Below are 49,533 nucleotides of genomic sequence, written 5' to 3'. Positions count from 1 at the left end.
CCCTGTTGTGTGGGGTTTCATAATGTTACGGCGGCCATAGCGGAGGGGAAACGCCCGGCTCCATTCCGAACCCGGAAGCTAAGCCCTCCAGCGCCGATGGTACTGCACCTTAACCAGTGTGGGAGAGTAGGACACCGCCGAACACAACTTCATCAAGACCCCGTATTCGATACATTCATATCGAATACGGGGTCTTGTGCTATTGGTCAAACTTCAGAGGGCATAGGGTGACAAACCATGAGTGATCGTGATCGTTCGCGGCCGGAGCCGCGTGGTCGGGGACGGCGGGATCGGGAACGGCCGGCCGGTCCGTCGATTCCGGACGAGGTGACCGCGGCAGATCTCGATGGAGAGGTCCGCCGCGACCTACTGACCCTTGACAAGACGAACGCCGATACCGTCGCACGACATCTCGTCATGGTCACCCAACTCTTGGACGAGGACCCGCTGCTCGCCCTGGAGCACGCTCGCGCAGCCCGTGGCCGGGCGTCGCGCGTCGGTGTGGTTCGCGAGACCGTCGGTATTGCCGCATACAGCGCCGGTGAGTGGCAAGAGGCCATCACCGAGCTGCGGGCCGCGCGGCGGATCACCGGCAACTCGGCGCTTCTGCCACTCATTGCCGACGCCGAGCGCGGTTTGGGCCGGCCGGAGCGAGCCATCGATATTGCCCGTGGCGACGAAGGTCGAGCCTTGACCGGGGACGCGGCGACCGAGATGCGGATCGTCGAGGCCGGCGCACGCATCGACCTCGGTGAACCGGAGAAGGCACTGGTCACCCTGCAGGCCGAGGATCTCCGTCCCGGTCAGACCGGTACCGGGCCGGCGCGTCTGTTCTATGCCTATGCGTCGGCGTTGGCCGCAGCCGGCCGCACCGACGACGCGATCACATGGTTCATGAACGCGTCGGCGGCCGACGTGGACGATGCGACCGACGCGGAGTTCCGACTCACCGAGTTGGCCGAGGGCCCCGACGAGCCGGAGGTCCCCGAAGACTCCGTACCCGAGGAATCCGCGGAGGTGACCACCGCAACCGATGGCGTCGAAGTCGCGGTGGCGTCGACGCAGCCTGCGGACGACGATGCGGAGCCGACGGAGCGCAGTGTGGAGACATCGGCGACTGTGAGTCCATCGAGGTCGCACACGCTTCTCGACGCCTACGACGCACTGCTCCTGGACCTGGACGGTACGGTGTTCGCGGGGCACCAGGCATTGCCGAATGCCGTTGAGTCCCTTGCCCGTACCCAGGTCCCACGCTTCTTCGTGACCAACAATGCCAGTCGACGCCCGCCCGAGGTGGCCGCTCACCTGACCGACCTCGGATTTGAAGCAACACCCGAACTGGTGGTGACGAGCGCCCAGTCCGCGGCGCGACTCCTCTCCGAACACCTGCAGCCTGGCTCCCGGGCCCTCGTCATCGGGACCGACGGACTGGCGCAAGAGGTTCGCGAGGTCGGGATCGGGGTCACTCGGAGCGCCGACGATCGGCCGGCCGCGGTGATTCAGGGACATTCGCCGGATACCGGGTGGGCGCAGCTCTCGGAGGCGGCGCTGGCGATCCGGGCGGGTGCGTTGTGGATCGCCACCAACGTCGACGCGACATTGCCGTCGGAGCGCGGCCTGCTGGTGGGCAACGGGTCCATGGTTGCCGCGCTCAAACATGCGACGGACACTGAGCCATTGGTCGCGGGCAAACCGGCTGCCCCGCTCATGGCCGATGCGATCGCCCGCTCGCGGTCACGCAAACCGCTTGTCGTGGGCGATCGGCTCGACACCGACATCGAGGGCGCCCACGCGGTCGGCCTGCACAGCGCGCTCGTCCTGACCGGGGTCAGTACGGTCTCGGACCTGCTGGTCGCACCACCGGAACAGCGGCCCACCTACGTCCTGGCCGACCTTGCCGGTTTGTTCGAGGACCTCGAGGCGGTACGAGTCGGGCCGCAGCCCGGCTGGGATGTGGCGGTCGAGGGTTCCCGCATCGTGGTGACGCCGGTTTCCCCTGGCGAGCGCAGCGACGGGGGAGTTTCCCGGGGCGAGCGCAGCGACGGGGGAATTTCCGACGACGAGGCATCGGTTGCGTCGCTCGTGCCTGCGCTCGTCGGAGCAGCCTGGGCGGCGATTGACGACGGGACCGCCTCGGGCGACGCGTTGTCGGTGGTGGCCGGTGACGCCGCGACGCAGGATCGCCTAGCGGTGCTCGGCGTCCCGCTGCGCTAGCGTTGACGACGATGAGCGAATTCCCGAGTCCGGCCGCCATGCCGCGTCGGCAGTATGAGGCGAACCCCGGGTCGATGGCCGAGTTGTCCGAGGTGGACACCGACGCCGCGACGCAGGCGGTGCACTCCGAGATCTCCGTGCTGCTCGAGCAGGTCGACACCATCCGCGAATCCGCGGGAGATTCCTTCGACCCGGCCGCTCTCGAACGGCTGACCGCATTGCTGGAACAAGCGCATGAGTCGCTGACGGCGGCGCTCGACGCGGTCGATCGTCGCTGACGCGGACCCAACGATGGCCACCCGAGCACGACTCGACGCCGAACTGGTCCGCCGCGGACTGGCGCGGTCACGCGACCACGCTCGCCAGCTCGTGGAATCCGGCGTGGTCAAGGTTGGCGGAGTGGTAGCCAGCAAGCCCGCCACCAACGTCACCCGCGATACCCCGGTGTTGCTGATCGAAGAACCTGGTGAGGACTGGGCGTCGCGAGGTGCGCACAAATTGATCGGCGCGCTCGATGCATTCGAGCCCGGCGGCCTGCGCGTAACCGGTCGGCGTTGTCTCGACGCGGGCGCCTCCACCGGAGGATTCACCGACGTTCTGCTCCGACGAGGTGCCGCCGAGATCGTCGCCGTCGATGTCGGCTACGGCCAACTGATCTGGCGTCTGCAGAACGACGACCGGGTGCACGTGCACGACCGGACCAACGTCCGTCATCTCGAGCCCGACGACATCGGCGGGCCGGTCGACGTGGTGGTCGCCGACCTCTCCTTCATTTCGCTCGGCCTGGTTCTGCCCGCCCTCGCGCGGTGTGCAATCCCGGGCGCAGACCTGGTACCGATGGTCAAGCCGCAGTTCGAGGTGGGCAAGGACCGGGTGGGTTCGGGCGGCGTCGTGCGTGACCCCGCGTTGCGTGCCGAAGCCGTGCTCAACGTCGCGCGTCAGGCTGCCGACCTGCAGCTCGTCACCCGGGGCGTCGTCGCCAGTCCGTTGCCCGGCCCGTCGGGGAATGTGGAGTACTTCCTGTGGCTGCATCACCGGCCGGGCGGAGCGTCGGACGAGGGCGATAGGGTCGATCTGCGATCAATGATCGAACGGGCCGTCGCCGACGGTCCGGCCTGACCGCCGAGCCTGCAGCGCAACCGAACGAAGGGGGACCCAGAGTGGCCGACGAGTCGGTGGCCGAACCAACGGCCCCGTCGCTGCGCTCGCCCGAGCAAGCCGGCGGCCGCGAGTTCCTGGTGGTCGCCCACACCGGTCGGGAGATCGTCACGACCACGGTCGATGCCATCGCCCGACATTGCGCCGGAGCCGGCGTCCGACTACGCGTGGTCGATCACGACACCAAGGAGGGCGCGCGCGCCCACTCGTATGCCGACCCGCCGGACCACCTGCCGGGCAAGACGCCGCTGGCCGAGAACCACCCGGTGGACCCGGAGCATCTCCGTCAGATCGGCGCTGCCGTCGATGTCACGACCGCAGATGCGGCCTCGGCCGAGGGCTGCGAGGTCGTCATCGTCCTGGGTGGAGACGGTACGTTCCTCCGAGCGGCAGAATTGGCGTACCCGGCCAACGTCCCGGTGCTGGGAATCAATCTCGGCCGTATCGGGTTCCTCGCCGAAGCAGAGGCAAACCGGGTGGATGCCGTGATGGCCCAACTCATTTCGGGCGACTATCGCGTGGAGCCGAGAATGACGCTCGATGTGGTCGTCACCGACCCGGCCGCGCCCGAATCACCGTCGCGGAGCTGGGCGCTCAACGAGGTGGCCATCCTCAACCGCACCAACAGCGGCGTTCTCGAACTCATCACCGAGGTCGACGGCCGCCCGGTGTCCGCGTTCGGTGCCGACGGCGTCCTCGTGTCGACGCCGACCGGTTCCACGGCATACGCGTTCTCGGCCGGTGGACCGGTGATGTGGCCCGACCTCGAGGCGATTCTCGTGGTGCCGAGCAACGCGCATGCGCTGTTCGCGCGACCGATGGTGACGAGCCCGCGGTCGAGAGTCGCGGTCGAGATCGACAAGGACGGCCGGTCGGCGATCGCGCTGTGCGACGGACGGCGACTGCTGGAGGTCCCGGCCGGCGCGCGCGTCGAGGTCGTGCGCAGTGATCGATCGGTGCTGTGGGTGCGCATCGATTCCGATCCGTTCGCCGATCGTCTGGTCACGAAATTCGCGCTGCCGGTGACCGGCTGGCGGGGGAGGCAGACATAACGGTGCTCGAAGAACTGTCCATCTCGGGCCTCGGTGTCATCGAAGAGGCATCTGCGCGGTTCCATCCGGGTTTCACCGTGCTCACCGGTGAGACCGGTGCGGGCAAGACGATGATCGTCACGAGTCTTCATCTCCTGTCGGGTGCGCGCGCCGACGCGAACCGTGTACGCAGCGGGAGTCCGAAAGCGGTCGTCGAAGGCCGCTTCCGCCTCGCAAGCCGGCAAGGCGTACAACATGATCCACGGGTCGACGAGATCCTGGAGGCGACGGGCGCCGAACTCGACGACGACGACACGGTGATTGCGGTGCGGACCGTAGGCTCCGACGGGCGGTCGCGGGCGCATCTGGGCGGCCGCTCCGTTCCGGTCGGGACGATGGGCCGGCTCACCAATGCCGTGCTGGCGATCCACGGCCAGAACGATCAGCTGCGACTGCTGCGCCCGGAGCACCAGCGGGCGGCTCTCGACGGATTCGCCGGAGCACGGGCCGACAAGGCGCTCACCGCCTACCGGACCGCGCGTTCGGCGTGGGTGGCACTTCTCGACGAGCTCGATGCGCGGCGCGCGAACTACCGCGAGATCGCCCAGGAGGCCGACCGTCTGCGTTTCGGGATCGACGAGATCGCCGCGGTCGATCCGATGCCGGGGGAGGACGACGAGCTCACCGCCACCATCCGGCGACTCACCGACCTCGAGTCGATCCGTGCGGCAGCGGTCACCTCGCACGACCTCGTGGCCGGTGACGGGACCTCGGTCGTGGAGAGCCTCGGGCGCGTGCGCGACATCCTGCAGGACGCGACCGACGAGACCCTGCGTGGACTCGTGGCAAGGGTCAACGAGGCGCTGACCGTGGCCACCGACGTCGGCGCCGAGCTGACCGCGTTCACATCCGATCTGCCCGCCGACGCCGACGAACTCGACAAACTCCTCAACCGCCAGGCCGAACTGAAGGTGCTGGTGCGCAAGTACGCGCCCGACATCGACGGTGTCATCGCCTGGCGCACGCAGGCCGAGGCCCGACTGGCCGAGATCGAGGATCCGCGTAGCTCCATCGACGAACTCGAATCGGCCGCGGCGGCCGCCCGCGCGGACGTCGAGGTGGCGGCCGAGAAACTGCATGGGGTGCGCGCGAAGTCGGCGTCGTCGATGGCGACCAAGGTGTCGACCGAACTGCGTGGCCTCGCCATGGGCGACGCGGCACTCGACGTCGCGGTGAGCCTCGACCCCGCCGCCGCCGACGACCGCCTCGGAATCGACGTGGCGGGAACTCGAGTGCATGCAGGTTCCGACGGCGCGGATCGCGTCGAGTTCGCGCTTGTCGCACACAAGGGCGCCACACCGTTGCCGATCGCCAAATCGGCATCGGGAGGCGAACTCTCGCGCGTCATGCTCGCGCTCGAGGTCGTGTTGGCCGCGCCCACGTCCGGTTCGGTGATGGTGTTCGACGAGGTCGACGCCGGTGTCGGCGGACGCGCGGCGGTTGAGATCGGCAAGCGGCTGGCAGCGTTGGCGCGCGCGCATCAGGTGATCGTGGTGACGCATCTGCCGCAGGTCGCGGCTTTCGCCGACAACCATCTCGTGATCGGCAAGAGCAGCGGGCGCGGCGCGCACAAGAGCACCGTCCGCACACTCGACCGGGACGATCGAGTGGCCGAATTGGCTCGAATGCTCGCCGGTCTCGGAGAGTCCGACACCGGGCGTGCCCATGCTGAAGAGCTGCTGCAAACGGCGGAGAACGAGCGCTCTTCGAGCTGACCGGGCCGTGCAACTCCTGTTACTCGTGTGACAAAAGTTGTCATTGTTACGGCGCGCCTCCACTGTGACACGGGTGCGAACGTCAATCATGTCCGTCATGAAGATGCCTGCACTGCTCGCTCGAAACACCGAAGAACTGCCTGGCGTCACCGGGATCGCCAGGGTCGACAAGAACACCAAGAGGCTCCTCGATCGGGTGGGGCCGGGAGACATCGTCATCCTCGACGAGGTCGATCTCGATCGGCTGACCGCCGATGCCCTCGTGCAGGCCAACGTGCTCGCCGTGGTCAACGCGTCACAGTCGATCACCGGGCGGTATCCGAACCTGGGACCCGAGGTTCTGGTCGCGTCGGGTGTCGTTTTGCTCGATGACGTGGGACCAGAAGTCTTCAAACGAGTCAAGGACGGCGCCAAGGTGCGCGTCCACGACGACCGCCTCTTCCTCGGTGACCGGCGCCTGGCGCGTGGCGCCGAGCTCGACGAGCGTGAGATCGCCGACATGATGATCGGCGCGAAGTCCGGGCTGGTGGACCACCTGGAGGCGTTCTCCGGCAACACCATCGAGTTCATCCGCAGTGAATCGCCGCTGCTGATCGACGGTGTCGGGGTGCCCGACATCGACGTCGACCTCGCCGGCAAGCACGTGGTGATCGTTGCCGAGGGCCCGGAGCGCGTGGCAGATCTGCGCGCGCTGAAGCCGTTCGTCAAGGAGTACTCGCCGATCATGATCGGCGTGGGTGTCGGCGCAGAGACCCTGATGAAGGCCGGCTATCGCCCGGCTCTCGTGGTCGGCGACCCGGACGAGATGAAGACCCAGACACTCAAGTCTGGTGCACAGATCGTGCTGCCTGCCGATACAGATGGCCATGCGCCCGGTCTGGAACGCATCCAGGATCTCGGAATCGGGGCGACGACTTTCCCCGCGGCCGGCTCCGCGGGTGACCTGGCACTGCTGCTGGCCGACTACCACGGCGCCGATCTGATCGTCACGGTCGGGTACGCCGGGACCCTCGACGACTTCTTCGACCGCTCCCGACGTGAGAGCAATCCGTCGACCTTCCTCACGCGACTGAAGGTCGGACCCAAGTTGGTCGACGCGAAAGCCGTTGCCACGCTGTACCGTAGCCGCGTCTCGGGTGCGGCCATCGCCTGTGTGGTGCTGGCGGCACTGGTGGCCGTGATCGCCGCGGTGATGCTGTCGAGCGCAGGTCCAGAGGTCACCGATTGGATTGTGGCGCAATGGAATGAGCTGGTCGAATGGGCTCGGGGAGTCTGGAACAGGTAGTCGATGATCTCGCTTCGACAGCACGCCATCTCACTGGTCGCCGTCTTTCTGGCGCTGGCGCTGGGACTTTTCCTCGGTTCGGGTTTCGTCGGCGACCGGATGAACTCGGTCACCGGAACCAGCAGAGACCGCATCGGGGATCTGGAGAACCAGCGTGACGACCTCAACGGGCAACTCAACGCCGCCAACAGCTTCGACCAGGCGGTCGCCCCGCGACTGATCGCGAATTCGCTTCGCGGACAATCGGTTGTGGTGGTCACGGCGCCGAATGCCGCCGACGCCGACGTTGCCGCGGTCAAGGAGTCCATCTCCGGGGCGGGCGGCAGGTTCGCCGGCCAGATCGCCCTCACCGATCAGTTCCTCGCCGATCAGCACGCGGAGCAACTGCGGACCATCGTCGACCAGACGATCCCGCCCGGGGCCATGCTGCGGCCCGAACTGACCGACTCCGGTGGCCGTGCCGGCGACCTCGTCGGCTCGCTTGTCCTCGTTCGACCCGGCACGACACCGGCGCGGGCAGCGGACCGTGCGATGGGTCTGCAGGCGCTGCGCGACGGCGGCTTCATCGACTACACGGACAATGCGGTGTCGCAGGCAGATCTCGTGGTGCTCGTCACCGGTGACGAGTTCGGTCGCGACTCGGGCGCGCAGGGTTCGGTGGTTGCGCGGTTCGGCGCTGCGATGACGTCTCGTGGGCAGGGTGGGATCCTCGTCGGACGATCGGGATCGGCGCTCGGCGGTTCGCCGGTCGCCGTCGTCCGGTCGGATCCGGCGCTGGGCAACGCGATGTCGACGGTCGACAACGTGGATCAGCAGACCGGCCGGATCACCGCGATTCTCGCCCTGGCCGCCGATGCCGACGGCCACACCGGTGCTTACGGAACCGGCCGGGGTGCGATCGCCATCACCGTGGGAGCCGACGGCAAACCCGGCGACTGAGCGCGAACTACCTCGATCCGGCGGGTGCGTAGGACGAGAGTCTTGAACGCCCTGCGGAGTGGCGGACGGACGATCGGCGTAGTGGTGTTACCCTGGAGTCCCGTAGGTAATCAGGCTTTCCGTGCTTGATTCGGCCGACGGGAGATACGCGTTTGCGACCACTTCGCCATGTGCATGACACCAAACACATCTTCGTCACGGGCGGCGTCGCGTCGTCCCTGGGGAAGGGCCTGACGGCGTCGAGCCTGGGCCAGCTTCTCACCGCGCGCGGTCTGCGGGTGACGATGCAGAAGCTCGACCCCTATCTGAACGTCGATCCGGGCACGATGAACCCCTTCCAGCACGGGGAGGTGTTCGTGACCGAGGATGGCGCAGAGACCGACCTCGACGTCGGGCACTACGAGCGATTCCTCGACCGGAACCTGTCGCAGTCGGCGAATGTCACCACCGGACAGGTGTATTCGGCGGTCATCGCCAAGGAGCGGCGCGGCGAGTATCTCGGTGAGACGGTGCAGGTGATCCCGCACATCACCGACGAACTCAAATCCCGCGTGCTGGCGATGCGCGCCCCGGGCGACGACGGTGAGACCCCCGACGTGGTCATCACCGAGATCGGTGGCACTGTCGGCGACATCGAATCGCTGCCGTTCATCGAGGCCGCGCGACAGATCCGGCACGACGTCGGACGCGACAACGTCTTCTTCCTGCACGTCTCGCTGGTGCCGTACCTGGCGCCGTCGGGCGAGTTGAAGACCAAACCGACACAGCATTCGGTGGCCGCTCTGCGCAACGTCGGTATCCAGCCCGACGCCCTGGTCCTGCGCTGTGACCGCGACGTGCCCGAGGGACTGAAGAAGAAGATCGCGCTGATGTGCGACGTCGACCTCGAGGGCGTGATCTCGACGCCCGACGCACCGTCGATCTACGACATCCCGAAGGTCCTGCACAACGAGCATCTCGACGCCTACGTGGTGCGCAAGTTGGGGCTGCCCTTCCGCGATGTCGACTGGACCGAATGGGGCGACCTGCTGCAGCGGGTGCACGATCCGCGGGAAAGCGTGACCGTCGCACTCGTCGGCAAGTACGTCGACCTCCCCGACGCCTACCTCTCGGTGACCGAGGCGATCCGCGCCGGTGGCTTCGCGTGGCGGGCACGTACCGAGATCCGCTGGGTGCCGTCGGATGACTGCGAGACGCCGGCGGGGGCGCAGGCCGCTCTCGGCGACGTCGACGCGGTGCTCATCCCCGGCGGCTTCGGCATCCGCGGCATCGAGGGCAAGGTCGGCGCGATCGCCTATGCGCGTCGCCGGGGCATTCCGCTTCTCGGACTGTGTCTCGGATTGCAGTGCGTCGTCATCGAGGCGGCACGGTCGGTTGGACTGGACGAGGCGAGTTCGACCGAATTCGACCCCGACACCCCGCATCCGGTGATCTCCACGATGGCCGACCAGGAGGACGCCGTTGCCGGTGACGCCGACCTCGGTGGCACGATGCGCCTCGGCGCTTACCCGGCGAGCCTCAAACCGGGTTCCGTGGTCGCCGAGAGCTACGGCACCCGCGAGGTGTCCGAGCGGCACCGGCACCGCTACGAGGTCAACAACGCCTACCGCGAGAAGATCGCCGGTTCTGGCCTCGTGTTCTCCGGGACGTCGCCCGACGGCCATTTGGTGGAATTCGTCGAGTACCCCAAGTCGGTGCATCCCTTCCTGGTTGCCACGCAGGCGCATCCCGAGTTGAAGAGCCGACCGACCCGACCCCATCCGCTGTTCAAGTCCTTCATCGCAGCTGCGCTCAAGTACAAAGCGGCGGAACGGCTTCCGGTCGACATCGGAAACTACGACCAGCCCGCCGAGGATCCCGCCGACGCCGACGTCGCCGCTGGGGAGGGTCTGGGCGCTTGACGTCAGCTGCCGGGCCCGGGAACCACGACTTCGAGGTGCAGCGCTCGCGCCTGATCTATGACGGTGCGATTCTGGCGCTGCGCGTCGACGACGTCACGATGCCCGGTGGCCGGGTTGCCGAGCGCGAGGTCGTCGAACACTTCGGCGCGGTGGCGGTCGTGGCTCGCGACGAGCATGGTCGGATCGCGATGGTGCGGCAGTATCGGCATCCGATCGGCCGTCGCCTGCTCGAGTTGCCTGCCGGACTGCTGGACCAGGGGGAGGGGGAGTCGGCGCTCGTCGCCGCGCAGCGCGAACTTGCCGAAGAGGTCGATCTCGCCGCGCGGACGTGGCACGTCCTGGTCGACCTCGCGTTGTCGCCCGGATTCACCGACGAGGCGCTGCGCCTGTATCTGGCCGAGGACCTCGAGCATCTCGACGCCGCGCAACGCAGCGACGAGGAAGCCGACATGTCGGTGGAGTGGGTGCCGCTCTCGGACGCGGTCGCGAACGTTCTGTCGGGTGAGATCGTGAACGCGACCAGTGTCGCGGGGATCCTCGCCGTGGCGGCAGCCGACGCGTCCAGCACCCCATTGCGCACCGTGGATGCGCCCTGGACGGATGAACCGACGGGCCTGCGTCGACGGCGGCGGTCGTGATCACCGATCCGTTTCCGCCGGGGCCCATCTCGGGTCTCGCGCAGCGCTACCTCGATCACCTCACCGTCGAACGCGGTGCCGCCCGCAATACGGTGTCATCGTATCGGCGTGACCTCGAGCGTTACCAGAACTATCTGGCCACCCGCGACATCGCCGACCTCCCGAGCGTCACCGAAGAGGACGTCCGGCAGTTTCTCGTCGAACTGCGGCGCGGTGATCCGACCACCGGCGCCGCGCCGCTCGCAGACAGCTCGATCGCACGAACGCTGGTGGCCACCAGGCGGTTTCACAAATTCGCAGCGGACGAGGGCGCGGTCGGGACCGATGTCGCGCACGCGGTGCGGCCGCCGCGCGCGGCCCGCCGCCTGCCCAAGTCGCTGCCCGTCGACGAGGTGCTGGCGATCCTCGAATCGACCGGTGGTGATCATCCGCGCGCACTTCGCGACCGCGCGTTGTTGGAGCTGCTCTACAGCTGCGGGGCACGGATCTCCGAGGCCATCGCGCTCGACGTCGACGACCTCGACGTGAACGCTCGCGCCGTGTTGCTGCGCGGCAAGGGCGGCAAGGAGCGGGTGGTGCCGGTCGGTGGGCCGGCGGCGGAGGCCATCGACGCCTACCTGGTGCGTGGTCGGCCGGCGCTGGTCTCGCGATCGGAACCCGCGGTGTTCCTCAACGCCCGCGGCGGACGGCTGTCGCGACAGAGCGCCTGGCAGGTCCTGGTGACCGCGGCGGAGCGCGCGGGGCTCGACAAGGCGGTGTCGCCGCACACGCTGCGGCACAGTTTTGCCACCCATCTGCTCGACGGCGGGGCAGATGTTCGCGTCGTGCAAGAACTCCTGGGCCACGCGTCGGTCACCACGACGCAGGTGTACACGCTGGTCACGGTGAACACCATGCGCGAGGTCTACGCGACCGCCCATCCGCGGGCGCGATGAGGGTTTCACGTCCGGTGACAGGGGTGTCACGGCGATGCTCCGACGGTTCGCCACCGCAAACCACTAGGCTGACATTCGCCACGAGGTGCGATCGAGGGAAGAAGGGAGCTACCGGCCAGTGACGAATCCGAGCTCACCACGCCCCGGTGTCCGTCCCGACCATCAATATCGCATCGAGGTTTCGCCAGGCCACGACGCCGACGAGACCGAACACGTCAAGGAAGGCGAACTCGGCCCCACCGGTCGCCCGTACCGCGACGTTCCGGAACCGGCTCCGCTCGACCGACACGGTCCCGCCACGGTGATCGCGGTCTGCAACCAGAAGGGTGGCGTGGGAAAGACCACGTCGACCATCAATCTCGGCGCTGCACTGGCCGAGTACGGCAGGCGTGTGCTGCTCGTCGACCTCGACCCGCAGGGTGCGTTGTCCGCGGGGCTCGGCGTGCCCCACCACGATCTCGACCAGACCGTCTACAACCTCCTGGTCCCTCCCCACGCCTCGACCGACGATGTGCTGATGCGGACGCGGGTCGACGGACTCGACCTGCTGCCCAGCAACATCGACCTGTCGGCGGCGGAAATCCAACTCGTCACCGAGGTGGGCCGTGAACAGTCACTCGGACGTGCGCTGCATCCGGTGCTGGACCGCTACGACTTCGTGCTCATCGACTGCCAGCCCTCGCTGGGTCTGCTGACGGTCAATGCGCTGGCCTGCTCCGACACCGTGCTGATCCCGATGGAATGCGAGTACTTCAGTCTTCGAGGTCTGGCGCTGCTGACCGACACCATCGAGAAGGTGCGGGATCGACTCAATCCGCGTCTCGGACTCGGCGGGATCCTGGTCACCATGTTCGACGCACGAACCCTGCATTCACGCGAAGTGATGGCCCGGGTGGTCGAGGTCTTCGGTGACGCGGTGTTCGACACCGTGATCTCGCGCACGGTGCGGTTTCCGGAGACCAGCGTGGCGGGCGAACCAATCACGTCGTGGGCGCCGAAGTCGGCAGGCGCCAAGGCGTACCGCGCACTGGCCCGTGAGGTCATCGCCCGCGACGCGAAGGGCGCATGAGCGCCGACGCTGCCGGTGTCGAATCTGCGAGCCCAGACCCGGAAATCCCAGACCCGGAAATCCCAGACCCGTCGGCAACGGATTCGGCTGGTGCCGAACAAGAATCGGGTGGCACCGGATTTCGCGTCCGCCTGCCCAACTTCGAGGGTCCGTTCGATCTCCTGCTCAACCTGATCAGTCAGCACCGCATGGACGTGACCGAGGTCGCGTTGCACGAGGTGACCGACGACTTCATCGCCTACACCCGCGAGATGGGGCCGGAACTGCCGCTGGAGCAGACCACCGAGTTCCTGGTGGTCGCGGCCACCCTGCTCGATCTCAAGGCTGCCCGGCTGCTTCCGACCGGTGAGGTCGACGACCCGGAGGATCTCGCGCTGCTCGAGGCGCGTGACCTGCTGTTCGCGCGGCTGCTGCAGTACCGCGCGTACAAGCAGGTGGCAGCGCTGTTCGGTGAACTAGAAGCGGCTGCGCTGCAACGCTATCCGCGTGCGGTGTCCCTGGAGCAACGATTCGAGGACCTGCTGCCCGAGGTGACGCTGGGCGTCGACGCGCATGGCTTCGTCGAAGTCGCGGCGTCGGCGATGACGCCCCGGCCGGTGCCGACCGTCGGACTCGACCACCTCCACGACATGCACAAGGTATCGGTGCCGGCACAGGCGAAGCGGATGGCGGAACTGCTGGCCGCCGCTGCCGACGGGGGTCTGACCTTCCGCGAGTTGGTCGCCGACTGCGAGAACGGATTAGAGGTGGTGGGCAGCTTCCTTGGGCTCCTGGAGCTGTATCGCGAACGCGCCGTCACCTTCGATCAGCCCGAGGCGCTGGGGGATCTGCGGGTGTTGTGGACCGGCGATCGGGACGCCGAAGACATGAGTATGGACAAGGCAGAGGACTACGGATGACCGACGACAACCCGACAGTCTCCGAGGAGAATGCGGCCGCGAATCCGGTTACGGCCGACGACGGGCTCTTCGAGAACCCCGCGCCTGATGAATCGCGTCTCGACGACAGCTCCCTGCGTGCTGCGTTGGAGGCGGTGCTGTTGGTGGTGGACACCCCGGCGACCACCGACGAACTGGCCAGCGCGGTGGATTCCGACGTACCGCGGGTGCGCGAGATGCTCAATCAGATGTCGGCGGACCTGACATCGGCGGGCAGCGGGATCGACCTCCGCTTCGCCGGCGACGGGTGGCGGTTCTACACACGCGCCGACTATGCGCCGTACGTGGAACGACTGTTGCTCGACGGTGCCCGGTCGAAGTTGACCCGGGCAGCGTTGGAGACCCTGGCGGTGATTGCCTATCGGCAGCCCGTCAGTCGAGCCCGGGTGTCGGCGATCCGCGGTGTCAACGTCGACGGTGTGATCCGCACGCTGGTGGCGCGCGGACTCATCAACGAGGTCGGTACCGACCCACAGACCACGGCCACCACCTACGGCACCACCGAGTTGTTCTTGGAGCGGCTGGGGCTCGCGTCGCTGGGCGAACTGCCGGATCTGGCGCCTCTGCTGCCCGACGTCGACCTCATCGACGACCTCGACGAGGAACTGCTGACGGACCCGCGATTCGCCAAACTGGGTCGTCAGGGGTCAGACTCGAAGGAAGAACCAACCACCGACCCTCAGGATTGAGACATGGCAACCGCTGGCCGAGACGGCGCACCGGGACCCCGCAAACGGCCCCGTACTGACAAAAACCGTTCAGAGAAGAATCGCACCGAGAAGAACCGGGCCGAGAAGGCCGGTACCTCGAAGACGCCCAAGAAGACGCACCGCAAGGGGCAACCGCGCAGGTCGGCCACGCCGGACGTCGAGACCGGGCGGGTTCGCCTGAACAACGCCCGCCCGGCGCGCCATCAAGGCCCGGCGGATGCCGAGGAATCCGGTGCCACCTACGTGGCCGACGGCGTGCGCCTGCAGAAGGTGCTGGCGCAGGCGGGTGTGGCCTCCCGGCGCGGCGCCGAGGAGATGATCGCCGCCGGGCGCGTCGAGGTCGACGGTGAGATCGCGACCGAGCAGGGCCTGCGCATCGACCCGGACACCGCGATCATCCGCGTCGACGGCGCACGGGTGATCATCGACGAGACGCGGCAGTATCTGGCGCTCAACAAGCCCAAGGGCTGGCAGTCCACCATGTCCGACGACCAGGGCCGGCCGTGCGTCGGCGACATCGTCGCGGAGCGTGTGATGGCCGGGCAACGGCTGTTCCACGTCGGACGCCTCGACGCCGACACCGAGGGTCTGTTGCTGCTGACCAACGACGGCGAGCTCGCCCACCGACTGATGCACCCGTCCTACGAGGTGCCCAAGACCTACCTGGCGACGGTGAAGGGGGAGGTGCCCCGGTCGATCGCACGCACGCTGCGCGAGGGCGTCGAACTCGACGACGGGCCGGTCGCCGCGGACAAGGTGACCGTGATGGACGTGCACGAGGGACAGTCGCTGCTGCGAATCACCCTGCACGAGGGGCGAAATCGAGTGGTGCGGCGTCTGATGGATGCGGTCGGGTTCCCGGTCGTCGGGTTGGTCCGCACACACGTGGGTTCGGTCGCTCTCGGTGAGCAGCGCCCGGGCAGCCTCCGTGTGCTGGGCCGCGACGAGGTCGGGGCGCTGTACAAGGCGGTCGGACTGTGAGCGGACGTCCCGGTGTGATCGCCATCGACGGTCCGGCCGGAACGGGTAAGTCCACCGTGTCCAAACGGCTCGCCGAGCAGGTCGGCGCGCAGTACCTCGACACTGGCGCGATGTACCGAGCGGCGACCCTGGCTGTACTGGAAGCCGATGTGCCGCTGGACGATTCACGCGGAATCGAAGCGGCGGTGGCCGACGCGATGATCGAGTTGATCCCGATCGGCGACGGTCGCTCGCGGGTGTACTTGAATGGTGTCGACGTGTCCGGGCCGATCCGCACCGACGAGGTCACCAACGCGGTGTCCGCGGTGTCGGCGGTTCCGGCGGTGCGCTCCAAACTCGTTGCGCTGCAACGACAGCATTCCGAAGATGCCTTTGTCGTGGTGGAAGGGCGAGACATCGGGACGGTGGTCTTCCCCGACGCCGAGGTGAAGATCTTCCTGACCGCGACGCCCGAGGCGCGCGCGCAGCGTCGGCATGCGCAGAACCTGGCGGCGGGCCGCGACAGCGACTACGACACGGTCCTGGCCAGCGTGAACCGCCGCGACCATCTCGACTCCACCCGTACGGTGTCGCCGCTGCGGGCGGCCGACGACGCCGTGGTGGTCGACACCAGCGAGCTGTCCATCGACGAGGTGCTCGCCGCGCTGCAAGCACTGGTGCACGACCGGATCGGAGTTCAACGGTGACCGACAATCTGGACGGCGACCTCGCCCCATTGCCCGGCGACGGGATCTGGTCCGACGAATCCGACTGGCAACTGTCGGATTTCGGTGGCGAGGACGGTGCAGGCGAGGTCGAGCACATGCCGGTGCTGGCGATCGTCGGGCGGCCCAATGTGGGCAAGTCGACCCTCGTCAACCGCATCCTCGGCCGACGCGAGGCCGTCGTGGAGGACATCCCCGGTGTCACCCGGGACCGGGTGTCGTACTCGGCGAGCTGGTCGGGCCGGCGGTTCACCGTCGTCGACACCGGCGGGTGGGAACCGGACGCCAAGGGCCTTCAGCAGGCTGTGGCCACTCAAGCCGAACTCGCGATGCGCACGGCCGACGCGATCGTGCTCGTCGTCGACGCGACTGTCGGGGCCACCGCGACCGACGAGGCCGTCGCGCGGCTGCTGCGTCGCTCGAAGACGCCGGTCATCCTGGCCGCCAACAAGGTCGACAGCGAACGTCTCGAAGCCGAGGCGGCGTCGTTGTGGTCGTTGGGGCTGGGGGAGCCGTATCCGGTGTCCGCGGCGCATGGTCGCGGCGCGGGCGACCTGCTCGACATCGTGCTCGACAGACTGCCCGAGACGCCTCGTGAGGGCGGCGCGCTGCTAGGTGGGCCGCGACGGGTCGCGCTGGTCGGGAAGCCGAATGTCGGCAAGAGCTCGCTGCTGAACAAGTTGGCCGGAGCCGAGCGCTCCGTCGTCGACAACGTCGCCGGTACCACCGTCGACCCGGTCGACGAACTCGTCGAACTGGGCGGCAAGACATGGCAATTCGTGGACACCGCCGGGCTGCGTCGTAAGGTCCGGACCGCCAGTGGTCACGAGTACTACGCGTCGTTGCGGACCCGGGCCGCGCTGGACGCCGCCGAGGTGGCGATCCTGCTGATCGATGCCTCGGAGCCGATCACCGAACAGGATCTGCGGGTGCTCACGATGATCATCGAGAGCGGCCGGGCGCTGGTGATCGCGTTCAACAAGTGGGATCTGGTCGACGAGGATCGCCGATACCAGCTCGATCGTGAGATCGACCGCGAACTCGCGCGGGTGCCGTGGGCGCGCCGGGTCAACATCTCCGCGATGACCGGCCGGGCCGTGCAGAAGCTCGTGCCTGCCCTGGAATCGGCCTTGGAGTCGTGGGACAAGCGCGTCTCGACCGGACCGCTGAACAACTGGCTCAAGGACGTCATCGCCGCGAACCCGCCGCCGCTGCGCGGTGGCCGCCAACCGCGCGTGATGTTTGCGACCCAGGCCGCTGTGCGACCCCCGACGTTCGTGCTGTTCACCACCGGCTTCCTCGAGGCCGGCTACCGGCGCTTCCTCGAACGCCGACTCCGCGAGGAGTTCAACTTCGACGGCTCACCCGTGCGCATCAACGTGCGAGTTCGCGACAAGCGGGATCGCCGCAAGCGCTGACGAGGTGCTCGTGCCCCACCCGCTCCCTGAGGTGCTCGTGCCCCACCCGCTCCCTGAGGTGCTCGGGCCCCACCCGCTCCCTGAGGTGCGAGGAGCGCTAGCGACGAGCCTCGAAGGGCCTGGTGAGACGACATTGTCATCTCGCGAAGCCATCGGGGCGGTATTCGTTTGCAGGACACACGACGACCCGGCACCATGGCGAGCATGTCTGACGATCGTGAGGGGGTTGCCGGCATGTTCGCCGGCTCCTTGTGACCCACCCGCCCCGCAGGCGCGAGCGACGCACAATGTGCGTCCCGCGCCCGCTTCGCGTACCCCACACACCTTCGTCACAGGAGTTCCTTCATGCATGCCCTCACCGAGTCACAGATCCGGAAGTCGTTCGTCAACACCACGCTGCGCGAACGCAATTCACTCACACTGCCACCGTCGTTCGCCGAACTCGACTGGGATCAACTCGACTTCCTGGCCTGGCGCGACCCCAAGCTCCCGCTGATCGGGTACCTGGTGGTGCCGATCGACGACACGCTGGTCGGAATCCTGCTGCGCCAAGGTCAACGACAACCCCGCACCCGGCCTCAGTGTTCGTTCTGCGAGGACGTCCAACTGCCCAACGAGGTCGCCTTCTTCAGCGCCAAGCGGGCCGGTGCCGCGGGACGCAAGGGCGACACGGTCGGTACGTTGCTCTGCTCGGGGTTCGAGTGCAACGCCAACGTCCGGGTCCGGCCGTCGGCGATCTTCGCCGGCGACGATCCGGAGGCCGTGCGGCAGCAAAGAATCGAGAGTCTGCGTGCGCACGCACGCGGATTCGCCGGGCGGATTCTGGGCTGAACGCGACTCCTATATGCTCTGCGGGTGCTCATTTTGGCAATCATCGTCTTCGGCATGGTCATCGGCGCTCTGGCGCAGCTCATCATCGGCGGCAAGAACATGTGGAACATCGACTGGGGCCTCGCGATCGTGGCCGGCCTGGTCGGCTCCTTCATCGGCGGCTTGCTGATCAGCCTGCTCACCGGACACGGACTCGAATTCCACCCGAGCGGCATCATCGGCTCGCTCGTCGGCGCGCTGATCGTCACGGGTGGCTGGATCTGGTACAAGAAGCGGTCGTCGACACCGGCCGAGTGATCTCGGGCCGACCGTCTGACCAGGCGATTGGTTCGTAGACCTGGTCGTCGGCTAGGCTCTTGAACGCCCCTTTCGGGGCAACGGGCTGTGGCGCAGTTTGGTAGCGCACTTGACTGGGGGTCAAGTGGTCGCAGGTTCAAATCCTGTCAGCCCGACAAATAAAGCCAGGTCAGAGGTGAAACCTCCGGCCTGGCTTTCTTCGTTGCTAGGTCAGTGAGCCAGCCGGTGGAAGGCGGCTGGGAACACAAGACCATCACATACTCGATACTCTGCACCGAACAGTTGTTTCAGGAGGGGGCGCGGTGCCGAATAGGGCAATCAAGTGGTGCGGGCTGTTCCTTGCGGTTGTCTCACCCGTGATAACTATCGGCTCGCTGATCATGGGTGAGTGGTGGACCGCCGCGTTTCTCGCGTCCTTGTCCGTCTACGGTGTGCGCGAGGTGCGCAACGAACGTAGACGCGGCCAGGTGACGGCGGCGTGGCCGCCGGAACGGGTTGAGTCTGTTGTCGGTGGGATCGATGACCCGGTGAAAGCGGCACGGAAACTACGCGAGGCGGACCCACAGTTGGGCTTGTCGAGTTCGCTGGATCTCGCGACCAATAGGCGGTCCCGCGGTCTTACCCGTTTGCCGCGGCCACCTCGGCGTGAACCTGCTCCATGTCGAGTCCACGTACCGCGGCGATGAGCTCGTCGAGTTGCGCGGCGGGCAGCGCGCCGGGCTGATTGAAGACCATCACACCCTCGCGGAACGCCATCAGGGTCGGGATCGACCGGATGCCGAAACCGGCGGCGAGTTGCTGCTCCGCTTCGGTGTCGATCTTGCCGAACACGATGTCGGTGTTGGCTTCGGCGGCCTTCTCGAAGACGGGAGCGAACATCCGGCACGGCCCGCACCAACCGGCCCAGAAGTCAAGCAGCACGATGCCGCCGCCGTCGATGGTCTGTTGCAGGTTGTCGATGGTGATCTCGCGTGTGGTCATACCTGCTGCAACCCATACCCCAGTGGGCATATTCCGCCGTGCTGCCGGCGCGATGTGTCGTCCGTTCGGGTGGATCCCAATTTCTGCAGGAGTGCCGCAATCCGCCCCGAGATCGTGCGTGGTACTCATATTCCGGTGTCGGGAAGGCCCGATTCGCCGAGATCGGGTATCTCAGTGGGACGTTGACAGGTGGAGCCTATGAGGAAGCTTGCGACCGCGGTTGCGGTTCTGTGTCTGGCGGCGAGCGTCGCCCTCGCCGGCTGCTCGAGTTCGGATGGCACCGACGACGCGTCGTCTGGTTCCAGCGCCGTGTCGACGTCGGTCGCGACTACCTCGACGACAACAGCCACCACCACGGCCGTGCCGCTCGTACCGGCCGGCGATGTCGATGTGCAGGGATTCCTCGGGTTCGACGGAAAAGCCCGGTGCCGTGGCACCGATCATGCCGAGATGTACATGCGGACCGCGGAGTCGGCGCTCGTGGTGTGCCGGAGTGAGATCAACCGCCTCTACTACCGCGGGTACCGGATCGTCGACGGTGCCAACATCGAACTCTACGAGGTGTACCCACAAGGCTCGGGGTTCGTCGCCGTCAACTCTGCCGACAACGCCCGATACGTGATCGCCGGCAACGGATTCCAGGTCATCCAGAACGGCAGCGTCGTCGCCAGTGAAACGGCGATCGGAATCGGGCCTGCGACCTGGGCGAGTGCGCAGACCGCGGCGCCGTCGTCGACCAAGGCGGCGTCGACCGTGGTGCTCGGTGCGGCCACCACCGGGAACGAAACCGGCTACGGCACGGCGCAACCCAGCTCCATCTCGCTCGGAAGCTGCTCCAATTCGATCGACCAGATCACCTGGACGGGCTGGGGTGATCAGGTCGCCTTCGGTGCCGGCGTCTTGTGCTCGACTCGTGGGCCCGGTTCGCCGGTCACGATGGTCGCCTCCGACATCGGGATGTGCGAGGGAGTCATGGCGTACCGGAAACTGAAGATCGGCCGCAACACGTCGGCGACCGACATCTGCTGACACCCGAGAAACCCGTTGAGCGCCCGAACCGCCCAGGCTCGTGGTCAGTACGTGGCTGCCGGTGTGTAGTCCAGGCGCAGCGTGCAGACGAGGTTGTCGGCGGTTTCCTGGTCGCGACCGTCGTACAACGTGATCGTGAAACGATGTGGCCGCCCGAGGTCGATCGCGTCGGGAACCGGGTCGGTGAAGTCCACCACGGCGGTTGTCGCGCTCCACGTGCCCGCGTAACCCAACCGGCGCGGCGGCGCGTTGTCCACGGCCACGTCGGCATAGGCGAGGTAGGCGAGCATGCCGTCCTCGTCATCCACGATCGTTGTCTGTGCAACCACGGTGAACTGGAGAAGTCGAGGCGGCACGAGAACCGGGGGCACGACGTGAGTTGTCACTCCCGGTACGGCCGAACGGAATTCGATGGCTGACGGCAGCGAGAGCGCATAGTCCATGCGGACAAACTACGCGTACTCCGAGCCGCAGGCAGAGTCCGCACCGAGTATCGGCCACCGGGCGCCGAACCCGCTGGCCGACGGCGCATCAGCCGAGCGCGGCCAACCGGGTCCAGGTGTCGACCACCGTGTCGGGATTGAGCGTCGAACTCGCTACAAGGTGACCGCAAAGGGGTGACCGAACACCTCGCCCCGCGGCATCAACGCCCTGACGGGTTTGAGTGTCAGTGGATATCCAACCGCTCGAACGCGGCGATCGCCGCGATACTCAGCGCTGCGGCCGCCGCGATCAGCGCGATGACCCCTGTCATGTCGATCCCGTCGACGATCTGGTTGTTGCCGACCGACCAGTAGAACGGCGAGATCCATCTGATCTTGTGCACGAGGTCGACGACTGACGCGAGCGAACTGATCAAGTAGGCCGCGGCTGCGACGCCGCTGGCGATGCCCAAGGCCATGCCGCGCTTGCCGGTGGCGGCCCCGATAGACATCGCCAGGGCGCCGAACAGGAAGCCCAACAGGGTTGTGGTGAGCGTGACGCCCAGCAGCGCCGACCAATCGGGGGTCAGCTCGAACAGCGGGCCGAGCAGACAGATCGCCACGGATGCCAAGGGAACCACGGCGGCGGCAACGAACAGCGCTATCAGTTTATGCGCGAGGAGATTGCGCCGCGAGATCGGAAGCGTTGCGATCACGCCGAGCGATCCATCGGCATCTTGGCCGGCAACCGAGGCTGCCCCGTATCCGATGGTCAGCAGCAACACCAGCAGGGGACCGATGTTGGCATACATGTTGGCATTGAGCCAACCCTCCGGAGAGGTGATCGAGCCACTGATGCCGACCATCGCCGACATGGCGCTGTTCGAGGAGAGCATCTCGTCGAGTGAGGTGTCGTCCTTGAACGATGGGTAGAGAGCGACGATCACGAGCAAGTACAGCGCGGCGCCGACGGCGGTGCCGATCACCATCCGACGGCGCAGGCGCAGATCCAGCCGTTCCAGATCGAAGCGCATCAGACCCCCTCGCCGCGGTAGAGTTGGAGGAACAACTCGTCGAGTTCGGCGGGTCGCGCGGCGATAGCCGTGGGTTCCATCGCCGCGATCGCCGTCAAAGCGGCGGCCACCGAACCGGAGTGGACGAGTGAGACATGGCGATCGGTAACGCTTTTCACGGTTACGCCGGGCACCGATGCCAAGGCGGTGACATCGAAGGCATGGTCTAGGTCGAGTTCGATGACGCCGGGTGCTCGCGCCTCCATCGCGGCCACCGTGTCGTCGACGACGATCTGGCCGTCTCGAATGATGACCACACGTTTGGCCAGGCGTTTGACCTCGGTGAGGTCGTGGGACGACAGCAGTACGGTTCGGCCGTCGTCGGTCGCCTCCTTGATCAATTCGGCGAATAACTCTTGGAGGAGCGGGTCGAGTCCGGAGGTGGGTTCGTCGAGGACCAACAGTTTCGGGCGGTGCATGAACGCAGCGACGATGCCGATCTTTTGTTTATTGCCCTTGGACAACGTGTTGATCGGCGGCTTTATTGCGACGTCCAACCGCTCAACCAACGTGTCCCGCAGCGACGTATCGGTCATGCCGCGCATCCGGCCGAATCGGTGAAGGATATCGCCACCGCTCAGCGTCTCCGGAAGTGATAGCTCGCCGGGGAGGTATCCGACGTCGGCAAGGAGCGTGCGGTCGGAATCCTGCGGGTCGGCACCGAGAATCCGTGCGGTACCTGAAGTTGGACGGTACAGCCCGAGTAGACACCTGATGGTGGTCGATTTGCCAGCCCCATTGGGGCCGAGAAACCCGACTACCTCTCCCTCGGCGACTGTCATGGAGACGTCGCGTATGCCCCGGCCGTTGGGGAAAGTCTTGGTGAGACCCTCCAGGGCAATTGACGGTGCGTTGATGTGCGTCTCCGTTTCGTCGGCAGCATGAGCCGGTGCGAACCCACTTCTGCCGCAGTGTAACCCGGTCGGTGGACAGCGTCCTGCGTTCCGGTCGCGGCCCTCATTCACTCGCCAACAGACGGCTGGTGAAGGTGCCGCGGTGGTGAATCGCTTGGGCTCGATGATGGCGAACCTTCGCGGTGTGTTTGAGGAACGCGAGGAACTCTTGATGGCGGTGACGCGCCTTGCGTTGGGTGCACCACCTTCATGCCGGTGACCCGTCAGCGCAAGATGGGGACACCCAGCGCGTTCACGATCACCGCTGGACCGGACGAGTGAAGCCCGTCAGCCGAGGCTGGCCAATCGGGTCCAGGTGTCGACCACGGTGTCGGGATTGAGCGACATCGACTCGATGCCCTGCTCGAGCAGCCACTCGGCCAGGTCGACGTGATCGCTGGGCCCCTGCCCGCAGATGCCCACGTACTTGCCTCGGGCCTTGCAGGCGGCAATGGCGGCGGCGAGCATGTGTTTGACGGCGGGGTCGCGTTCGTCGAAGGAGTCTGCGACGAGCGCCGAATCGCGGTCGAGTCCCAGCGTCAGCTGGGTCATGTCATTGGAGCCGATGGAGAAACCGTCGAAGTGGTCGAGGAAGGCGTCGGCGATGACGGCGTTGGAGGGCACCTCGCACATCATGATCACCTCGAGTCCGTTCTCGCCGCGCCGCAGGCCGTGCGTGGCGAGCAGCGCGATCACGCCCTCGGCCTCGGCGACCGTGCGGACGAACGGGATCATGATCTTGACGTTGGTCAGACCCATCTCGTCGCGGACGTACTTGAGTGCCGCACATTCCATCGCGAAACAGTCGGCAAAATCCTTCGACAGGTACCGCGATGCGCCGCGATATCCGATCATCGGATTCTCTTCGTCGGGCTCGTAGAGTTCACCGGCGACGAGCTTCGCGTACTCGTTGGACTTGAAGTCCGACATGCGGACGATCACCGGGTGCGGCGCGAACGCCGCGGCGATCGTCGCCACGCCCTCGGCCACCCGGTCGACGAAGTACTTGCGGGGATTCTCATACGCCGCGATCGCTTCGCCGATCCGCTCCTTGAGCGGTCCGTCGAGCGTCTCGTAGTCGAGCAGCGCCTTGGGGTGAATCCCGATCTGGCGGTTGATGATGAACTCCAACCGCGCCAGCCCGACACCGTTGTTGGGCAGGCGGGAGAAGGCGAAGGCCTGCTCGGGGGTGCCGACGTTCATCATGATCTTGGTGCTGATCTCGGGCATCGCTTCGATCGTGGACTCGGTGACGTCGAAGTCGAGCAGCCCGTCGTACACGTAACCGGTGTCACCCTCGGCGCACGAGACGGTCACCGCCCGGCCTTCGGTCAGCGACCGTGTCGCACCGCCGGTTCCGACGACCGCCGGAATGCCCAACTCGCGGGCGATGATCGCGGCGTGACAGGTGCGGCCACCACGGTTGGTGACGATTGCGCTGGCACGCTTCATGATCGGTTCCCAGTCGGGATCGGTCATGTCCGCGACGAGTACCTCGCCGACCTGGAACTCGTGCATCTGTTCCACCGACTCGAGCACGCGAACCTCGCCCGCGCCGATGCGATGACCGATCGCGCGTCCTTCGATGAGGGCCGTGCCGGTCTCGTTGAGCCGGAACCGCTGCTGACCTGTCACGGCAGCTCGCGACTGCACGGTCTCCGGGCGCGCCTGCAGGATGTACAGCTCACCGTCGACGCCGTCTTTGCCCCACTCGATGTCCATCGGGCGCCCGTAGTGCTCTTCGATCAACAGTGCCTGTCGCGCAAGCGCCTCGACCTCCGCGTCGGTGAGACTGAGGAGTCGGCGATCGGCGGGGTCGACGTCGACGAACTCCGTTGTCCGGCCCACCGAACGGTCATCGGTGTAGATCATCTTGGTTGCCTTCGACCCGATGCCGCGTTTGAGCACGGCGGGACGTCCGGCACGCAGGGCGGGTTTGTAGACGTAGAACTCGTCGGGATTCACCGCACCCTGCACGACAGCCTCGCCCAGGCCATAGGACGACGTCAGGAACACGGCATCGGGAAAGCCGGACTCGGTGTCGATGGTGAACATGACGCCCGACGCGCCGATGTCGGAGCGCACCATCTGCTGAACGCCGGCCGACAGGGCCACGGCGTCGTGGTCGAAATCGTGGTGCACGCGGTAGGCGATCGCCCGGTCGTTGTAGAGCGACGCGAACACCTCCCGGGTCGCCTGCAGGATCGCGTCGATCCCGCGCACGTTGAGGAAGGTCTCCTGCTGGCCGGCGAAGGATGCGTCCGGGAGATCCTCGGCGGTCGCACTGGACCGCACCGCGAACGACGCCTCGTCCGAGCCACCCGACAACTCCGCGAACGCTGCCCGGACATCGGCCTCGAGGTCTTCGGGGAACGGTTGCTCCATCACGGCCGCGCGGATCTCACGACCGGCCTCGGCCAACGCCTGCACGTCGTCGGTGTCGAGATCGGCGAGCCGCGCGCTGATCCGGTCGGCCAGGCTCGTGCCGGACTCGTCGGGCTTGCTGAGGAACCGCCGGTACGCGTCGGCGGTCGTCGCGAATCCGTTGGGGACCCGCACTCCGACGTCGGTCAGATTGCGGACCATCTCGCCGAGAGAAGCATTCTTACCCCCGACCTGCTCGAGATCGGCGAGGCCGAGGTCGGCGAACCAACGGACGTTGCTGCTCATGAAATGGCTCCTCAATTGCCAGGGTGGGGCCTGCGGGCGAGGACCTGCAGGATCAGAGTGGACATCTCTTCCACGGATTTCGCGGACGAGTCGATGACGGGAAGGCCGTGCGCCCGGTACAACTCCTCGGCGCGGCGCAATTCGTAGGTGCACTGTCGTAGCGACGCGTAGGTCGAGTCCGGTCGGCGTTCGGTCCGCACCGCGCTGAGTCGGGCGGCGGTGGTGATGAGTCCGAAGCATCGCTCCTGCAGATGCCGGATCGGACGCGGCATGTCGGTGCTCGCCAGGTCTTCGTCGATCAACGGATAGTTCGCGACGCGGAGGCCGTGCTGCAGCGCGAGATACATGGTCGTCGGTGTCTTGCCGCAGCGCGACGGTGCCACCAGGATCACGTCAGCCTTGTCGAGTGAGCGCACACTCTGACCGTCGTCGTGCTCGATCGCGTACTCGACGGCCTGCATCCGCGCGTTGTAGCGCTTGACATCGCCGACGCCGTGTAGACGCGCAGGGGTGCGCGCGCCGCGGGTCTTGAGGATCGTCTCGACCTCCTGCATATGCGGGTCGAAGAAGTCGATCAGTGGGGCACGCGTCTTCTGCAACTCGTCGCGGACGTCGTCGAGCGCCGCCGTGACGAACACGAGCGGTGTCACGTCGCCGGTCATCGTGGCGTCGATCCTGCGCACGACGTCGCGTGCTTCGTCGGCGGTGGTGATGAACGGGATCAGGGTGCGATCGAATCGGTGATCGGGGAAGTGCAACAGCAGCGCGTTCCCCATGGTCTCGGCACTGATGCCGGTGCTGTCGGACAGGAAGAAGACCGGCACGGTTGCATCACCGCTGTGTCCGGCATAGCTGTCACTCACCCGTTCATTCCCATCGCCCGGTAGGACTGTGGCATCTATGGTCGCTGATGCGCGTCGCGGGCCTTCGGGCAGGTCGCTTTATCGGGAGTTGGGCAGCCGTTCATCGTCGTGTCGACGAGCACCGGGCGTAGCCTCATATGCATGAGCGGCAATACGAGAGGCTGCAACAATCCGGACTGCACCTGCGGACCGGACTGCAAGTGCGGCGAGAACTGCAACTGCGGCAAGAAGTAGCAAGAACTGTCGCATTCGCGCGCCAGGGGTCTTCGGGCTGAACGTGGTGTGGCGCGCATGTCTGCCTGCCCATGTGACGCGGGTCGACGACTCCGTGGATACTTGTTCGCGGCGAGTCCCCAATGGCAGGAGAGTGAATTGACGACAGCGTCGGAAGTGTCTGCGCTCGGGGAGCGGGTCGGCCATTACTACGAGGCCGATCACACCTATCAGGTGGGACGCGAGAAAGTTCGCGAGTATGCCCGGGCGGTCCAGGACTACGGACCGGCACATTGGGATGCCGAGGCAGCTGCCGCACTCGGCGGGACCGGCCTCTTCGCTCCACTGACCTTCACGTCGATTCCGGCGATGGCCGCCAACCGCAAACTGCTCGAAGAGGTGGTCGTGGGGTACGACACCTACGTGCAGACCGAGCAGGTCTTCGAGCAGCACCGGCCGATCGTCGTCGGCGACGAACTGCAGACCGATGTCGAACTCTCGTCGGTGCGGACTGTGGCCGGCCGCGAGATGATCACGATCACCAACACCTTTGTCGACACGTCGGGTGAAACCGTTCACACCATGCACACGACCGTTGTCGGGGTGACCGCCGACGAGGTCGACCCCGAACTCACCGGTGCGGTGTCCAAGGTGATGATGCACGACGTCGACATCATGGCGAACCAGGCGTCGACCATCGACTACGTGAAGACGGAGCGAGTTGGTGACCCTGCGCCGCGGTCGGAACTCGGCCGCACCCGCACGGTCGGCAGTCTCAACTTCGACGACCTGTCGGTCGGTGACCAGCTTCCCGTGCACCACACCGGACTCACACGTGGTGACCTGGTGAACTACGCGGGTGTCGCCGGTGACGCGAACCCGATTCACTGGGACGAGAAGATCGCCAACCTCGCCGGGCTGCCCGACGTGATCGCACACGGAATGCTCACCATGGGCATCGGTGCGGGATTCGTCTCGGCATGGTCGGGCGATCCGGGAGCAGTCACGCGCTACGCGGTGCGGCTCTCCGCACCGGCGATCGTGCCGGCCAATGGTCGTGGCGATATCGAGTACAGCGGACGCATCAAATCTCTCGATCCCGAAACCCGTAGTGGCGTGGTCATTCTCGTCGCAAAGTGCGCCGGCAAGAAGATCTTCGGCATGGCGACGCTGGACGTTCGCTTCGCCTGATCCGAAGAGTTCGGTGACTAGCGCTCTGGCCTGCACATAAGCGTCCACCACCCCACCGCTCTCTGAGGTGCCCGAGGCGCCGGCCGAGGGATGCCTCGAAGGGCAGGCGAACGGGCCACGTCGGCGAGGCGCCGGGCCACTGATAGTAGGGGAAGGTTCTTCCCCTACTTTCTGCCCCTGCTTGTTGAGTCGTCCGCGAGAAAATTCGCGGGGAGGACTCCAGGGATAGGGGACGAGTTTCTTCCCCTACTTTTGTGCGGCCCATGGCCGGACGACCAACCGTCCGAGTGCTGGTCGGCGTATCGCGAACCCACAAGCGCGGTTTCCGGGACGAGGCCGCCGCCTACACGATCGCCGACCACGTCGGCGGGTGGGTCTCTGATCCGAAGAGTTCGATGACCGGCGGGATGGCGACGTCGACCAACCGAGCAGATGTCGGCAGCGCCCTTGGGTGGGAAGCGTTCGCGCTCCGACGTCCGAGCTGTGTCCACGACAGCAGGGTCGCGGACCTGCGAGGCACGTCGTCGGCGTGTCGCGATTTCAGAAACCGCGTGTCTTGTCAGAAACCCGATGCGCACCAGCGGTTTCTGGCGGCACCTGCGGTTTCTGGCGACAAGTTGGGTCGCTTCGACCCGAGCGAGGAATAGTGTCGGCCCAACGGTGTTGTCTTCGAGCATGAGCGCACAACCTGAACTGAGCCCCACCGACTGGGTTCGTACCCAGACCACCACGATCCTCGAGCAGGGCACCACCGACGGAGTGCAGGTCCTTGGCCGACCGATCGTGCTGTTCACCACCACCGGCGCGAAATCCGGCAAGAAGCGTTATGTCCCGTTGATGCGCGTTGAGGAGGACGGCCGGTACGCGATGGTCGCGTCCAAGGGCGGAGCGCCGAGCCATCCGTCGTGGTACCACAACATCAAGGCGCATCCGCAGGTGACCGTGCAGGACGGTGCTGAGGTCCGCGAGTTGACCGCCCGCGAGGTCGACGGGGATGAACGTGCGCACTGGTGGGATCTGGCTGTGGCGGCGTATCCGCCGTACGCCGAGTATCAGACCAAGACCGATCGTCAGATCCCGGTATTCGTTCTGGAGTGATCCATACGGGTCGTGTCGGGTGACGTCCCGCCCGTCTCCGCCAGCGCCGCCAATGCGTCGGTCACCGACCCCCAACCGTCGAAGAAGCCCAGTTCCTCGTGCAGAGTCCGCTGTTCGGGGTCGCCGTGCCGGACCACCGCACGGTAGTCGGTACCGTCGGGGTGGTCGTCGAGGATGATCTCGGCGGTCATCGCCACGGGTTGCGGTGACGCGGGCCGCCACGCACTGTTGACGGCGTTTGTGAAGACCAGTCGACGTTCGTCCTCGACGACGAGGAACACTGAGTCGGTGTGTGGCACATACGTTGTGCCGTCCTCGCTCATCTGGGTGACAAAGGCGCCACCGGGCCGGACGTCGAGGTGGTCCACGCGCGTTCGCATCGGCGCCGGAATCCACCACTGCTGCAAGAGATCCGGCTGTGTCCATGCCCGCCAGATGTCGCGGCGTGGGGCTCGGATGAGGCGCTCGATCGTGAGGTCGAACCGGGGGTCGACGGCAACGGTGGTCATGAGTTCTCCTTCGGGTTGGTGACGAATTGCTCGAGCCGGTCGGTGCGGTCTTCCCAGATGCGACGTTCGCCGGCGAGCCAGTCGTCGATCAGGGCGAGACGTTCGCGGTTGAGTGCGCAGGTCCGCACGCGGCCGTTCTTGGTGGTGTGGATCAATCCGCTCGATTCCAGGGTTCGGACGTGCTTCATGAAGGACGGAAGCGTCATGGCGAAAGGGCGTGCCAGTTCGCCGACGCTGGCCGGCCCCTGGCCCAGCCGGCGGATCACTTGGCGCCGTGTCGGCTCGGCGAGCGCGATGAAGACCTCGTCCAGCGCATCCGAATACTTTTCCACAAGGCAAAGTATCTCACATACGTAACCTTTAGGCAAAGTATTTAGGAACTCGGTGGCGTCGTTGGATCGATCGGCCGCCTTGTCGCGCTGCCGTGGGGGTGAATGGGCGCGGCGGCCCATCGGACGATACGTTTCGGGAGCAAGAGAACAGTTTCGGCAGGGGACGGGGCATTCATGACACAGCCAGGAATGGGCGGATCGCCGCATGGTGGATGGTCGGGACAGCCCCATCGAGGTCAACCGACCGCCCACTACGCGCCCCCGGCCTGGGGTGCGCCTCAGGGTCCGCCACCCATTCAGAGTCAGTCACCCCAATTGGCCCGACCTCAGCAGTTCTATGGCGCGCCGCAGATGATGGCCCAGCCTCAGCAGTTCCACGGTCAGCCCCAGTTCGGTGGTCCCCAGTTCGGTGGTCAACCGCCCTCGTCCGGGTCGGGCAAGGTGATCGGCATCGCGGTTGGTGCCGTCGTGATCGCGGTGGCGCTCGTGGTCACCCTGTCCATCGTGTTCTGGCCTGGTGGCGACGACGATGCGGGCTCGACCACCACGGTCACTCTGACCGACAGTGACGCGAGCGACTCGTTGGACGTCACCCTCCGGGCGCCCAAGGGGTGGAAGCTTCAGGAGACGCCCGGCGATTCGTCGATCGTCACGTTCGTGCCGAGGTCGGAGACGCACACCAACGCCGAACTGCAGGATCTCTTCGTGAAGATCAGGCGTGGTGACGTTGTCGACATCGACGCCGCCGAAGCCGTGTCCATCGCAGTGAAGAATTGCGCGGGCTACGGCGGAAAATTCGAGGCGGCGCCCACCGCAGGTGCCGGATGGAAGAAGTCGAAGTCACCGATCACCTCGGATGACCACGGTTACAGCACCCGCCAGGACGCGGCGATCATCGCAGCGACCGCCAAGACCTGCCTGCTCGTCATCGGATACGACGTCGCGAGGTCGACGTCGCAGCTGACCGGTAAGCCACGCCAGATCGTTGACGACATCGCGGACGGCAAGTACGTCACCCGTGTCAGCAAGCACTAACGCGACTGGGGCACGTCCTCGTGAAGCCGGCGCGCAATCTGGTCGAGCATCGCCTGTACGTCCGGCTCGTCGCTGCCGGGACAATCGGCGACCAACGCACGCAACTCGGTGCGCTGGGCATCGAGAAGACTTTGTGCCTCGGCATTTCCCGTCGGCGTGATCGACACGTCCGCCTCGTCGATGTCCACCATCCCGCGGGCGGCGAGCGCGTGGGCAGTCCGCTCGATGGTCGGCAGTTCGGTCTCCGACGCCGAGGCCATCACCTCCATGTCCCGACTGCCTTCCTCGGCGACCCGGCTGAGCATCCATGCCTCACCGCGTGAGAGCGGACTGTGCGCGGCGTCGACGACGTGTTCCCATGCGCGCAACTTGTTCTCGCGGCCCAGGGCGCGCCAGATCTGGAGTCGCAATTCCTCCAGCGACGACCGCTCACTCGGCATGCCGAAGGATTCACTGGGTTCGGGTGTCCTTGTTGCCGTGCGCAATTCAACTTCCGGCAGGAGCCACGACAGAACGAAGGCAACCGCACCGATCGGGACCGCAACGAGGAACACGGTCTGAAACGAATCGGTGAAACCGTCGAGGTACCAGAGCCTCACCTCCGGCGGGCACACCTTCAGCGCGAGCGCCGAGGCTTCGAGGCTCTCCGCAGAGCATCGGTCGACCGCGGCAGCCGGCGCGGATTCGGTCAGGTGACGGTCGAGTTGGGCGTTGAAGATCGCGCCGAACACCGCCACGCCCACTGACGCACCGATCGTGCGGAAGAAGGTCGCGCCCGAGGTTCCGGTACCGAGGTCGCGGTACTCGACGGCATTCTGCACCGCGAGCACGAGTACTTGCATCACCAAGCCCAGTCCGACGCCGAGGATGAACAGGAACAGACTCGTGGTGGTGCCCGACGTGGTCGTGTCCATCGTCGACAGCAGGTACAGGGCGACCGTGAAGATTGCACAGCCGACGATCGGGTAGGCCTTGTAGCGACCGGTTCGGGAGATCACCTGACCGGATGCGACGGAGGTCAGCAACAGACCCACCATCATCGGGATCATGCGCAGGCCCGATGAGGTCGCGGATTCGCCCTGCACGGTTTGCAGGAACAACGGCAGAAACGTGATCGCGCCGAACATGGCGAAGCCCACGACAAACCCGACCGTCGAAGCGATCACGAAGACCCGATTGGTCAACAGCCGGAACGGCAGCACAGGTTCCGGAGAGCTGCGCTCCACCAGCGCGAACGCGACCACAGCGATCACCGCTGCGGCGATCAGCACGAGAATTCGGGCCGACGTCCATCCCCAGATCGAGCCGAACGAGGTGACCAGCACGATGCAGGTGGAGATGAAGGCGAGGAGAACGATGCCCCAGTAGTCGATCACCGGCTTGACCGCCGACTTGGTCGACGGGAGCACGAGAACGATCGCGACCAGGGCGACCGCGCCGATGGGCAGGTTGACGTAGAACACCCACCGCCAACTGAGGTTGTCGACGAAGAAGCCGCCGAGCAACGGGCCTGCGACGCTGGCGAGCCCGAACACTGCGCCGAAGATTCCCTGATAGCGGCCCCGCTCGCGTGGCGGCACCACGTCGCCGATGATGGCCTGCGCCAACACCATCAGTCCACCGGCGCCGATGCCCTGGAGCGCTCGGTAGCCGATGAGTTGCGGCATCGATTGGGCGGTGCCGCACAGCGCGGAGCCGATCAGGAAGATGACGACACACGCGATGAACAGTCCGCGCCGACCGAAGAGGTCGCCGAGTTTGCCCCACAACGGCGTGGTCGCCGTGGTGGCGAGCATGTAGGCGGTGACCACCCAGGAGAGGTGGTCGGCGCCGCCGAGATCGCTGACGATGGTCGGGAGCGCGGTGGCAACGATCGTCTGATCGAGTGCGGCCAGCAGCATCGCGAGCATCAGCCCACCGAAGATGGACCAGATGCGACGTTGATCCAACTGCTCGGCGGGCGGTGAGCCGGCGGTCATGGTGTGGGGGCAGCAGCGACGAGCAAGGCCATATGTGCAGTATTAACTTGTTGTCGGTGCCTCGACGCGGTCTGGACACTCTCCTGAATCCGATTGGGCCGCAACGATTTGACGAAGTGAACCTCAGGACTGAGGTCGGAGCGTCAGGGTTGCGCGGGTATGCAGGACGAACCACTGCTCCCATTGATCTGCAGACCAGCCGCGCTCGTCGAGGAGCATCAGCCACTGGCGTCGAGAGGCCAAGAGCCACACCGAATCCACGATTGCGTCGTCGATGGGGATGGCCGGCGTGAGGCCTCCGGCGACGAGGCCGACGGCGAAGGCGACCTCGTCACGTCGGCGTTGTTCCCGTACGTGCAGTCGACTTGCCGCGTCGGCATCGCTGACGGCGGCCTGGTCGAGAACGTTCTGAATGCGGGCCGACCGTTCGTGTGCGGCGCGCAGCCAACTCGCTGCGGCATCGACCCTGTCGTCGAGTGAGCCGGTGCCCATCGCTTGGTAGGTGGCCATTTCTCGCACCGGGATGTCCCGGCCCTCCGAGAGCGCGTTGTCGATGCACGCATCGAGGAGCGCCAACTTGCTGTCGAACTGCTGATACACGGTCTGCCGGGTGAGTCCCGAGGTTGCCGCGACCCCGGCCATCGTGGTCGACGTCCAGCCGTCGGCACAGAACATCCTCGTTGCAGCGGTGATCACCGCGCTCCGGTTGGCGGCGGCGCGCTCGTTGCGCACCGTCGACGTGTAGGTCCGAGCCACTCATCGAGTCTATGGCTTGCGGCTCTTTCCATTCACCGAAATTGGGATTACTCTGTGTAATGTCAATAACGGAACGCGTAGGAGCAAACGATGAACGAGCTGCAGATCGACACCGAAGTAGGGCGCCTACATGTCTCCGTGATCGGCTCAGGTCCGCCGGTTGTTCTGTGGCACAGCATGTTTGTCGATTCACGAAGTTGGGATCGCCTGGTTCCGTTGCTCGCCGGGCGGACGTTGTACCTGATCGACGGCCCTTCGATGGGGCGCAGCGAGCACATGACGTCGCCCGCCGACATCGCTGCTTGTGCTCGAGCTGCCGCCACCATCGTCGACGCGATCGGTACACGCGAGCAGGTTGCCCAGGTCGACTGGGTCGGAAACGCGTGGGGCGGGCACGTCGGCATGGAACTCGCGGCACGACGGCCCGATCGTATTGCGAGTCTGGTCGCGATGAGTGCGCCGACGTTTCCGATCGACGCGGCCATGCGCAGACAGATCTCGGTGCTGTTGCCGCTCTACCGAATCGTCGGACCTCGGGGACCCGTTCGCGCTGCGATCGTCGAAGCGATGTTCACCGACGAGACCCGTGCCCACGACCCGGGTGCGGTCGCGATGCTCGATGACTCGCTGCGATGCTCCGGCCGGGCGTTGGTGCCGGCGGTCCACACCGCAATCCTGCGTCGCACCGACCTGGCCTGGGCGACGCGACGCATCACGTGCCCGGTGCTGCTGATCACGACCGACGATCGAGGTGAGTGGACTGCGGAACAGGCCGCGCCCATCGCGGCCGAGATGGCCGACGCGCGCGTCGTCGAGATCACCGGCGCGCGCATCCTGCCCGCCGTCGAACAGCCCACGGCCACGGCGGAGGCGATTGTCGAGTTCTGGGCGGAGGCTCGGGTGAACGATCGCGGCTGAATCGGCCAAGATGTCAGCATGACCGGCGACAACCTGCCACTGGAGAAGATGGGTTTCCTCACCATCGGCCGATTCGACGAGGATGATCCGCGCGCGGGACATCTCGAGACCCTGCGAATGATCGAGATGGCCGAGGACCTCGGATTCGACAGCGTGTGGGTTCGTCACCGACACCTGCAGTTCGGGATCTCCTCGCCGATCGCCGTGCTGGCGGCGGCCGCGATGCGCACGAGCCGAATCGAACTCGGCACGGCGGTGATACCGCTGGGGCTGGAGAACCCGTTCCGACTCGCCGAAGATCTCGCGACGGTCGATCTGCTGGCTGAGGGGCGCCTCAATCCCGGTGTCTCCGTGGGTACTCCGATGCGCTACGACGACTACAAGACCTCGCTCTATCCCGATACCCACGACATCGAGGACTTTTCCAAGGATCGTGTGCAGCGACTGTTGTCCGGCCTTCGCGGCGAGCCGGTCAGTTCCTTCGAGGGCACCGTCGGGATCGAGACCTATTCGACACGCATCCAGCCGCATTCGCCGGGTCTTGCCGATCGTGTCTGGTACGGCGGCGGCCTGGCGTCGGCGCAGTGGGCGGGGGAGCAGGGACTCAATTATCTGACATCGTCGGTGGTGTCGATCGAGGGAACCGATTCTCGGGACTTCGCGACGATCCAGGGTGAACACATCGACGCCTACCTCGCGCACCATCGCGATCCGACGCGGGCTCGGGTATCGCAGGGGCTTGTCGTCATTCCCACCGATTCCGCGACACCTGAGCAGATCCGTCGGTATGAGGACTACCGCGCATCACGGCTCCCGCGAACGGCCGGGCCACAGGGTCCGCGCGGCATGATGTTCTCGCCGGATTATGTCGGGCCGTCTGACGAACTGGCCGAACAGCTTCGGTCGCACGCGGGATTTCAGCGTGCATCCGAGGTCGCGTTCGCCTTGCCGTTCTCGTTCGACGCCGCGGACTACGAACAGATCGTGACCGACATGGCCCGCCATCTCGGTCCCGCGCTCGGGTGGTCGCCGGGCTGACGGCGATCAGCGGGTCAGGACCACACCCTTACCCGTGAGCGCGCCGTTCTCCATGTCGGTGTGCGCTTCGACGATCTCATCGAGCCGGTAGGTCTTCGCGACCGGAACGCTGATCGTGCCCGTTGCGACGTCGTCGATGAAGTCCTGGAGGACGGCCGGCGGGAGATCGGTGGCCGACCCGCCGTATGCCGTCAGACGTACGCCGTTCGGTAGGTAGTCCATCGGGTAGAAATCGGGGATCGTCCACTGGTCGGACAGCATGCCGGTGAAGCAGACGACCCCGTGGGTTCGCGTCGCACGCAAGGTGTCGCGAAGGGTGTTGGCGCCCACCAACTCCACGGCTCCGTCCACGCCGCCATCGGTGAGCGCTCGTACCTCGTCGGCGATGTCGCCGTCGTCGATGACGACGTGATCGGCATGCTGCTCGAGAAACTCTCGGCGCGACTCCTGCCGAGTGGTGGAGATGACGCGCATGTCGCGTCGTCGGGCGAGAACCGCCAGCGCCAAACCGATCGACGATGTTCCGCCGCGGATCAGCAGGGTTTGACCCTTGTGGCCGTCGACCCCGGTGGTCAGCGATCCGTAGGCGGTCTGAAGCATCTCAGGTATGGCGCCGAGGGTGGCCCAGGGTAGATCGCTGTCAAAGGCGATGACGTTGGACGCGGGCACGCACGTGTACTCCGCGTACCCGCCGTCGAACTCGCGCCCCATCCCGCCCATCAATGTGACCACCTGGGTGCCGACCTCGAATTCGCCACCGGGGCAGTCCGCCACCACTCCGGTCGCCTCGATGCCGGGGATCCGGGGGAAAGTGCCGTTGTCGGCCACTCCGCGACGGAAGTGGAGTTCGGACCGGTTGAGTCCGAATGCCTCGACACGGATGAGGACCTGGCCGGGCGTGGGCTTCGGGGTCGGCACGTCCCGGATCTGAAGGACGTCCGGTGGGCCTGGTTGGGTGACGACGACGGCTCTCATGCCGCCTACAACCGACGATCGGTGCGACGCATTCCATCTGGGTGGTACCGGATCGTGACCTTGTGATGCCTCGCTGGTGATGATGGATCGTCACAATAGCCTCACTAGTCACACCAGCAACACCAGTCACGCGCGGAGGTCGGGTAGTGCGCAGAATTCTCGTCAGGACTGCACGCGTCGCGCTCGTCGGTGCTCTTGCCCTCACCGCCTCGGCTCTGGCCACCACTCATTCGGCCGCTCCGGCCCTCGCGTCGCCGTGCGGCAACGGCGGATTCGGTTCCAGTCAACTGGGGTCGAGTGGCTCGTCGACCGGGTCCCTGGGTTCCAGCGGTTCTGCCGGTTCGAGTGGGCTGGGCAGCTCCAACGTCCCCAACATCGGACCCCAGGGTCCGCTGCCGCCATTCATCAGTGCCAGCACGCGCACCGTCGCATGGTTGACAGGGCCGCTCAGCATCAACCGGACCTACAGCCGATTCGCCATCTCCGGAACAGATCTCGGGATCAGCTGGGACAACGGGTCCGGCCAGACCCTGATGGCCTTCGGCGACACCTTCGGCAACTGCAACGCCACCGGGCAACAGTGGCGGCACAACGTACTGCTCCGAACCAACGACACGCGGATGATCGACGGGATCACCGTGCCGAACGGTGTTGCGGGGGATCAGAACTCGGGTACGGTCATCGCCGCCGGCCAACCGAACTTCGCCCAGGAACTGATTCCCGCGCTCGGTGTCGACTACATCGAGGTCACCAAGATCCCGACCGCCGCGATCTCACTTCCTCGACCCGGCGGTGGTTTCCGGCAGTACATCAACTACATGTCGGTCCGCTCGTGGGGGAGTGCCGGGAACTGGGTCACCAACTTCTCCCAGATCGCCTACTCCGACAACAACGGACAGACTTGGGAAAACGCCGGTGACACCATCCGGGTCAACGCGCCGGTGACCCTTGATCTACCGTCGCCGCCGTTTCCGGACGTGGCCGTCAACAACGGCAAGTTCCAGCAGAACGCCTACACCCGCGGCCGTCCCGACAACGCCGACGAGAAGGACTACATCTACCAATTCGGCACGCCGAACGGACGATTCGGCGCAGCCTTCCTGGCCAGATTCAAACCCGAGGACATCGCGGCCCTCGACCGGTATCAGTACTGGAACGGCACGACGTGGATCGACGATCTGAACGCCATGGGCGAGGCGGTCGTCATTCCCGCCCCGGTGACCGAGTTGTCCGTGTCGTGGAGCCCGTACCTCAAGAAGTACGTGATGCTCGACGGCGACAACGAGATCACGCTGCGCACCGCCGACCACCCGCAAGGGCCGTGGGGTGCGCGAAAGACACTCGTGCCGTCCGGCCGAATCGTGCTGTACGCGCCGATGATGCTCCCGCAGTCTCCGGCTCTGAAGGGGACCGGGTCCGAGCTGTACTTCAACGCCTCCCGATGGAGTGACTACAACGTGATGCTGCTCCGTACCGATCTGAGTCGCGTTGGTTGACGTGGGCTGGCGCCCCAGGATCGCTCTACCGAAGTTGTTGATGCTCAATTTGTTTCGTCAAAGCGAGGATTCAGCGATCTGAGTTGTCAGATGCCGCTCCAGCGCGTTGACTGCGGGTATGAGACTCAGAAAGCTCGGGATGATGGTGACGGCGATCGTAAGCAGTGTCGTCGGTCTCACAGCGGCTTCGACGGCCCATGCGGCGCCGTCATCGATCGGTCGAGATTGCGTCGTGCGTGCCGATGACAAGGCAGCCACCGTCGATGCGTTGCTCAATCGCTGTACCAGCCAACAGATCATGAGTCTGTTTCGTTCCGCACCACTCGGCGAGGCACCGAAGGGCACGTTGTCCATCGCGTTGCTACCGGTTTTCCAGGTAAACGGCAAGGCGGTGCCCTATGACGCTGCGCGCGCGGGTTCCCGCACGCAGAACCTCCTGGGCAAGACGCTGACATTCACCACGGGGGCCAACGGCGGCCCATGGGTCTACAAGGATTATCTGTGGGGCCGCGACGCCGGGGGTGCCCTCGTTCGAACCATCTCCAGGATCGACCGGAAACCTGTGTACGCCGCGGACTTCCGAGCTGATTTCGGGGGTGTTCCCATCAGCCTGCACGAATACCGTCAGCTGACTCCCGACGTGTGGATCGGACGGGACATCGGTGGTCGCTCGTCGGCCAGATCTGCCGGCCCGACGGGTGGGGCGTTTGCGTTGAGCTGATGGGTGGGCTGCCGGATGTGTGCGAGGCTGGTGGCATGACCGAACTCGCCGATGCGCTCCTCGAAGCACAGATAGCTTTCGCCAAAAGGCAACTGCGCGACGGCGACATGTTCGGCGACCTGGTCGCCGAGGAGATCGACCACTTTCTCGCCGACGCCGGGCAACTCACTCTTGGCGAGGTGGTGACGCCGGTCCGCATTCAGGACACCGCCTACAAGTACGCGGTACAACTGCCGGTCGAGGGCGCCATCCCCGAACTCGTCGGCGAGATCGCCGCGCGCTTGTACCGTCATCGGGTGAACGACGAGGTCGCGGTCGCAGAGGTCCTCGACGTCCGCGAGTTCGATGATCTGCTCGTCACGATCGCCGATCTCGACGTCGTGCAGCGCGTGCTGCAGCGGATCCTCACCGACCCGGTGACCGAAGACATCTTCGTCGAGGTCGTCGTGCGGGCGGTCGACGATGCGGTCACCCAGGGGGCCGACGGGGGAGGCCGCACGGGGGTCGTCGGGTTCCTGCGCGGGGGTCTGTCGCGGGTGGTGACCCCGGCGATGCCCGTCGTCGAACGTGGGGTGGAACAGGCCACCAGGGCCGGCATGCATTTCGTGTTGGGCGCCGCGCAGGGTGACGTCGCGCTCGTGGACGCCGCTCGCGAGGTGTGGCGTCGCAATGCCACCGAGTCCGTGGGAACCTTTCGCGAGCTGGTGACCGCCGACGACGTCGAAGACGGGGTGGTGGCCGTCTTCGAATTCTGGAAGTCCTTCCGCGACACCGCATATTTCCGCGCGCTGTTGGACGAAGGGATTGCGCACGTGTTCGACAAATACGGCGAGACGAGCCTGGCCGACCTGCTCGCCGAATTGGGCATCGGGCGCGACGATCTCATCGAGGAGGGTCTGCGGTTCGGACCACCGGTTCTCGACACCCTCGATGAGCGAGGACTTCTCGACGACGTGTTGCGACGACGGTTGGCGCCGTTCTACTCCTCGGAAGAATTCAGCGCCGCGGTGGAATCGGTGAGTGGCGACGATGACTGAGTCGACACCATTTCCCGACGGGTTCCTCTGGGGCGGCGCGACCGCTGCCAACCAGATCGAGGGAGCCTTCGACGAAGGTGGCAAAGGCCTGTCCATCCAAGACGTCTTGCCGCGCGGGATTCTCGAACCTCGCACGCCCGCACCGACATCCGACAATCTCAAGCAGACCGCCATCGACTTCTACCACCGGTACGCCGACGACGTCGCCCTGTTCGCGGAGATGGGCTTCACGGTATTCCGGTTCTCGATCGCCTGGAGCCGAATCTTCCCGAACGGCGACGACGAGCATCCGAACGAGGACGGGCTCGCGTTCTACGACCGCGTGCTCGACGAACTCGAACGTCACGGCATCGAACCACTCGTGACGATTTCGCACTACGAGACACCGCTGGCCATCGCCGATCGCTTTGACGGCTGGATCTCCCGCGAGGTCATCGGACTGTTCGAGCGGTATGTGCGGGTTCTCTTCTCCCGGTACGGACATCGCGTGCGGTACTGGCTGACGTTCAACGAGATCAACTCGGTTCTGCACGCGCCGTTCATGTCCGGGGGAATCAACACGCCCGCCGCCGAGTTGTCGAAAACTCAGTTGTACCAAGCGATCCACCACGAATTGGTGGCGAGTGCGCTCGCCACCAAGATCGGTCACGAGGCCGGCCCCGACATCCGCGTCGGATGCATGGTGCTCGGGGATCCGGTGTATCCGCTGACTCCCGATCCCGCCGACGTGCTCGCCGCGCTGGAGACCGACCATGCCAATCTCATGTTCTCCGATGTCCACGTGCGAGGACGCTATCCCGGGTACGCGCAGCGGTACTTCCGCGACCACGGGATCGAGCTGGAGGTCACCCCGACCGACTGTGAACTGCTGGCCGAGCACACGGTGGACTTCGTCTCGTTCAGCTATTACATGAGTGTGTGCGAGACCGCCGACCCCGCCAAACGCATTGCACGCGAAGGTAATCTGATGGGCGGGGTGGCCAACCCGCACCTCGCCGAGTCCGCCTGGGGATGGCAGATCGATCCCGGCGGTCTCCGTGTGATTCTGAACCAGTTCTGGGATCGCTGGAACAAGCCGCTGTTCATCGTCGAGAACGGTCTGGGCGCCCACGACGACCTGGTCGACGGTCCCGACGGGCCGACCGTCGTCGACGACTATCGCATCGCCTACCTGAACGATCATCTGGTCCAAGTGGGTGAAGCGATCCGGGACGGGGTCGACGTGCTGGGCTACTGCACGTGGGGTCCGATCGACCTCGTCAGCGCGTCCACCGCGCAGATGTCCAAGCGCTACGGCTTCATCCACGTCGACCGCAACGACGACGGAACTGGGACACTCACTCGCACACGCAAGAAGTCATTCCACTGGTACGCCGACGTCATCGCGAGCAACGGCGCGACGCTCGAAGCCCAATCCGATGGCTGTGGTGTGAGGAGCGCAAGCGACGAGCCTCGAAGCCCCTGGTGAGACGACATGGTCCTCTCACCACGACCCTTCGAGGCTCGCTTCGCGGGTCCTGAGTAGCGAGCCTGCGAGCGTATCGAAGGGCGCACCTCAGTGAGCAAAGGAGGGCGCTTCGCTCGCATGTCGCTACTCAACCACCCGGGTGCTCAGCCGCGGCGTAGCGACCGGCTGGGGGAGTCGGGGTAGATGCGTTTGGCCAGCGCGGTCTTCGCGTCGATCGCGCGCTGCCGGTCGTCGGGGGTGAAGCCGCCGCGGAAGGGCCGGTCGGGAACGGTGGTGCCGTCGTCGACGACCGTCCACGCCGAACCCAGATCGGTGAGCGACCGATGTTTGGTCGAGTAGTACTCGGGCATCGGGACAATGGCCACGCCCGAATCGCCGGCCGCTGCCGCCATCAGATGTGGGTGGAAACGCGTGCTGATCCAGGTCTGCCCCTCGCCGGCAGGCAAGCCGTACATCCAGACATCGCGGAACGGGATCCTGGTGGCGCCGTCGAGGCGGTCGCCGAGACGGTGGGCGACCTCGTTGTCGTAGCCAGGGATTCCCTCGATGACGGTGACATCGCTGCCGGCGACATCCCACTTGTCGAGAGTCGATCGGACGAGATCGGTGAGTGCGGCGACTCCGGTCGACTCGGGTCCGCGGAACTCGTCGGTGAGGTCGGACTGCAGGCATAGGACGACGCCGCGGTCCTTCCACATCCGGCGGTACACATTCGACGCGGGCCGGTGCAGCGAAAGCCATGCGTCGTCACCGGAATTGGTCGCGTGTGGCACCGCGGTCAGCGCATCGGCGGATGCATCGTCGCGGACGTCGAACACCGAGAAGGCGCCGGCCGCATCGACCAACGCCGTCCACGCCGGTTCATCCAGGCAGGGAATCAATCCCTGACCACTGGCCACCGCGGTGGCACCGGTGGCCCGACTGACCGCCGCAGCGGCGGCAACAAGCGAAACGTGCTGCGGCCACACCTTGTTGACGTAGCCGCCGCCGAGGAGGTGGATCGTCGACGCGCGATTGAGGATCTCGATTCCCGCGCTCAGCCGTGGTGAGCGACCGGGGTCGGTGACGGTCGAGGCCATCCACGTCCACGGCTGGTCCGGGTCGGGGCCGTCGTCGGAATCCTTGGGTGCGGCTGCGGCGAACTCCGACAACTGCCACAGCGTATCCACGAACAGCGTGTGGGGGTGGATGCCGCGGTGCAGCAGCGACGCCTGTCCCGGCGAATGACAGTCGACGACGACGGTGGCGCGCGGACGAACCCGAGCCAGATGGCGCAGCCACGTCCGAGCGATCAGTTCGTCGCCGTAGTTCGGGTAGCCGGTGGGGGCGATCAGGTAGATGACCTCGCCGATGCCGAGCGTGCGTGCCATCGTCGTGCCGGCCACGCGCCCCGCAGCGCGTCGCGCACGCTGCGCGACCTCAGGAATCGACATGCGCCGAGATTACGTTGTCGCGGTGGCGCTCTCGCGAGCCGGGTCGGTGGCGGACTCGGCGAATGTCGATCTCAGGTGGGCGAGGGTGGCCGTGACGTTCGACAGCGGGCCCCGGTAGCCGAGATATCCATCCGGACGAATGACGAACACCGTTGGCCCGTCCGGGCGGTAGGCGTCGGCGAAGAGACCTTCGGAATCGCGCAGCAACGGGAGAATCGTGGTGCCGACTTGGGCCGCTGGAGCCGCCACCACATGCACATCGATCCTGCCCCGCGCTGCGGCAACCACCTCGGCGGCGCACAGTTCGAGAGCCGCCACCTCGGCCGCACCGCACGTGCTGTCCGCGTACAGCACTGCCGAATGCTGTGTGCGGTCGAGGGCCGAGAACAATCGCAGGCCGAAGTTGACCACCTCGCGCGTCAGGCCGGCTGCGTCCGGCGCCCGCTGCCCCGGGTGAGGTCCCTCGGTTGCCGTGGGCGCGTCACCGACGATGGGACTGCCGGCGTAGTCGATCAGGAGTTGCCCCTCCCTGCGCATGAGGTGGTCGGGGTCGGTCGTGGCCGTATCGATGCCTTGCCGTGCGTTGCGCACGGTGCGGCCGACCACCTCCTCGCCGACCGGTCGTCGCTCGGCGTCGTAGCTGTCGGTGAGGCCGTCCGCCGCGTCGCCGGCGACCGCGAGCGCCAGCTTCCAGGCAAGGTTGTGGGCATCTTGGATACCGGTGTTCATGCCCTGTGCGCCGGTGGGCGGATGGATGTGGGCGGCATCGCCGGCGACGAAAACCCTTCCACGCCCGTAAGAGTCGACGATTCGATGACTGATGCGGAACACCGACGACCACCGCATGTCCGACACCGTGGCGGGCTCGGGTGCCAACCGGTCGAAAACCGTCTGGATGTGGTGCAACTCGGGCCGCCTGGATCCCTCGAATCCGTGGGCGACGCCATCGCCCTGATCGGCATCGGCCGACAACTCGTCGGGGACAAGCATCGACGCACGGTAGCGACCCCGGCCCGGTAGCGGAATACACACGAGTCCGTCGTCGCCACCTTCGGACCGGTGAACCGAACGCACAGCGAATCCGCGGGGCAGAGACCAGTCGACCGCCACGTCACCGAGCATGTACTGCTCGACGAACGCTCCGCCTTCGAAGGTCAGTCCGAGGGTCTTGCGCACCGTGCTGTGCGCGCCGTCGCATCCGATCAGGTACTGGGCCCGGACTGTTTCGTGGCCGTCGGGACCCGACAAGGTGGCGGTCACGCCGTCGGCGTCCTGGGTGAATCCGTCGAGCCGGACCTCGCGATCGATCGTCGTGCCGAGCGAGGTGAGCCGTTCGGTGAGTATGCGCTCGGTGGCGTACTGCGGGATGAAGCAGAATCGGAACGGAATGTCGGGGGGCACAGACAGTTCGACCCGAGACACCTGCTCGCCGTTGAGAAACACGATCTGGCCGTGCATCTCGATGGCTGCGTCGAGAACCTGGCCGAGGACGCCCATCTGCTCGAACGCCTCGAGAGTGCGTGGCTGCACGCCAACGGCTTTGGCGTATTGGGGAGCACTGTCGAGCGGGTCGACGATGCGCACCCGCACTCCGCGGCGCCGCAACTCGATCGCGGCGGTCAGGCCCACCGGACCGCCGCCGGCAACCAGGACATCGATCTGATCGGTAGTGGAGCGACCCATGGCTTCGGCCCTTCTCATCAATGCACCCGTCGTCGATCGACGCGGAGCGATGTGGTGTGAGTCACATTCTGGCGTTCAGGGGTCGAAGGCGCAGCGAGTTGGCTGAAGCGGTGATCAGGGGTGACGGTGAAACTCGATCTGGGGACACTTGATCACGACGTCACTCGACCAGCAGGCCTCGCAGTCGGTCGAGGTCGGCTTGCACCGCAGCGCAATCGGTGTCGAAGTCCTCATCGGACAGGTCGCGCTGGCGAACCGTGAACACCACTTCGGCACCCAGAGGATGCGACAGCACGCGTAGTGGGTTGTCGACACCTGTGCCGTCGGGCAGTCGGACCTCGTGGTCGAGGATTCCGAATGCGTTGGACTCGGCAAAGCGGACAGTCACCTTGCCCATCGGTGAATCCACGACGAGCAGCTCACCGTCGCGCCGGACGCCGCTCGCGAGTCCGGCCGCCCAGCTCGGCAGGTTGTCGGGGTCGCCGGCGAATCGGTACACCGCGTCGGCGGTGATCCCGGGAACGACAACGGAAAGGTGGCGGCTGATCATCTGCGGTCCTCACATTGTCGTGGCGTGGGTACGGTGGTCGGCGGGGGGATCCCAACGCAGGCCGTGATGGCGGCCAGGAGACGGAGCATCGAATGCCGATCCTCAACAAGGACATGACCCTGTGCATCTCATTGTCGGGCCGTCCGTCGAACATCGGTACCCGCTTTCACAACTACCTCTATGACGAGCTCGGTCTCAACTTCATCTACAAGGCGTTCGGCACCGACGACATCGAAGGCGCGATCCGCGGGGTGCGTGCGCTCGGCATCCGGGGCGCGTCGGTGTCGATGCCGTTCAAGGAGGCCGTCATCGACCTCGTCGACGAGATGGAGGAGTCGGCGTCGGCGATCGAGTCGGTCAACACGATCGTCAATGAGGATGGTCGCCTTGTGGCGTCCAACACCGACTACGAAGCGGTCGCGCAGTTGATCGACGAGCATTCGCTGGATCGGGGAATCCCGGTCGTCGTGCGCGGATCGGGGGGCATGGCCAAAGCGGTGGTCGCGGCGTTCCGCGGGGCGGGCTTCGAGAATCTGACCGTGGTGGCGCGAAACGTGGAGGCCGGTTCGGCGCTCGCCGACAAGTACGGGTATGCGCACACGGCAACCGAACCCGATCCTGCCGACGTCATCCTGGTCAACGTCACGCCGTTGGGGATGAGTGGTGCAGACGAATCGTCGCTGGCCTTCTCCGCCGAGCAGATAGGCGCGGCACGCGCAGCTTTCGACGTCGTCGCCTTTCCTGCCGAAACGCCGTTCATCACAACGGCACGAGCGGCGGGCAAGCAGGTGGTCACCGGCGCCGAGGTGATCGCACTGCAGGCCGCGCGACAGTTCGAGCGCTATACCGGCGTAGCGGTCACCGCCGATCAGGTGGCGCGGGCGTCGGCGTTCTCGCGAGCGGAGTGACCTGCCGCGTTGTCGATGACGGCGTCTGCGCGGTCCCGGGTCGCGGCGATCATCGTCGCGTTGGGCCGGTCGGCGTCATCGATCCACGCGCGTGACTGTTCGGGTGTCTTGCCGGCCGCGACATGGCGTTTCAGGAGACGCGCGGTCCGCACCTCGTCGGGCGCGTCGACGTAGTAGAGCAGGGCGAGCAGCGGCCGCACCGCGGCCCAGCCGGCGTCGAGCCCCAGATAGTTGCCTTCGGTGACCACCACCTGCGCATCGCTTGGGATGACCAGCTGGGCGGCGATGGGTTCGCCTGCGGCGTGGTCGAATCCCGGAACGTAGACCACGGTGTCCGCGTCGGTGATTCGACGAAGTGTGGCCACAAAACCATGAACGTCGAACGTGTCGGGCGCACCCTTGCGATCGCGGCGGCCGAGGCGCTCGAGCACGGCGTTCGACAGGTGGAATCCGTCCATGGGCAGGTAGCCCACCGCGTCGGGGCCGAGCCTCCGGGCGAGGAGGGTGGCAACGCGCCCGGCCATGGTCGTCTTACCCGCACCGGGCGGTCCGGTGAATCCCACGATGATGCGACCACTTTCGTGTGTCGCCAGCTCGGCGATCGTCGTGGCGATCGCCCATTCGCCGGTCATGGTGCTCAATCGAAGAGTCGACGGAACACGTTGGTCTCGGCGAGGTCGACGAGTTCGTCGCCGCGCCCGGACATCACGGTGCGCAACGCATAGAGGGTGAACCCCTTTGCCTGGGCGGCGGTGACGGTGGGTGGGATCGACAACTCCTGTCGTGCGGTCACCACGTCGAGCAGGGCCGGGCCGTCGTGGGCCAGGATCTCGGTGACCGCGGCATCGAGGTGGTCGGGCTGCTCGACGCGACGCCCGAGGATGCCGATGGACTGGGCGAGCGCCGAGAAGTCGGGATTGACCAGGTCCGTGCCGAAATTCACGAAACCGGCTGCCTTCATCTCGACCTCGACGAAGTTCAGCGAGGAGTTGTTGAACACCACGATCTTCACCGGCAGCCTGTTCTGCGTGATGGTGAGCAACTCGCCGAGCAGCATGGCGAGGCCGCCATCGCCGGCCAGTGCGATCACCTGGCGGCCCGGATAGGCCGATTGCGCCCCGACCGCTTGGGAGACCGCGTTGGCCATCGAACCGTGGGTGAAGGAGCCGATGAGTCGCCGCGCGCCGTTCATCTCGAGGTACCGCGCTGCCCACACCACCGGAGAACCGACGTCGGGGATGAACACCGCGTCGTCCGTCGCCTTCTCGCTCACCAGACGGGCCAGGTACTGGGGATGAATCGGCGCGCGGTTGCGGTCGTTGACCGCGAGATCGTCGAGGCGGACGCGGGCCTTTGCGTAATGCTCGCGAGCAGACGCCGCATGGGTCTTGTCCCGGTTGGGGTCGATCCGGTCGAGAAGCGGTCCGATGGTGTCGCGCACACTCCCGACCAGCGGCAGGTCGACAGGGCAGCGTTTGCCGATCTGTTCACCCCGGATGTCGACCTGGATGATCGTGGCCTTCGACGGATAGAACTGCTGGTACGGGAAATCGGTCCCGAGCATCAGGAGCGTGTCGCACTTCTCGATCGCGCGGTAGCCCGACGAGAACCCGAGCAGGCCCGTCATTCCGACGTCGAAGGGGTTGTCGTATTCGATGAACTCCTTGCCGCGCAGGGCATGCACAACCGGTGCCTGCAGGGCTGCGGCGAGTGCGACGACCTCGTCGTGCGCACCTGCGACACCCGCCCCGGCCAGAATGGTCACCCGCTCCGAGCGGTTCAGGATGTCGGCGGCGCGCGCGAGGTCGGCATCGGTGGGCCGCACGACCCTGTCGATGGCGCGGATCGGAGCCCCCGAGCGCCGCGTGGCGCACTTCTCCAGGAACGTCTCGCCCGGTATCACCAAGACCGCCACCCCACGCTCCTCGACCGCCGTACGCATGGCGATGTCGAGGAGGCGCGGCATCTGCTCGGGTGTGCTGACCATCTCGCAATACGAACTGCATTCCCGGAAGAGTTGCTCGGGGTGGGTTTCCTGGAAATACCCGCTGCCGATCTCGGGTGCCGGGATATGCGCGGCGATCGCGAGGACCGGAACCCGGCTCCGTTGCGCGTCGTAGAGCCCGTTGATGAGGTGCAGATTGCCCGGGCCGCAACTCCCGGCACACACCGCCAACTCTCCGGTGAGCGCAGCCTCGGCCGACGCCGCGAACGCGGCGCCCTCCTCGTGCCGCACGTGCTGCCACCGGATGGTGGCGTCGGTCCGAAGTGCGTCGGTGAACCCGTTGAGCGAATCACCGGGAATCCCGTATACGCGAGCGATTCCGGCGTCCTTCAACCGCTCGACGATGATCTCTGCCACGGTGGTGGCCATTGCCGCTCCTCGCCATGAGGTGGTGTCGGATCTGCGTGTGCATCCCCCGAACCGACCGGTCGACACCCATCGTATGGGCGTCGAGGCACTCGCGTCAGCGGGTCAGGACCGACGGACCCAGTGTTCGCGCACCGAGTTGGTGGACGCGGCTTTTCAGCTCACGGTCGGCAGTCACCACAACCACATTCCGGTCGCCCTGGGCGGCAACGTATTCGACGATGGCGTCGTCGCCGGAGCCGGGCGCTTCGATGACGCTGACCGTCGGGGTCGCGGTGACACCACGGGCACGACCCTCGACGACGAGGATCACGTCCAGCGGTCCCGGAACCTCCGCGAGTCCGTCGCCGGCAGGCCCGGCGAGCCGATCGCGCAACCGTTCGGTGGCGCCCCGACGGTCGCGCCACCACCCGTCGGGGACCGAACCCACCACATTGGCGGCGTCCACCACGAGGACCGTCGGCCGTTCCGGATCGGATTGCATTCGTCCATCATGCGTGTCTGACCCGAAGTGTTCGGCAACCACCCTTATGACCTGGGGAAACACGATCGCGCGGTGCCCACAAAATCTAGGGGAAGAGCTTCTTCCCCGGGGTTCATAGTCGTCCGCGAGAATTTTCTGGGGGAGGACTCCAAGGGTAGGGGAGGAAGCTTCTTCCCCTACTTTCCGCAGGTGCTTCCGGGGCGTCGAGACTGCCGGTGCGACGACGACAGGGCCCGGTGGGGGTCACCGGGCCCTGTCTCGCCGCTGTCCTGCGCGGGGTTTCAGGACAACACGGTTCCGTGGCAGAACCTGTTCTGCGGATCGAGGTCGGTCTTGATCGCAGCGATCTTCTGCCGGTGGATCTCGCTGAACGCCGACGCCGAGCGATCAGCACGCTCCTCGAACTCCGTGAAGTTCAGGTAGGCGGCACCGGTCACGTACGGCTCGAGGGCACGTCGAGTGAGCCGCAGCGCCGATTCGACCGCCAGTCCGACGTGTGGATCGGGCACGATCGCACCCATCTCCAGGAGGAACTCGTCGCAGCGACCACGGTCGTTGGCCGCCTCGGCGGCGTGCGCCGCGA

Annotated in this window: 47 protein-coding genes, 1 tRNA gene and 1 rRNA gene (1 of these 49 cut by a window edge); 31 read left to right on the top strand and 18 right to left on the bottom strand. The window is 66.1% G+C overall.

Going from position 1 to position 49,533, the window contains the following annotated elements; translation table 11 throughout:
* Positions 1–26: 26 nt before the first annotated feature.
* The 20 genes from rrf to ABZW74_RS00945 all read left to right on the top strand — a co-directional run bounded on the left by rrf (position 27) and on the right by ABZW74_RS00945 (position 18,979).
* Positions 27–143 (top strand): 5S ribosomal RNA (gene rrf / locus ABZW74_RS01040).
* Between the two features lie 94 nt (positions 144–237).
* Entirely contained in the window at positions 238–2,214 is a 1,977-nt protein-coding gene (locus ABZW74_RS01035; protein ID WP_355273022.1) for an HAD-IIA family hydrolase, read from the top strand.
* Positions 2,215–2,225: 11 nt separating this feature from the next.
* Positions 2,226–2,492 carry a hypothetical protein gene (locus tag ABZW74_RS01030; RefSeq protein ID WP_240862683.1) on the top strand — a complete coding sequence of 89 codons (267 nt, stop codon included), beginning with the start codon at positions 2,226–2,228 and terminating at the stop codon, positions 2,490–2,492.
* A 13-nt stretch (positions 2,493–2,505) separates the two neighbouring features.
* Entirely contained in the window at positions 2,506–3,333 is an 828-nt protein-coding gene (locus tag ABZW74_RS01025; protein ID WP_355273018.1) for a TlyA family RNA methyltransferase, read from the top strand.
* A gap of 41 nt (positions 3,334–3,374) precedes the next feature.
* The gene (locus ABZW74_RS01020) at positions 3,375–4,424 is read left to right on the top strand and encodes an NAD kinase (protein ID WP_355273015.1); all 1,050 of its coding nucleotides are present in this window, start codon (positions 3,375–3,377) and stop codon (positions 4,422–4,424) included.
* 2 nt (positions 4,425–4,426) lie between these two features.
* Entirely contained in the window at positions 4,427–6,178 is a 1,752-nt protein-coding gene (gene recN / locus ABZW74_RS01015; protein WP_355273012.1) for a DNA repair protein RecN, read from the top strand.
* Positions 6,179–6,275: 97 nt separating this feature from the next.
* Positions 6,276–7,463 (top strand): putative cytokinetic ring protein SteA, encoded by a 1,188-nt coding sequence (gene steA, locus ABZW74_RS01010; RefSeq protein ID WP_240862675.1) that lies wholly within the window; start codon positions 6,276–6,278, stop codon positions 7,461–7,463.
* Between the two features lie 3 nt (positions 7,464–7,466).
* Positions 7,467–8,402 (top strand): copper transporter, encoded by a 936-nt coding sequence (locus ABZW74_RS01005; RefSeq protein WP_355273009.1) that lies wholly within the window; start codon positions 7,467–7,469, stop codon positions 8,400–8,402.
* 152 nt (positions 8,403–8,554) lie between these two features.
* Complete coding sequence (locus tag ABZW74_RS01000; protein WP_355273006.1) at positions 8,555–10,303, top strand: CTP synthase; 1,749 nt, start codon at positions 8,555–8,557, stop codon at positions 10,301–10,303.
* Complete coding sequence (locus ABZW74_RS00995; RefSeq protein WP_355273004.1) at positions 10,300–10,941, top strand: NUDIX hydrolase; 642 nt, start codon at positions 10,300–10,302, stop codon at positions 10,939–10,941. The genes ABZW74_RS01000 and ABZW74_RS00995 overlap by 4 nt, the downstream gene beginning before the upstream one ends.
* Positions 10,938–11,876, top strand: a complete 939-nt coding sequence (gene xerD, locus ABZW74_RS00990; RefSeq protein WP_355273001.1) for a site-specific tyrosine recombinase XerD — start codon at positions 10,938–10,940, stop codon at positions 11,874–11,876. Before ABZW74_RS00995 ends, xerD begins: the two co-directional genes overlap by 4 nt.
* 118 nt (positions 11,877–11,994) lie before the next feature.
* On the top strand, positions 11,995–12,945 hold the full coding sequence (locus tag ABZW74_RS00985) for a ParA family protein (protein ID WP_355272998.1): 951 nt from the start codon (positions 11,995–11,997) through the stop codon (positions 12,943–12,945).
* On the top strand, positions 12,942–13,844 hold the full coding sequence (locus ABZW74_RS00980; RefSeq protein WP_355272995.1) for a segregation/condensation protein A: 903 nt from the start codon (positions 12,942–12,944) through the stop codon (positions 13,842–13,844). The genes ABZW74_RS00985 and ABZW74_RS00980 overlap by 4 nt, the downstream gene beginning before the upstream one ends.
* Positions 13,841–14,572: an SMC-Scp complex subunit ScpB gene (gene scpB, locus ABZW74_RS00975; protein WP_240862662.1), complete on the top strand. Its 732-nt coding sequence runs from the start codon at positions 13,841–13,843 to the stop codon at positions 14,570–14,572. Before ABZW74_RS00980 ends, scpB begins: the two co-directional genes overlap by 4 nt.
* 3 nt (positions 14,573–14,575) lie before the next feature.
* Positions 14,576–15,574 (top strand): pseudouridine synthase, encoded by a 999-nt coding sequence (locus ABZW74_RS00970; RefSeq protein WP_355272991.1) that lies wholly within the window; start codon positions 14,576–14,578, stop codon positions 15,572–15,574.
* Positions 15,571–16,260, top strand: coding sequence for a (d)CMP kinase (cmk, locus tag ABZW74_RS00965; RefSeq protein WP_355272988.1), 690 nt, complete (start codon positions 15,571–15,573; stop codon positions 16,258–16,260). The genes ABZW74_RS00970 and cmk overlap by 4 nt, the downstream gene beginning before the upstream one ends.
* The gene (gene der, locus ABZW74_RS00960) at positions 16,257–17,696 is read left to right on the top strand and encodes a ribosome biogenesis GTPase Der (RefSeq protein ID WP_355272985.1); all 1,440 of its coding nucleotides are present in this window, start codon (positions 16,257–16,259) and stop codon (positions 17,694–17,696) included. The genes cmk and der overlap by 4 nt, the downstream gene beginning before the upstream one ends.
* Positions 17,697–18,041: 345 nt before the next feature.
* The gene (locus ABZW74_RS00955; RefSeq protein WP_355272982.1) at positions 18,042–18,527 is read left to right on the top strand and encodes an FBP domain-containing protein; all 486 of its coding nucleotides are present in this window, start codon (positions 18,042–18,044) and stop codon (positions 18,525–18,527) included.
* A gap of 24 nt (positions 18,528–18,551) precedes the next feature.
* Positions 18,552–18,824, top strand: coding sequence for a hypothetical protein (locus tag ABZW74_RS00950; protein WP_240862653.1), 273 nt, complete (start codon positions 18,552–18,554; stop codon positions 18,822–18,824).
* Between the two features lie 81 nt (positions 18,825–18,905).
* A tRNA-Pro gene (locus ABZW74_RS00945) sits at positions 18,906–18,979 on the top strand.
* Positions 18,980–19,442: 463 nt separating this feature from the next.
* On the opposite strand, the gene trxA is transcribed toward ABZW74_RS00945, so the two are convergent.
* A complete protein-coding gene (gene trxA / locus ABZW74_RS00940) occupies positions 19,443–19,805 on the bottom strand; it encodes a thioredoxin (protein ID WP_240862651.1) in 363 nt (120 codons plus the stop codon).
* A gap of 198 nt (positions 19,806–20,003) precedes the next feature.
* Between trxA and ABZW74_RS00935 the strand changes: the two genes are divergently transcribed.
* Positions 20,004–20,834: a hypothetical protein gene (locus ABZW74_RS00935; RefSeq protein WP_355272979.1), complete on the top strand. Its 831-nt coding sequence runs from the start codon at positions 20,004–20,006 to the stop codon at positions 20,832–20,834.
* Between the two features lie 44 nt (positions 20,835–20,878).
* Here ABZW74_RS00935 and ABZW74_RS00930 read toward each other — a convergent pair whose 3' ends face one another.
* The 5 genes from ABZW74_RS00930 to ABZW74_RS00910 form a co-directional block, all read right to left on the bottom strand.
* Positions 20,879–21,277 carry a hypothetical protein gene (locus tag ABZW74_RS00930; RefSeq protein ID WP_355272976.1) on the bottom strand — a complete coding sequence of 133 codons (399 nt, stop codon included), beginning with the start codon at positions 21,275–21,277 and terminating at the stop codon, positions 20,879–20,881.
* Positions 21,278–21,501: 224 nt separating this feature from the next.
* Positions 21,502–22,290 carry an ABC transporter permease subunit gene (locus ABZW74_RS00925; RefSeq protein WP_355272973.1) on the bottom strand — a complete coding sequence of 263 codons (789 nt, stop codon included), beginning with the start codon at positions 22,288–22,290 and terminating at the stop codon, positions 21,502–21,504.
* Positions 22,290–23,111, bottom strand: a complete 822-nt coding sequence (locus tag ABZW74_RS00920; RefSeq protein ID WP_355272971.1) for an ABC transporter ATP-binding protein — start codon at positions 23,109–23,111, stop codon at positions 22,290–22,292. Before ABZW74_RS00920 ends, ABZW74_RS00925 begins: the two co-directional genes overlap by 1 nt.
* A 399-nt stretch (positions 23,112–23,510) precedes the next feature.
* Positions 23,511–25,892, bottom strand: a complete 2,382-nt coding sequence (ppsA, locus tag ABZW74_RS00915; RefSeq protein ID WP_355272968.1) for a phosphoenolpyruvate synthase — start codon at positions 25,890–25,892, stop codon at positions 23,511–23,513.
* Positions 25,893–25,903: 11 nt separating this feature from the next.
* Positions 25,904–26,755 (bottom strand): pyruvate, water dikinase regulatory protein, encoded by an 852-nt coding sequence (locus tag ABZW74_RS00910; protein WP_240862831.1) that lies wholly within the window; start codon positions 26,753–26,755, stop codon positions 25,904–25,906.
* Positions 26,756–27,127: 372 nt separating this feature from the next.
* Between ABZW74_RS00910 and ABZW74_RS00905 the strand changes: the two genes are divergently transcribed.
* Positions 27,128–28,159 carry a fused (3R)-hydroxyacyl-ACP dehydratase subunits HadA/HadB gene (locus ABZW74_RS00905; RefSeq protein WP_240862829.1) on the top strand — a complete coding sequence of 344 codons (1,032 nt, stop codon included), beginning with the start codon at positions 27,128–27,130 and terminating at the stop codon, positions 28,157–28,159.
* 675 nt (positions 28,160–28,834) lie between these two features.
* Positions 28,835–29,257, top strand: a complete 423-nt coding sequence (locus ABZW74_RS00900) for a nitroreductase family deazaflavin-dependent oxidoreductase (protein ID WP_240857192.1) — start codon at positions 28,835–28,837, stop codon at positions 29,255–29,257.
* Here ABZW74_RS00900 and ABZW74_RS00895 read toward each other — a convergent pair.
* Together ABZW74_RS00895 and ABZW74_RS00890 are read right to left on the bottom strand one after the other, a co-directional pair.
* Entirely contained in the window at positions 29,230–29,766 is a 537-nt protein-coding gene (locus ABZW74_RS00895; protein WP_355272963.1) for an SRPBCC domain-containing protein, read from the bottom strand. The two genes, ABZW74_RS00900 and ABZW74_RS00895, sit on opposite strands and share 28 nt — an antisense overlap.
* Entirely contained in the window at positions 29,763–30,098 is a 336-nt protein-coding gene (locus ABZW74_RS00890; protein ID WP_240857190.1) for a metalloregulator ArsR/SmtB family transcription factor, read from the bottom strand. Before ABZW74_RS00890 ends, ABZW74_RS00895 begins: the two co-directional genes overlap by 4 nt.
* A gap of 351 nt (positions 30,099–30,449) precedes the next feature.
* Between ABZW74_RS00890 and ABZW74_RS00885 the strand changes: the two genes are divergently transcribed.
* Complete coding sequence (locus tag ABZW74_RS00885; protein WP_355272960.1) at positions 30,450–31,133, top strand: hypothetical protein; 684 nt, start codon at positions 30,450–30,452, stop codon at positions 31,131–31,133.
* On the opposite strand, the gene ABZW74_RS00880 is transcribed toward ABZW74_RS00885, so the two are convergent.
* On the bottom strand, positions 31,130–33,112 hold the full coding sequence (locus tag ABZW74_RS00880) for an MFS transporter (protein WP_355272957.1): 1,983 nt from the start codon (positions 33,110–33,112) through the stop codon (positions 31,130–31,132). The two genes, ABZW74_RS00885 and ABZW74_RS00880, sit on opposite strands and share 4 nt — an antisense overlap.
* Positions 33,113–33,235: 123 nt before the next feature.
* Positions 33,236–33,868, bottom strand: a complete 633-nt coding sequence (locus ABZW74_RS00875) for a TetR/AcrR family transcriptional regulator (RefSeq protein ID WP_355272954.1) — start codon at positions 33,866–33,868, stop codon at positions 33,236–33,238.
* A 90-nt stretch (positions 33,869–33,958) separates the two neighbouring features.
* On the opposite strand from ABZW74_RS00875, the gene ABZW74_RS00870 reads away from it, so the two are divergent.
* Both ABZW74_RS00870 and ABZW74_RS00865 read left to right on the top strand, forming a co-directional pair.
* Positions 33,959–34,786 carry an alpha/beta hydrolase gene (locus tag ABZW74_RS00870; protein WP_355272951.1) on the top strand — a complete coding sequence of 276 codons (828 nt, stop codon included), beginning with the start codon at positions 33,959–33,961 and terminating at the stop codon, positions 34,784–34,786.
* Positions 34,787–34,804: 18 nt separating this feature from the next.
* Positions 34,805–35,824, top strand: coding sequence for an LLM class flavin-dependent oxidoreductase (locus ABZW74_RS00865; RefSeq protein WP_355272948.1), 1,020 nt, complete (start codon positions 34,805–34,807; stop codon positions 35,822–35,824).
* Positions 35,825–35,830: 6 nt separating this feature from the next.
* Here the strand turns inward: ABZW74_RS00865 and ABZW74_RS00860 are convergent, their stop codons facing one another.
* Positions 35,831–36,799, bottom strand: a complete 969-nt coding sequence (locus tag ABZW74_RS00860) for a zinc-binding alcohol dehydrogenase family protein (RefSeq protein ID WP_355272946.1) — start codon at positions 36,797–36,799, stop codon at positions 35,831–35,833.
* Between the two features lie 146 nt (positions 36,800–36,945).
* Here ABZW74_RS00860 and ABZW74_RS00855 point away from each other — a divergent pair, with 146 nt between their 5' ends.
* The 4 genes from ABZW74_RS00855 (at position 36,946) to ABZW74_RS00840 (ending at position 41,521) form a co-directional block, all read left to right on the top strand.
* Positions 36,946–38,295 carry a DUF4185 domain-containing protein gene (locus tag ABZW74_RS00855; RefSeq protein ID WP_355272943.1) on the top strand — a complete coding sequence of 450 codons (1,350 nt, stop codon included), beginning with the start codon at positions 36,946–36,948 and terminating at the stop codon, positions 38,293–38,295.
* A gap of 139 nt (positions 38,296–38,434) precedes the next feature.
* Positions 38,435–39,016, top strand: a complete 582-nt coding sequence (locus ABZW74_RS00850) for a hypothetical protein (RefSeq protein ID WP_355272940.1) — start codon at positions 38,435–38,437, stop codon at positions 39,014–39,016.
* Positions 39,017–39,051: 35 nt separating this feature from the next.
* Positions 39,052–40,053: a hypothetical protein gene (locus ABZW74_RS00845; protein ID WP_355272937.1), complete on the top strand. Its 1,002-nt coding sequence runs from the start codon at positions 39,052–39,054 to the stop codon at positions 40,051–40,053.
* A complete protein-coding gene (locus ABZW74_RS00840) occupies positions 40,046–41,521 on the top strand; it encodes a glycoside hydrolase family 1 protein (protein ID WP_355272934.1) in 1,476 nt (491 codons plus the stop codon). The genes ABZW74_RS00845 and ABZW74_RS00840 overlap by 8 nt, the downstream gene beginning before the upstream one ends.
* 143 nt (positions 41,522–41,664) lie before the next feature.
* Here ABZW74_RS00840 and ABZW74_RS00835 read toward each other — a convergent pair whose 3' ends face one another.
* From ABZW74_RS00835 to ABZW74_RS00825, 3 genes are all read right to left on the bottom strand, one after another.
* Positions 41,665–42,954: a polysaccharide pyruvyl transferase family protein gene (locus tag ABZW74_RS00835; RefSeq protein ID WP_355272931.1), complete on the bottom strand. Its 1,290-nt coding sequence runs from the start codon at positions 42,952–42,954 to the stop codon at positions 41,665–41,667.
* Between the two features lie 9 nt (positions 42,955–42,963).
* Positions 42,964–44,655, bottom strand: coding sequence for an FAD-dependent monooxygenase (locus tag ABZW74_RS00830; protein ID WP_355272928.1), 1,692 nt, complete (start codon positions 44,653–44,655; stop codon positions 42,964–42,966).
* Between the two features lie 142 nt (positions 44,656–44,797).
* Positions 44,798–45,187 carry an SRPBCC family protein gene (locus tag ABZW74_RS00825; protein WP_355272925.1) on the bottom strand — a complete coding sequence of 130 codons (390 nt, stop codon included), beginning with the start codon at positions 45,185–45,187 and terminating at the stop codon, positions 44,798–44,800.
* Positions 45,188–45,279: 92 nt separating this feature from the next.
* On the opposite strand from ABZW74_RS00825, the gene ABZW74_RS00820 reads away from it, so the two are divergent.
* Positions 45,280–46,095, top strand: coding sequence for a shikimate 5-dehydrogenase (locus tag ABZW74_RS00820; RefSeq protein ID WP_240857178.1), 816 nt, complete (start codon positions 45,280–45,282; stop codon positions 46,093–46,095).
* Here the strand turns inward: ABZW74_RS00820 and ABZW74_RS00815 are convergent.
* The 4 genes from ABZW74_RS00815 to ABZW74_RS00800 all read right to left on the bottom strand — a co-directional run.
* Positions 46,056–46,727, bottom strand: a complete 672-nt coding sequence (locus ABZW74_RS00815; RefSeq protein ID WP_355273026.1) for a nucleoside/nucleotide kinase family protein — start codon at positions 46,725–46,727, stop codon at positions 46,056–46,058. The genes ABZW74_RS00820 and ABZW74_RS00815 overlap by 40 nt on opposite strands.
* Positions 46,728–46,732: 5 nt before the next feature.
* On the bottom strand, positions 46,733–48,469 hold the full coding sequence (gene poxB / locus ABZW74_RS00810) for a ubiquinone-dependent pyruvate dehydrogenase (RefSeq protein ID WP_355272922.1): 1,737 nt from the start codon (positions 48,467–48,469) through the stop codon (positions 46,733–46,735).
* Between the two features lie 94 nt (positions 48,470–48,563).
* Positions 48,564–48,950, bottom strand: coding sequence for a hypothetical protein (locus tag ABZW74_RS00805; protein WP_355272920.1), 387 nt, complete (start codon positions 48,948–48,950; stop codon positions 48,564–48,566).
* A gap of 281 nt (positions 48,951–49,231) precedes the next feature.
* Positions 49,232–49,533, bottom strand: the end of a protein-coding gene (locus ABZW74_RS00800; RefSeq protein WP_355272917.1) for an FAD-binding oxidoreductase. Its footprint extends 1,129 nt past the window's final position; 302 of the gene's 1,431 nt are visible here — the last part of the coding sequence; its start codon lies beyond the right edge, outside the window; its stop codon occupies positions 49,232–49,234.

The organism is Gordonia sp. NPDC003585 (genome assembly GCF_040610755.1).
Lineage (GTDB): Bacteria > Actinomycetota > Actinomycetes > Mycobacteriales > Mycobacteriaceae > Gordonia.
Note: the sequence above shows the minus strand (reverse complement) of the source record. Positions and strands in the feature narration are given on the sequence as shown.

Bases quoted from the DNA above. Each gene is read 5' to 3' on its own strand.
- ABZW74_RS00925 (WP_355272973.1), bottom strand. From the start codon at position 22,290: ATGCGCTTCGATCTGGAACGGCTGGATCTGCGCCTGCGCCGTCGGATG.
- ABZW74_RS00820 (WP_240857178.1), top strand. From the start codon at position 45,280: ATGCCGATCCTCAACAAGGACATGACCCTGTGCATCTCATTGTCGGGC.
- ABZW74_RS01035 (WP_355273022.1), top strand. From the start codon at position 238: ATGAGTGATCGTGATCGTTCGCGGCCGGAGCCGCGTGGTCGGGGACGG.
- ABZW74_RS00970 (WP_355272991.1), top strand. From the start codon at position 14,576: ATGGCAACCGCTGGCCGAGACGGCGCACCGGGACCCCGCAAACGGCCC.
- ABZW74_RS00850 (WP_355272940.1), top strand. From the start codon at position 38,435: ATGATGGTGACGGCGATCGTAAGCAGTGTCGTCGGTCTCACAGCGGCT.
- ABZW74_RS00830 (WP_355272928.1), bottom strand. From the start codon at position 44,655: ATGAGAAGGGCCGAAGCCATGGGTCGCTCCACTACCGATCAGATCGAT.
- ABZW74_RS00930 (WP_355272976.1), bottom strand. From the start codon at position 21,277: ATGGACTATGCGCTCTCGCTGCCGTCAGCCATCGAATTCCGTTCGGCC.
- poxB (WP_355272922.1), bottom strand. From the start codon at position 48,469: ATGGCCACCACCGTGGCAGAGATCATCGTCGAGCGGTTGAAGGACGCC.
- ABZW74_RS00840 (WP_355272934.1), top strand. From the start codon at position 40,046: ATGACTGAGTCGACACCATTTCCCGACGGGTTCCTCTGGGGCGGCGCG.
- ABZW74_RS00935 (WP_355272979.1), top strand. From the start codon at position 20,004: ATGAGGAAGCTTGCGACCGCGGTTGCGGTTCTGTGTCTGGCGGCGAGC.
- ABZW74_RS01030 (WP_240862683.1), top strand. From the start codon at position 2,226: ATGAGCGAATTCCCGAGTCCGGCCGCCATGCCGCGTCGGCAGTATGAG.
- ABZW74_RS00980 (WP_355272995.1), top strand. From the start codon at position 12,942: ATGAGCGCCGACGCTGCCGGTGTCGAATCTGCGAGCCCAGACCCGGAA.
- ABZW74_RS00815 (WP_355273026.1), bottom strand. From the start codon at position 46,727: ATGACCGGCGAATGGGCGATCGCCACGACGATCGCCGAGCTGGCGACA.
- ABZW74_RS00885 (WP_355272960.1), top strand. From the start codon at position 30,450: ATGATGGCCCAGCCTCAGCAGTTCCACGGTCAGCCCCAGTTCGGTGGT.
- ABZW74_RS00860 (WP_355272946.1), bottom strand. From the start codon at position 36,799: ATGAGAGCCGTCGTCGTCACCCAACCAGGCCCACCGGACGTCCTTCAG.
- ABZW74_RS00825 (WP_355272925.1), bottom strand. From the start codon at position 45,187: ATGATCAGCCGCCACCTTTCCGTTGTCGTTCCCGGGATCACCGCCGAC.
- scpB (WP_240862662.1), top strand. From the start codon at position 13,841: ATGACCGACGACAACCCGACAGTCTCCGAGGAGAATGCGGCCGCGAAT.
- ABZW74_RS01005 (WP_355273009.1), top strand. From the start codon at position 7,467: ATGATCTCGCTTCGACAGCACGCCATCTCACTGGTCGCCGTCTTTCTG.
- ABZW74_RS00900 (WP_240857192.1), top strand. From the start codon at position 28,835: ATGAGCGCACAACCTGAACTGAGCCCCACCGACTGGGTTCGTACCCAG.
- ABZW74_RS00805 (WP_355272920.1), bottom strand. From the start codon at position 48,950: ATGCAATCCGATCCGGAACGGCCGACGGTCCTCGTGGTGGACGCCGCC.
- steA (WP_240862675.1), top strand. From the start codon at position 6,276: ATGAAGATGCCTGCACTGCTCGCTCGAAACACCGAAGAACTGCCTGGC.
- ABZW74_RS01025 (WP_355273018.1), top strand. From the start codon at position 2,506: ATGGCCACCCGAGCACGACTCGACGCCGAACTGGTCCGCCGCGGACTG.
- ABZW74_RS00880 (WP_355272957.1), bottom strand. From the start codon at position 33,112: ATGACCGCCGGCTCACCGCCCGCCGAGCAGTTGGATCAACGTCGCATC.
- ABZW74_RS00845 (WP_355272937.1), top strand. From the start codon at position 39,052: ATGACCGAACTCGCCGATGCGCTCCTCGAAGCACAGATAGCTTTCGCC.
- ABZW74_RS00895 (WP_355272963.1), bottom strand. From the start codon at position 29,766: ATGACCACCGTTGCCGTCGACCCCCGGTTCGACCTCACGATCGAGCGC.
- ABZW74_RS00955 (WP_355272982.1), top strand. From the start codon at position 18,042: ATGCATGCCCTCACCGAGTCACAGATCCGGAAGTCGTTCGTCAACACC.
- ABZW74_RS00835 (WP_355272931.1), bottom strand. From the start codon at position 42,954: ATGTCGATTCCTGAGGTCGCGCAGCGTGCGCGACGCGCTGCGGGGCGC.
- ABZW74_RS00920 (WP_355272971.1), bottom strand. From the start codon at position 23,111: ATGACAGTCGCCGAGGGAGAGGTAGTCGGGTTTCTCGGCCCCAATGGG.
- trxA (WP_240862651.1), bottom strand. From the start codon at position 19,805: ATGACCACACGCGAGATCACCATCGACAACCTGCAACAGACCATCGAC.
- ppsA (WP_355272968.1), bottom strand. From the start codon at position 25,892: ATGAGCAGCAACGTCCGTTGGTTCGCCGACCTCGGCCTCGCCGATCTC.
- ABZW74_RS00865 (WP_355272948.1), top strand. From the start codon at position 34,805: ATGACCGGCGACAACCTGCCACTGGAGAAGATGGGTTTCCTCACCATC.
- ABZW74_RS00870 (WP_355272951.1), top strand. From the start codon at position 33,959: ATGAACGAGCTGCAGATCGACACCGAAGTAGGGCGCCTACATGTCTCC.